Source organism: Massilia oculi, assembly GCF_003143515.1.
Lineage (GTDB): Bacteria > Pseudomonadota > Gammaproteobacteria > Burkholderiales > Burkholderiaceae_D > Telluria > Telluria oculi.
Genome location: NZ_CP029343.1, coordinates 5757716 through 5813946, shown reverse-complemented (window position 1 = coordinate 5813946; position 56231 = coordinate 5757716). Strand labels below are relative to the sequence as shown.

Sequence of the window (56231 nt, the reverse complement as noted above, 5' to 3'; positions counted from 1 at the left end):
TTGTTCTTGACGCGATGATAGAGCTCCTTGAGCAGGGTACTCTTGTCCTTGAACGCCTGGCGCAGCGCTTTCTCCTGTTCCCAGCCGGCGCTGACGTCGCGCACGGTCACGATCAGGAGCGCGCGCTCCGGCAGCGGGTTGGCCATGGCGTCGGCCGCGAAGGCCTGGCCGTCGGGCCGCAGGCCGCGCAGGTGGGTGGTGCCGGCCATGCCGCTCCTGGCCGGGGCGGCGCGCATGCGCTCGTACACCGAGGTCGGCGACTCCCCGCTTTCCACCAGCAGCGCATCCAGCGCCAGCCCTTCCAGCGCGCCGGCGGCGTAACCGAACATGCGCTCGGCCTGGACGTTGGCGCGCGTCACCCGGCCGTCGTGGCCAACCAGCAGGATGCCGTCCGGGGATTCCTCGAAAATGCCTCGCAGGAAGGCTTCATTGCGCTCCACCGCGCGCTTGGCCTCGCGCAGCATCCGTTCGGCGCGCTCGGCCTCGTCGCGCTGGACGGTGCGCTCGTGCAGCAGCGCGGCGGCCTGGACCAGGGCGTGACCAACGTCCAGCGCCTCGTCCAAAGGCAGCGGTGGCAGCACCACCTGTTCGCCATGGCCCAGGGCGATGGCGGGATGCACCAGGCCGCGCAGCGCCGCCTCGATGCGGGTGCCGATCAGTGCTACCAGGCCGGCGCCCAGCGCCAGCAGGGCGCACCCACCGATGACGATCCATTCAAGCGATTGCCAAAGATTGGCATTGAGCGCACTGCGCTGCCGGGCGATCGCCACCGTCCAGGCGGATAGCGACGAATGGCTGAACACGGTCACCCCGCCGGCCTCGTCGACCGTGCCTTCGGAACCCAGCGCGAATCCGGCCGCCAGCGCCTCACTGGCGCGTCGGCCTACCTCGGCGCGCCCGCCGCGGCTGCTCCACACGGTGCGGGCGTTGCCGTCGTAAATCGTGACGGTGGCGCCGGGAGGCGCCTGCTGGCGTTCGAGGATGGCTCCCAGGCGCTCGCCGTAGTACTGCATCGACAGCACGTAGCGGACCTCCCCGGCGCGCACCACCGGCACGTCGACGCTGCTGAGCAGGCGGTTCACGGTGGGGCCCACGTACAGGTCCGACACCGCAGGGCGCCCAGTCTCGAACACGCTGCGGATTTCGCCGGGATCGCCGTGGTGCGGCAGCGGCGCGCCGAACGGCCGGCCTGTATTGATCACCTGGCGCAGGTCTGGACTTGACGCCACCAGCACGTTGCCCGGGCGCGATTGCAGCACCTCGATCGCCTGGGCGTGGAAGGCGCGCAGGTCATGGTTGTCGAGGCTGGGCGAGGTCGCCAGCGCCTGCAGCGCGGCCTGGGCGCTGCCCAGCTCGTGATCGATGGCCAGCATCAGCGCCCGCGCGACGTCCTGCGAGGCGCGCTCGATCCCGGCCTGCTCCCGGCCATAGGAATGCAGGAACAGTGCGACCACGGCAATCGTGGTCGGGACCGTGAAGGCCGCCAGCAGCATGGCCAGCCATTGACGGATGGTCGGGGCGCGGCGACGGAAGTTGTGCGCGGCGATGGGGATGCCCTCCTGAGGACCTCACCCTACGCCGCCCCGCCTGCCGATACAAGCAGGGTCAGCGGTTCTGGTAGCCGCCGAACTGGCGCACCGGACTCCAGGCCGGGGACACCGCCGGCAGCGCCGGGGACAGTGTTTCGAACTGGCCAGCGCCATACACCACCTGCCCGTTCACCACCGTCAGCACGCTTTCCAGGTCCTTGATCTTCTCCACGTCCATGGTGAAATAATCCTGCGGCAGCACCGCGAAGTCGGCGTACTGGCCTTCGACCAGCCTGCCCTTGACGTCTTCTTCGCCGCTCATCCAGGCGCTGCCGCGGGTCATGAGCTTGAGGGCTTCGTGGCGCGTCAACACGTCCCTGGCCTGCCAGGTCGCCAGGCCGCCGGCGGTCTTTCCGGTCACAGCCCAGTAGATCGACGGCCAGGGACCATAGCTGCTCACCCGCGTGCCGTCGGTGCCCAGGCCCACCGGCAGGCCCAGCTCGAGCATCTTGCGGATCGGCGGCAGTTGCCGGGTCTGGGCGCCATAGCGCGCCCGGTAAGCTTCGCCCTGGAAGTACATGCGGTTCTGCACCGCCACGCCACCGCCCAGCGCCTTGATGCGTTTCAGCTGGTCGTCGGTCACCGTCTCGGCGTGGTCGACGATCCAGCGCAGGCCGGCCAGCGGCGTGCTGCGGTTGACCTTTTCGATCACGGCCAGGTCGCGCTCGATGCTTTCGCCATAGGTGGCGTGGATGCGGAACGGCCAGCGGTTCTTGACCAGCAGGGTCACCACGCGCTCGAGTTCGTCTTCCATATGGTGCGGCAGCTCGGGCCGCGGCTCCAGGAAGTTCTCGAAGTCGGCCGCGCTCGAGACCAGGTTCTCGCCTGCGCCCTCGGTGGTGAAGCCGTTGGCGTAGAACAGGTGGTCGTTGCGGTTCGGCTTGGTCATCCCGATCCAGCGCTCGTAGTCTTCCAGCTCCTTGCCGGCCTTCTGGGCGAACAGGTAATACGCGGTGCGCACACTGAGCTTGCCCTCTTTGGCAAGTTCGATCGTCACGCCGTAATCGTCCGGATAGGCCTGGCCGCCACCGCCGGCATCGACGGCGCTGGTCATCCCCAGGCGGTTCAGGTCGCGGTAGAAGTGCAAGGTCGAGTTGCGCTGGTCGGCACGATCGAGCTTGTTGGTCCTGGCCAGGGTCGAGTACAGGATCATGGCGTTCGGCTTGGCCAGCAGCAGCCCGGTCGGCTTGCCGGCGGCGTCGAGTTCCAGTTCGCCCTCGGGGTATGTCGTCTCTTTGGTATAGCCGAGCGTCTCGATGCCCTTCCGGTTCAGGAAGGCCTTGCCATACAAATAGAGGATGAAGACCGGCTTGTCGGGCACCGCGGCATTGATCTCGGCCAGCGTGGGCAGGCGTTTTTCGGCGAACTGGTGTTCGGTCCAGCCGCCCACGACCTTGACCCACTGGCCCTCGGGCGTGCGCGCCGCCTGCTCCTTGAGCATTTCCATCGCCCGCTTCAGGCTGCGCACGCCGTCCCAGCGCACTTCCATATTGTAGTTCAGGCCCGCGCGGATCACGTGGGTGTGGGAGTCGTTCAGGCCCGGGATCACGGTGCGCCCGCCGACGTCGACGACCCGGGTGTCTTTGCGTTTGAGGCGCAATACCTGCTCGTTGCTACCGGTGGCGGCGATCTTGCCGTCCTTGACCGCCAGCGCCTGCACGAATTCTTCCTTCCCTTCACCTTCCCCCGCCATGGTCGCGATCTTGCCGTTGGTGATGATCAGGTCGGCCTGGGCCTGGGCGGTCGACGCGGCCAGGATGCCGGCGGCGAACAGTGCGAGGGCGAGTTGATTCATGGTTTGACTCCGTGTTGGTTGGACAGCGTCCAGTATCGGTCGTCGCCACCAATGTTGAAAAGCGGATAATTTTGACGATGGCATTCGATTTCATCGACCGTCCCGGCCGGGACGCTGAGGGTGCGCACGGAAGGCCGACGGCGGTTTGCATGCGATCCTTGGCTGCGTGACAATGGACCCACACGAACTGATCACTCAAAGGAAGAGCATGAACATCACGGTCCAGAATACCGCCCCCGATACCGCGCGCATTACCCTGGTCGGCGAGCTGCACGATGGCAGTTTCAAGGCGAAGGTGATGACCGAGACCGCCGTGCCGTACACGCCGTACTGGGACAATCTGCTCGAGCAGCGCATCATCTATATCCAGCCCGACGATGAGCAGCTGGGTTCGATCGTGGCGGCGCTGAACGAACGCCGTCTGTCACTCGACGAGTTGCAGAATTACGGCAGCTCGGATGGCGGGACCTCGTCGATCCCGGTCTGACTCTACAGAATGCCCTTGCCGCCGGCGCCGAGGATTTCGTCGTGGCGTTCCTTGTCGGTCTTGTGCAGATAGCCGGCGGTGGTGGCGATATTGGCGTGGCCGGCCGTGTCCTGGAGGGTCTTGAGCTGCACCCCGCTATTGGCGTGGTTGGTCAGCATGCTGTGGCGTAGCCAATGCGGTGACGCCTGGCGCAGCATGGACGCGCTGTCGCCGTCGCCCCGCGCCGCCGCCTCGCTGGCGGCCAGCTGGAAGATCGCCTTCAGCGCCTCGGACGCCGCCTCGTCGGTGACGCGCACGTGGTCGCGCGTGCGGCTCGACAGCACCAGCGGCATATGGTCGCCGCGGCTGGTCTGCTCCAGCAGGCCGAAGGCGCGCCGGTAGTCGCGATAGGCGGCCAGCGTGGCCGGCGGCACCGGCAGCCGGCGCGGCTTGTTGCCTTTGCCCAGGACATCCAGCCACCAGCGGCCGTCGCCCTCGCTGTAGATCGAACCCATGCGGGCACTGACGATCTCGTTGAGGCGCGCGCCGGTCTGGGCGAAGGCGATCAGCAGGAAACGGTCGCGGGCGCGCTGGCGCGCCGCGGCTTCGGAATCGGCGTCGCGCGCCTCGGCCGCAGCCAGCGCATAGGCCAGCGCGGCCGGCGTCAGGTAGCGCGTGATGCGGCCGGCATGCGGCGCCCGGACATTGCGCACCAGCCGCGCCGGGTTGCGGCGCAGGTAGCCGGTGTGCTCGGCGAATGCCAGCAAGCCCTTGATGGCGATCATGGACTGGCGCCGGCTGGTGTCGGACAGCGGGCCGGAGAATGGGCGGTAGCGCGCATCGTTGCGCGGCCATTTGGTGGTGCATACCCATTCCGGTGGCGGGTTGCGGATGAACTCCTTGTAGGCGTTCAGGTCGGCCACGTTCAGCTGCTGGAAGGTCTTTTTCGCTTCTTCGCGGCACCAGGTCAGGAAGCGGTACAGCTCCTTTTGCAGGTTGGCGATCGACTTGGGGCTCAGTTCGCCGTGCGATATGTACTCGCGCGCCAGTTCGGCGTCGTTGCGGGCCGAGGTGACCGGTTCGTCGTGCACGCCGGAGAAGATGCCCGTATCCGGACGACTTGCCGCCGCCCGGTCGGGATGTTCCGTGGGCAGCGGGTCAAGGTCGATCGGCAGAAAGACGGGCATGGTGGCGCAATAAAGAACTGTATGGATATACAGTATAGCACCACGTCTCCGGCACAGGAAGGGATATCGGACAGATCCGTATTAAGCGGCCGCGGCCATGCGCCGGCATGCGTCGGCGCATTCGCGGCAGGCCGCGGCGCATGCCTGGCAGTGGTCCATCGGGTGCTTTGCGCACTCCTCGGCGCAGCGGTCGCAGGCCTCGGCGCAGACGCCGCACAGGGCTGCGGCGCTCTCGCCGCCGCGCGCCATGACGGCCGCCGCCAGGCGGCACAGCTGGGCGCAGTCGATGTCGAGGGCAATGCAGCGCGCCATCATCTTGACGTCTTCCTCGCGCAGGCAGGCCCCGGCGCAGCGGTCGCAGGCGTCGGCACAGGCATTGCAGGCCGCGATGCAGGCGGCGTAGTCGGGGCTTTCCATGGCAGTCTCCAGAAATGGTTGATGGGGCCACCCTAACATTCGACCGGCGCCGTTCGCGCACGATACCGGCGAGCATGTTCATGCGCCACGCTCCTACAGCAATTCCCTACCGCCGCCGATACCCGTGCCGCCCCCGAGCGGCCACCATCGGTGGATCACAAACCAACATGACAGGAGGCTTAGATGACCCAATCCACATCGACACCCCAGGGCAAACCGGACGACGGCGCCGTGACCGTCGGCGTCGGCGGCCAGACCAGCGGCCAACAAGGCGCCACGCCCAGCCATGAGAGCCAGACCGAGACCGGCGGCAACGGTGGACCGGGCCTGACCCGCAACCAGTCCGGCCCCTACGTCAACGCGCCGGACGGCGCCGAAGAACTCGCGCCCGGCACGGCCGACGTCAATGTCGAGACGCTCGATGCGGCGCCGCGCACGGAATCGGTGGATGCGGCGATGACCCATGCCAATCCGGGCGCCCAGGATACCCGCGCCAGCCAGGCTGGGCCAAGGGAGACCGGCCTGGGGACGCCCGAGACAGGCGGGAACCAAGACGAGCGGGATCTGCCGCCGGCCCAGCCGTGATCAAGCGCCCGCCTGGCGGCGGGCCAGCCTGGTCCACCACACCCAGGACACGATCGCATTGACCCAGAAGCACAGGTAAAGAAAGGCCGTCAGGTAGAGCCCGCGGCTGTAGTACAACGGCACGGCGATGGTATTGACCAGCAGCCACACCGGCCAGTTCTCGATGCGCCGCTGCATCATCAGGAGCTGGGCGATGACGCTGAACACCAGCACCGCCGAATCGATGAAGGGCGCGTAGGCATTCGTATAAAAATGCAGCAAGGCGCCGTAGGCGGCGGTGGCGGCGATCCCGGCCGGGATCATCCATGCCAGGCTGCGCCAGCCGGCGTGGGTGATCGGCAGCGGCGCGCCGTTGTTGCCGTGCAGCCAGCGCCACCAGCCCAGCGCCCCGGTGCCGACGAAGAACATCTGCAGCACGACGTCGGCATATAAATGGTTTTGGGCGAACAACACGCCGAACAGCGTGCAGCCGACGATGCCCGTCCACCAGGTGTGGACGTGGTTGCGGCCAGCCAGCAGGATGGCGGCGGCCGTGAAGGCGTTGGCCGCCAGTTCGAGCGGGCTCGGGATCATGTGCGCTCCAGGATTCGGGAGCGCTACTGTAAGGCAGACGTGTGCCCTGCTGCAAGAATTACAGCTTGATGGTCCCGTGCTCGCCGTCCACGTCCGGCTGGGTGCCGGTCACGGCCGCCTTGGCCATGGCGAACAGGCGCACCATCTTGCTGTCGTTCGAGTCCCAATATTCGGCGGCATGCGGATCGACCCGCACCAGCACGGCGTGCTGGTCTTCCGGGCCGGCCGGGAACCAGGCCTGCACCATCGGATTCCAACGGGCCTGGACTTGCGCCCGGTCGACCACCCGTTCGGCGCGGCCGCTGACCGAGACATAGGTGCTGTTCTCGTTGTCGGCGAAGCTGACGTTGACCTCGGGCTGGTGTCCAATGCTGTCCCACAGTTCGGTGGTCGAATTGACGAAGAACCACAGGCCGCCTTCGGCATCGATGTCCTGCTTGGTCATCGGCTGGCTGACCAGGTGGTCGTACTGGTCGCGGAAGGTGAACATGGCGAAGCGCATCGAGCCGATCCTGTCGGCGAGCGCGGCTGCGTGGTGACGGTCTGCGGTCATGGTATGTCCTTGATGGGTGGCTAAAACCTCATCCTAACGTGCCTGCGGGCCGCCTCTCGGTGCGCGGCCGTACACTGATCAGCAAGGTGGACACCTTCCCCGGGCCTGACGTAAAGACCACAAATGGCTTATAGTGATGCCTCTGTACAAATATGACATTGCCATGAAATTTGACGTCGCGATCGTCGGCAGCGGCCTGGCCGGCCTGTCCGTTGCCCTGCACCTGGCCGAGACCCGCAAGGTCGCCATCATCTCGAAGCGCGCACTGCGCGATGGCGCCAGCAGCTGGGCCCAGGGCGGGATCGCCGCCGTCCTCGATTCGGGCGACAGTCATGACCAGCACATCGACGACACCCTGGTCGCCGGCGCCGGCCTGTGCGACGAAGGCGCGACCCGCACCATCGTCGAGGGCGGCCGCGCCGCGATCGAATGGCTGATCGAGCAAGGCGTGCCGTTCACCCGCGACGCCACGGCCGAACTGGGCTTCCACCTGACCCGCGAAGGCGGCCATAGCCAGCGCCGCATCATCCATGCCGCCGACGCCACCGGCCACGCGGTGCAGGTGACCCTGGAACAGAAGGTGCGCGCGCATCCGAATATCGCCCTGTTCGAGCACCACGTGGCGATCGACGTCATTACCTCCGACAAGCTGGGCGCGCCGGCGCTGGTGGGCCAGCCGCAATGCTATGGCCTGTATGTGCAGGATATCGAGAGCGGCCAGGTGCTGACCTTCGAGGCCGAACACACGGTGCTGGCCACCGGCGGCGCCGGCAAGGTCTACCTGTACACCACCAATCCCGACACCGCCACCGGCGACGGCATCGCCATGGCATGGCGCGCCCGCTGCCGGGTGTCGAACATGGAGTTCATCCAGTTCCATCCGACCTGCCTGTACCATCCCTACGCCAAATCCTTCCTGATCACCGAGGCGATCCGCGGCGAAGGCGGATTGCTCAAGCTGCCGCGCGAAGCCGGCGCCGTGGCCGGCACCCGCTTCATGCCGGCCCACGACGAGCGCGGCGAACTGGCCCCGCGCGACGTCGTCGCCCGCGCGATCGACTTCGAGATGAAGAAGCGCGGCCTGGATCACGTGGACCTGGACATCAGCCACCAGGATCCGGCCTTCCTCAAGGAGCACTTCCCGACGATTTACGCGCGCTGCCTGGAGCTCGGCATCGACATCACGCGCGAGCCGATCCCCGTCGTGCCGGCCGTGCACTTTACCTGCGGCGGCGTGGTCACCGACCTGGCCGGACGCACCGACATCCCCGGCCTGTACGCGGTGGGCGAAACCGCCTGCACCGGCCTGCACGGCGCCAACCGCCTGGCCAGCAATTCGCTGCTGGAATGCGTGGTGGTGGGGCGCGCCTGCGCCGAGCATATTGCTGGCAGCAGCCCGGTCGAGCATCCGGCCTTGCCGGCCTGGGACGAAAGCCGGGTCACCAATGCCGACGAAGAAGTGGTCATTGCGCACAACTGGGACGAGCTGCGCCGTTTCATGTGGAATTACGTCGGCATCGTGCGCACCACTAAGCGCCTCGAGCGGGCCGAGCACCGCATCAAGCTGCTCAAGGAAGAGATCGACGAGTATTACCGCAACTTCCGCATCACGCCCGACCTGCTGGAGCTGCGCAACCTGGTCGAGGTGGCGCACCTGATCGTCAAGAGCGCGCTGTCGCGCCACGAAAGCCGCGGCCTGCACTATTCGCGCGATTTCCCGGACACCCTGCCGAAGGCGCTGCCGAGCGTCCTGACGCCGCGCCGCCGCTGAGATGTCGACGCCTGGCTACCGGCTGAACCCCGCCACCGCCCTGCTCCTGACCATCCCGCCCGTGCTATGGGCCGGCAACGCCATCGTCGGGCGGCTGGTGCGCGACGCGGTGCCGCCGATGACGCTCAACCTGATTCGCTGGTCGATCGCGCTGGCGGTGCTGCTGCCGCTGGGGCGGGCCGCCCTGCGCGCCGGCAGCGGTGTATTGACCAACTGGAAGCGCTACAGCATGCTCGGCCTGCTGGGCGTCGGCCTGTACAACTCATTGCAATATCTGGCGCTGCAGAGTTCGTCCCCGATCAACGTGACCCTGGTCGCCTCCGGCGTTCCGGTGTGGATGCTGCTGGTCGGGCGGCTGTTTTTCGGCATCCCGGTCAAGCGCAGGCAGGTCGCGGGAGCGGTGCTGTCGATCGCCGGTGTGCTCGTCGTGATGTGCCGCGGCTCGCTGGCCGAGCTGGCGGCGCTGCGGCTGGTGTCGGGCGACGTGTACATGATCCTGGCCACCATTGCCTGGTCCTTCTATAGCTGGCTGCTGATGCAGCAAAAGGACGTGCCCGCGCTGCGTGCGGACTGGGCCGCCTTCCTGCTGGCCCAGGTCGGGTTCGGCGTGCTGTGGTCGGCCGCGCTGGCCGGCGGCGAATGGGCGATCCAGGACGTGCACATCGCCTGGAGCTGGCCGGTCGTCGCCGCCCTGCTGTACGTGGCGATCGGCCCGGCCATCATCGCCATGCGCTGCTGGGGCGCCGGCGTGCAGCGCGCCGGGCCGAGCCTGGGCGCCTTCTTCATCAACCTGACGCCGCTGTTCACCGCGCTGCTGTCGTCGGCGTTTCTCGGCGAGGCGCCGCACCTGTATCATGTGGTGGCATTCGGCATGATCGTGGGCGGGATCGCGGTATCCGCCAGATAAGCGGCGCTGACCCGGGGAATCGTGTGTAGTGTTCCGATTGCCGATGTTACGATCCCATGCATGGGAGGAAAAAGCGGCATGGCAGAAGGTCTCAGCACTCAAGACGGCGTCGACGCGCTGGCCTCTTTCTTGGCAAGGCACCCTCGTACCCTGGTCCTGACCGGCGCCGGCCTGTCGACCGCCTCCGGCATCCCCGATTACCGCGACCGTGACGGCGTGCGCCGCGGCCGCCTGCCGATCCAGGGTCCGGAGTTCCGGCGCGACGTGGCGATCCAGCGCCGCTATTGGGCGCGCAGCATGGTCGGCTGGCCGCTGCTGGCGCGCGCCAGGCCCAACGACGGGCACCGGGCGCTCGCCGCCCTCGAAGCGGCCGGCAAGCTCGGTTTCATCCTGACCCAGAACGTCGACGGCCTGCACCAGCAGGCCGGCAGCCACGCCCTGCTCGAATTGCACGGCAATATCCATCATGTGAGTTGCCTGGCCTGCCATGCGCGCTTTCCCCGTGCTTTCGTGCAGACCCAGCTCGAATTCGCCAATCCGGCCCTGCTGCAGGCGATGGCCACCCCGCTGCCCGACGGCGACGCGGCGCTCGATCCCGATGCCGTGAGCGGCGTCGCCATTCCCGCCTGCGTCCACTGTGGCGGGGTCTTGATGCCCGACGTCGTGTTTTTCGGCGATAACGTGCCGCCCAGCCGCACGGCCTGCGCACTGGCCCAGATGGAGGCGGCCGACGCGTTGCTGGTGGTCGGTTCGTCGCTGATGGTGTATTCGGGTTTCCGCTTCTGCCGGCTGGCGCAGGCGGCGGGCAAGCCGATCGCCGCCATCAACCTCGGCCGCACCCGCGCGGACGACATGCTGGCGCTCAAGGTCGAGGCCTCGGCCGAGCAGATCCTGCCGCACGTGGCGCGGCTGCTGGATGCGAACCGGCCAGCGCCGCCACTTGACCTTATCGACCATCGGGGACCATGTGATCAGCACTTATCGAAGCACTGGCGACAACGCGCGCACCACGCGCCGCCTGTCGGCCGGCGTCGCCATCGCCGGCCTGGGCCTGCTGGCGTCCTGGCTGGTGGTACGCGCCAAGTCCCGGCGCGCCGAACGCGACCACCCGCCGGCGGGCAGCTTCATCACGGTCGACGGCGTCAAGCTGCATTACCTGGAACGCGGCAAGGGGCCGGTGCTGGTGCTCCTGCACGGCAATGGCGTCGACGCCACCGACTGGGAACACAGCGGCCTGCTGGACGCCGCCGCCGAACACTACCGGGTGATCGCCTTCGACCGCCCCGGCTTCGGCTACAGCGAGCGCCCGCGCGGCACGGTCTGGACCCCGGACCGGCAGGCGCGCCTGCTGCATCACGCGCTGCAGGAACTGAACGTGGACAGCGCCATCGTCACCGGCCATTCCTGGGGCACGCTGGTGGCGCTGAACATGGGACTGCAGGTGCCGGAGTTCGTTCGCGGGCTGGTGCTGGTCTCGGGCTACTACTATCCCAGCGTGCGCATGGACGTGATGGTCGGCGCGCCGCCAGCCATCCCGCTGGTAGGCGACGCGTTGCGCTACACCGTGGCGCCGCTCGCCGGACGCCTGATCTGGCCAGCCGCGGTCGGGCGCGCGTTCGCGCCCTTGCCGGTGTCCGAGCGCTTTCGCGCAGTGTCTCCATGGATGTCCCTGCGTCCCGGCCAATTGCGCGCAAATACCGCCGATGGCAGCCTGATGGTGCCGGCAGCGATATCCCTGGCGCGGCGGTTTGGAAGGCTGAAGGTCCCCGTGCAGATCCTGTCCGGCACCCAGGATGCGGTCTGCGACTGCGCGCACAATGCCGAGCGCTTGCACGCGGCGCTACGCCATAGCGAGCTGTCGGTCACGCCTGGCGTGGGTCATATGCTGCATTACGCGGAACCGGGGAAGGTGCTGGGAGCGATCGATGCGATCGCGTCCCTGGTTGGCGTGCCGGCCCACTTGCCGAGTGCGCGTGAAAATGCGGAGGCGGCGGCCGGCGAAAGCGGGGTTTAGCTGTTACCGAGCTTGATCGCGAGGCCAGCGAACAAGCTCGCCGCCATCGCCAGCGACAGCGCGCCATGCACGGCCGTCGAGCCGATCGACGACGCCTCGGCCGAGTCGTCGCGCTTGAGCGCCATCGCGCGGCCCAGCACCACCGGGCGCAGGAAGCCGCGGATGCCGACCAGCAGCATGCCGATACCGAAGAACAGCTCGCCCTTCATGCCGTACATGATGCCGTCGAGGAGCTGGGGCACGCCCAGCAGCAGGCCGAAGCCGAGCCAGAACAGGCGAAAGCCGAGCGAACGTTTCAACTTGTCGGAAGTGGTCATGAAATACTGAAAGAATGATGGTTCAGATGATGCGCAGCGAGTAATCGGTCGCGCGCACGTCCTTGGTCAGGCTGCCGATCGAGATGCGGTCGACGCCCGTTTCGGCGATCGCGCGCACGGTCTCCATATTGATGCCGCCCGACGCTTCCAGCAGCGCACGGCCGGCGTTCACCTTCACCGCTTCAACCATGCGCGCCAGGTCGAAATTGTCGAGCAGGACCGACTTGACGCCGGCGGCCAGCGCTTCTTCGAGCTGGGCGATGGTCTCGACCTCGATCTGCACCGGCGCACCGGAGTTAAGGCGCGCTGCCGCCCCAGCGCGGCCGTCACGCCGCCCGCCGCTGCGATATGGTTTTCCTTGATCAGGATGCCGTCATACAGCGCCATGCGCTGGTTCTTGCCGCCGCCGACACGCACCGCATATTTTTGCGCCAGGCGCAGGCCCGGCAAGGTCTTGCGGGTATCGAGGATCGCCGCATTGGTGCCGGCAACGACGTCGACGTAGCGACGGGTGGCCGTCGCCACGCCCGACAGCAGCTGCATGAAGTTCAGCGCGCCACGCTCGGCCGTGAGCAGCGAGCGCGGATTGGCGCGGATCGTGCACACCGTCGAGTCGGCCGCCATGAGGTCGCCCTCGGCGTAGTGCCAGTCGATCTCGGTGTCCTGGTCGACCGCCAGCATCAGCCCTTCGAACCACGGGGCGCCGCACAGCACGGCGGCTTCGCGCACGATCACGCGGGCGGTCACCAGGGTATCGCTTGGGACCAGCTTGCCGGTCAGGTCGCCCGTGCCGACGTCTTCCAGCAGCGCGGCCAGGATGTTCTGTTCGAAGGCGGCCTGCAGCTTGTCGTCGAACTGGGCGTGGGGATTCGTAAGTAGCGTCATGCCGGTCCTACCCCCGAGAACATAGGGGCATTGTTTTCCAGTTTGCCGGTCGGCAGCGCCTTGGCGCGCTTGGCGGCGGCGAAATCGAGCATGCGGTCGATGGCGCGTTTCGCCTGCAGGCCCACGCTCGGCTCGACGTGGACCTGGTTGGCGCCCGATTCCAGCACCTCGGCAAGATTGCGCAGTCCGTTCATGGCCATCCATGGGCAGTGCGCGCAGCTCTTGCAGGTCGCGCTGTTGCCGGCGGTTGGCGCCTCGATGAAGGTTTTACCCGGCGCCGCCATCCGCATCTTGTGCAGGATGCCGTTGTCGGTGGCGACGATGAACTGTAGCGCGTCCATGGTCTGGGCCGCGTTGATCAGCTGGGTGGTCGAGCCGACCGCGTCGGCCTGGGCCACGACGTTGGCGGGCGATTCCGGATGCACCAGCACCTTCGCATTCGGGTATTCGGCCCTCAGCAGGTCGAGCTCGATGCCCTTGAACTCGTCGTGCACCAGGCAGGAACCCTGCCACAGCAGCATGTCGGCGCCGGTCTTGGCCTGGATATACGAACCCAGGTGGCGGTCGGGCGCCCACAGGATCTTCTTGCCCTGGGCGTGCAGCTCGGCCACGATGTCCAGGCCGATCGACGAGGTCACCATCCAGTCGGCGCGCGCCTTCACGGCGGCGCTGGTGTTGGCGTACACGACGACGGTGCGATCCGGATGCTGGTCGCAGAAGGCCGCGAACTCGTCGGCCGGGCAACCCAGGTCGAGCGAGCAGGTCGCGTCGAGGTCGGGCATCAGGATGGTTTTCTCGGGGCTGAGGATCTTGGCGGTCTCGCCCATGAAGCGCACGCCGGCCACCACCAGGGTCTGGGCCGGGTGGTCGCGGCCGAAGCGCGCCATCTCCAGCGAATCGGAGACGCAGCCGCCGGTTTCCTCGGCCAGGTCTTGCAGGTCGGCGTCCACGTAATAGTGGGCCACCAGCACGGCGCCCTTCTCTTTCAGGAGCCGCCGGATGCGTTCCTTCAGTTCGGCGCGCTCGGCCATTTCCGGTGCGCTCGGGACTTTTGCCCACGCCTCGGCGGTGCAGGCCATGCCGGCCTGGGGCCGGTCGTATTCATAGGTCTTGATTGGTACTGTTACGGCATTCATGCTCGCGCGTCTCCTCGCCTTAGCGGGGCCGAGGCCCCGCCCTCCTTCGAACCGATGTCTGGCTGTCGATCAGTCGATGCCCTGGCTGCGCAGGTATTCCTCGTAGTTGCCCTGGAAGTCGACCACGTCGTTCTCGCGGATCTCGATGACGCGGGTGGCCAGCGAGGACACGAACTCGCGGTCGTGCGACACGAAGATCAGGGTGCCGGCGTATTTGTCGAGCGCGATGTTCAGCGATTCGATCGATTCCATGTCCATGTGGTTGGTCGGCTCGTCCAGCAGCAGCACGTTGTGACGGCCCAGCATCAGCTTGCCGTACATCATGCGGCCCTTCTCGCCGCCCGACAGCACCTTGACCGACTTCTTGACTTCGTCGCCGCCGAACAGCAGGCGGCCCAGGATCGAGCGCACGGCCTGGTCGTCGTCGCCTTCTTGCGTCCACTTGCCCATCCAGTCGGTGAGCGTCTCGCCGCTGGCGAATTCCTCGGTCGGATCCTGCGGCATATAGCCCGGATTGGCGTTCTCGGCCCACTTCACGCGACCGGTGTCCGGCTGCAGGCCGCACAGGTCGCCGCCGATCGAGCGCAGCAGCGTGGTCTTGCCCGCGCCGTTGGCGCCGATGATCGCGATGCGTTCGCCCGCCTCGACCATGATCGAGAAGTTCTTGAACAGCTGGCGGTCATAGGCTTTCGAGATGTTCTCGGCTTCCACCGCCAGGCGGTGCAGCTTCTTCTCGCCTTCGAAGCGCACGAACGGATAGGCGCGCGACGATGGCTTGAACTCCTCGATCTTGATCTTGTCGATCTGCTTGGCGCGCGAGGTCGCCTGGCGCGCCTTGGATTTGTTGGCCGAGAAGCGGCGTACGAAGTCCTGCAGCTCGGCCACTTTTTCCTTGGCCTTGGCGTTGTTCGCCAGCTGCTGGTTGCGCGCCTGGGTCGAGGCCAGCATGTAGTCGTCGTAGTTGCCCGGATAGACCTTCAGGGTGCCGTAGTCCATGTCGGCCACGTGGGTGCAGACCTGGTTCAGGAAGTGACGATCGTGGGAAATGATGATCATGGTGGAGTTACGCTCGTTGAGCATGTTTTCCAGCCAGCGGATCGTGTTGATGTCCAGGTTGTTGGTCGGTTCGTCGAGCAGCAGGATATCCGGATTCGAGAACAGGGCCTGGGCCAGCAGCACGCGCAGCTTCCAGCCCGGCGCCACGGCGCTCATCGGACCCTGGTGCAGGTCGGTGCCGATTTCCAGGCCCAGCAGCAGTTCGCCGGCGCGCGCCTCGGCCGAATAGCCGTCGTATTCGGCCACTTTGCCTTCGAGCTCGGCGGCCTTCATGTAGTCGTCGTCGGTCGCTTCCGGATTGGCGTAGATCGCATCGCGTTCGGCGATCGCGTTCCACAGCTCGGTGTGGCCCATCATGACCACGTCCAGCACGCGCACGTCTTCGTAGGCGAACTGGTCCTGGCGCAGCTTACCGAGGCGCTCGCCCGGATCGAGGCTGACGTTGCCGGCGGACGGCTCGAGGTCGCCGCCCAGGATCTTCATGAAGGTCGACTTGCCGCAGCCGTTGGCGCCGATCAGGCCATAGCGGTTGCCTTCGCCAAACTTGACGGAAATGTTCTCGAACAGCGGCTTGGCGCCGAATTGCATCGTGATATTGGCTGTGGATAGCACTGTATTACCCCAAAAAGCATATTTGATTAACCGGCTATTTTACCATTCTGCGCCTTGCCGGGCGAATAAGGGTGGATTCCGGACAGCGGCGCACGCCCCAGGCGCGCAGATCAGGCGCAGACCAGCGTCGGATAGTCGGACAAGGTCAGGCGGAAGCCGTCGGCATCGGACACCAGGTGGCCCTGGGCGCCGAACGGGATCGTGACGCGGCGCTCGATGTGGCCGAAGGAAAGGCCCGTCAATACCGGTAGCGGCAGGGTCTGGCGCAGATAGGCCAGCATGGCGTCGAAATCGTAGCCATTGTCCAGCGGCCCGAGCCGATAACCCGAGAAGTCGCCCAGCACCACGGCTTGCTGGCGCTCGAGCACGCCCGCCTGCATCAGTTGCAGCAGCAGGCGCTCGACCCGGTACGGATGTTCCGCGATATCTTCGAACCAGAGGATGCCGGCGTCGATGCGCGGAAAGTATGGCGTGCCGAGCATGGCGCCGATCATCGCCAGATTGCCGCCCCAGACGGTGCCGCGCACGTCGAGCGCCGGATTGCCGGTGACGCGCTCGGTGATCGTATGGGTGGGGCCGGCCAGGCAGGACCAGAAATCGTCGAGCGTGAACGGGACCGGTTCGAGCGCGCCGAAGTCGCCCGCGATCATCGGACCGGCATAACTGAGCCCGCCCGCCTTCGCCATCAGACCCATGTGCAGGGCCGTCAGGTCGGAAAACCCGACCACGATCTTGCCGCTGGCGGCGATCGCCTCGAAGTCGATGCGCGGCAGCAGGCGGCTGACGCCATAACCGCCGCGCAAGGCAATGATGAGGTGCACGTCCGGGTCGGCCACGGCGGCGTGCAGTTGTTCCAGGCGGGCGTCGTCGGTGCCGCCGAAGCGCAGGTAGGAGCAGCTGTGGTCGTAGTAATTACGCACCAGGAAGCCCTGCTGCTCGAGGCGCGCGATGGCGCGTTCGAGCGCCGATGGTTCGGGAATGCAGCCGGCTGGCGCCACGATGGCGATGCCGGGACGGGAGGTGATCACTGTTTGACGAAGAGCCGGGGTGTTGAATCTGGCAACATCTTACCCCGCGCATGGGAGTCGATCAAGGCAAGGATGCGCTCGACCAGCTGGGGCGGCAGATCGTGGCCCATCCCTTCGATGATTTCGAGGCGCGCACCGTCGATGTGGCTTGCCACGTCCTGGCCGCAGGCGGCCGGCAGCAGCGGATCGGCGGCGCCGTGGATGACAAGGGTGGGCGCCGCGATCGCCGGCAGCAGCGCGCTGCGGTCGCCGGCGGCCAGCAGCGCCAGCATCTGGCGCGCACTGCCGCTGGGGCAGTAGCAGCGCCGCACGGAGCGCGTGACGCGCTTGCGCAATTGCCGGTCCGGCGTTGGATAGGACGGGCTGCCCAGCGCCCGCAGCTGCCCCACCGCGTGGTCGATGACGCTGTCGAGATCGGCCTGGTTGGCGGGACGGCTGGCTAGCGCCTTGGCAACCTTCGCGCCCGGCCTGGGCAGGCCGCGCCGACCGCTGGTGGACATGATGGAAGTCAGGCTCAGCACCCGCTGCGGGTGGCGCGCCGCCAGTTGCTGGGCAATCATGCCGCCCAGCGCCGAGACGCCGACCAGGTGGGCCCGGGCCACGCCCAGCGCCGACAGCACGCCGACGGCGTCGGCCGCCATATCGTCGATGCCATATGGCGAGCGCAGTGGCCAGCCGAGTGCCGCCTTGATGCGCGCAACAGTGAGATTCGGGGTGCCGGCCTGCTCGAACTTGGTCGACAGGCCACTGTCGCGGTGGTCGAAACGGATCACGTAGAAGCCGAGCTCGACCAGACCTTCGACGAATTCGTCGGGCCAGTTGGTCAGTTGCATGCCGAGGCCGTGGATCAGGAGTAGTGGCGCGGCTTTCGGGTCGCCAGCGGTGTCGAAGGCGATGCGCAGTCCGTTGGCGTGGAGGGTGGGCATGGCGGAGCTCAGGAGCGCGTAATGTTTGGCGCCAGCCTGGCGCCGCTGCTGTTCGTGGTTCACATCCCTATGTCGTGAAAACAGCATAACAGCTTATTGGCGCGCATGGCGCTCCGGCTGATGGAATGCTCCCGGGGCGCTCTCCCGGCTTATTCGCCGCTTACTCGCCGCTTACTCCCCGCTTACTCCCCGCTTACTCCCGGCCTGCGGCCGGCTTGCGCGCCGCGTTGCGGCGTTCCACAAAAAAGGCCTTGAGCAAGGCGCTGGCTTCCTCTGCCATGACGCCGCCGACCACCTCGGTGTGGTGGTTCAACCTGTCTTCGCCGAACAGGCTGACGACCGAGCCGCAGGCGCCGGTCTTGGGATCAAGCGCCGCGTAGACGACCCGGGCCAGGCGCGCATGCATCATTGCCCCCGAGCACATGATGCAGGGTTCCAGGGTCACGTACAGCTCGCAACCCGGGAGCCGGTAATTGCCCAGCTTTTCGGCGGCCGCGCGCAGGGCGACGATCTCGGCGTGGGCGGTCGGGTCGTGGCTGCCGATCGGCTGGTTGAAGCCGGTCGCGATGACCTCACCGTCCTTGACCACGACGGCGCCGACCGGCACCTCGCCCCGGTCCCAGGCCAGCTGCGCCTGGGCCAGGGCCAGGCCCATATAGCGCCCTTCCGCACTCCCGGACGGCGCTTCCTGGACGGCCTGGACGGTCGGATCCGGCATCATTCGGTGATCTCGGCCCAGCAGTTCGGGGTTTCGTGCAGCACCAGCTTGTGCAGGCGCAGGCCGGTGCCGTAGCGGTCGATGAACACGGCCTTCAGGATGTCGAACGCCACCTGGGCCAGGTTCTCGACGGTTGGGATGCGGTCGATCACGATCGTCTTGTGGTCCGGCAGCGATGCCAGGAACTCACGCACCTTGTCATCCTTTTCGTACACGATGAAGGCATGGTCCCACACGTCGACCAAGTGCTGTTTTGCCAGGGCCTTCACGTCGGAAAAATCCATGATCATTCCATTGTCGGAATTGCCATCGGAATCGATCACCTGGCCTGTCAGAGTAATCTCAAGGGTATAGCGGTGGCCGTGCAGGTTGCGGCACTGGCTCTTGTGGTCGGGAATCCGGTGTCCGGCATCGAATTCGAGCTTGCGGGTAATGGTCAACATGCTGCGTGTGGATCGTTAAGGAATCTGAAGAAGTTTATGGGTCTGGAGGCTGAGCTTCCATTTCGGGTTGGCGCGGCAGGTCTCGATCGCCAGCTGGAGGTTGCGCGCGGCCAGCGGGCCGTCCATCGCCTGCAGGTAGAAGTGCGCGAAGTCGAGTCCCTCATAGGCGGCCAGGTCTTGCCCGAGCTGCGGGATGACGACCTTGATTTCGCTACCCTTGTGCACCACCAGCGTCGAGCCCATTTTGGGGCTGACGCAGATCCAGTCCACGCCTTCGGGCACCGGCAGGGTGCCGTTGGTCTCGATAGCGATGGTGAAGCCGCGCGCATGCATGGCGTCGATCAGGGGACGGTCGAGCTGCAGCAGTGGTTCGCCGCCGGTGAACACCACGTATTTGCTGGCCGGATAACTGGTCGGCCACAGGCTGTCGATCTCGGCTGCCAGCAAGTCCGCTTCCTTGAACTTGCCGCCGCGCTCGCCATCGGTGCCGACGAAATCGGTGTCGCAGAACTGGCACACGGCGCTCGACCGGTCGGCTTCTCGCCCGGTCCAGAGGTTGCAGCCGGAAAACCGGCAGAACACGGCCGGCCGCCCTGCATGGGCGCCCTCGCCCTGCAAGGTATAGAAGATCTCTTTGATGCTGTAAGTCACGGTAAGCCTCTCGTCAACCTTCCATTATAGCGCGGCGCGTCGCGCGGCGGGTAGCGCGGCGCTGCGCTCCCGGCCGTTTCACGAAACGTGTCGCATCAAGGGGGCTTGAGAAGAAACAATATTCCTACAGCCACCCGGCGGTATCGTCCTACGGAATGTTCCGAATCCGGTAAGAGGGCGACCATGATAAAGTCTTCGGTTTTCCTAGTTTTCCTATCCATTCTTTCGCCCGCCGTCGAGGCCAGCGAAGCGCATGCGCTGGTGCCCCTGCCGTGGCGCAGCACTGCGCCGGAAGTGCTGGCCTGCGTCATGGTCACCCTCGCCGCCCTGGTGCTGGCCTATATCGGCCTGCGCCGCAGCGTCGCCGCCGACGAGCGGGCGCGCGCGCTGCAGCACCAGCTCGCCGCCGAGCGCGAGGCGCGCAGCCACTCCGACCAGGCGCTGGCCGATAACCACGACGTGCTGTGCCGCCTGGTGCGCCAGCACGAAGGCGTGCGCGAAGGCGAGCGGACCCGGATCGGCTGCGAGTTGCAGGCCGAGCTGGGCCGCCGCCTGGCGAGCTTGCGCAACGAGATGGCGAGCCTGCGGGAAAGCGCCCACGCGTCCCCTGTCCTCGCCGCCCGTCTGGAACGCGCGCTGGCCGGCATCGACGGCGCCATCCACGCGGTGCGCGCCGTCGCCGGCGGCCTGCGCGGCGCGAATCCCGGCGACGGCCTGCGCCAGGCGCTGGAGCGCTGTCTGGCCGAGCATGCCCATCGTCACGGCCTGCGCTATCGCTTCGAGGCCGGCGTCGATCCGAGTTCGCGCGCCAGCCAGGACCGGGCGGCGCGGCTGGCCGTATTCCGCGTGCTGGAGGACGTGCTGGCCGGGGCCGCCAACAGGAGCGGCGCTGCGCTGGACCACGAGGTGCACGTGCGGCTGCTCGAAGGCGCCAGCACGCTGGGCCTCGAGATCGACGGCTGCGCCGGCTCGGTCGACGACGTGACCGCCCTGCCCATCGAGCTGGTCGAGCATATCCGCGCCATGGGCGGCTTGCTGCGGATGGTCGCCAACGCCGAGCGGCGCCCCCGCTGGTCGCTCTCGGTGCCGGTCTGCGCGGCCGTGCGCGATCCGGTACAGGATGCGCCCACAGGGCTGCCCGTCATCATCGAAAAGGTCGCCTGAACCGCCCGGCGTTGCAAAGTGCCACCTCGCCATTGTCCTTGCTGAAAATCAATGGCCTGGACCTGCGCATGTTGCAGTATCGGTCCCTAGCGGCAACTCACCGGTTGCCGCCCTCCGATACCGCAACCATTCGCAGAGGAAGGCTCATGAGCGCACCCAGCACCGGCACAGGCCCGACAGACCTGGTCCAGGACGTGGCTTTCGTGGGGCAGTTGATGGAAAGCCTCTCGGTGCCGGTCTTCGTACTGGGCACCGATGCCCGCGTCATGGTCTGGAACCGCGCCTGCGAGCAGCTCACGGGCGTGGCGGCTCCCGAAGTGCTTGGCACCGGCGACCACTGGCGCAGCTTCCACGAAATCCAGCGCCCTACGCTGGCCGACATGGTGCTCAAGGGCCGGCGCGGCGAGGCCGGTTCGCCGTCCGGAGCGGAGCCCCGCTCTCCGATTGCGCTGTCGCTCGAAAGCTGGTGCGACATGCCGCGCGCCGGCCGGCGCCGCTACCTGGCGGCCGACGCCAGTCCGATCTTCGATGCGAGCGGCCAGCTGTCGGCGGTGGTCGAGACGCTGCGCGACCTCACCGACGCCAAGATGGCCCAGATCGCACTCGAGCAGCTGGCCACGCGCGACGGCTTGACGGGCCTGGCCAACCGCCGCTGCTTCGACGACACCCTGCATGCGGAATGGACGCGCGCGCTGCGCCAGATGCAGCCGTTGTCGCTGCTGATGGTGGACGTCGACAACTTCAAGGCCTATAACGATGCCCATGGCCACCTGGGCGGCGACGAATGCCTGAAGCGGGTGGCGCGCGCCGTGGCAAGCGAGATGCGGGCCAACGACCTGGTGGCGCGCTATGGCGGCGAGGAATTCGCCGTGATCCTGCCCAACCAGTCGCTGAAAGGGGCCGCCATCGTCGCCGAGCGCATCCGGTGCCGGGTCGAACAACTGCAGCTGCCGTGCCGCTTCGCCGGCGGCCACGTGACGGTGTCGATCGGGGCCGCGACCGCCATCGCCGGTCCCGACAACCACGCCAGCCAGCTGGTCGCGATCGCCGACGCCGCCCTGTACCGCGCCAAGCACCTGGGGCGCAACCGCATCAGCCTGCCGATGTCGGAAGCCGCGTAAACACCGGCCATCACCGGTAGTCCGGCGGCTGTTCATCTCTTGGCGGATAGACTATCCTTCGCGATTGTCTATTTCTCAAGGAGACATCGTGTTCCATCCGACCCTGTCGCGCACCACGCTCGCGACATTGATTTCCGGCGTGTTGCTGGCAGGCGCCGCCAGCGCCGCTGTGGCCACCCCTGTGGCCACCCCCGCGACCACCCGCGCGGCCACCAAGCCGGCCGCCGGCGGCGACGTGCTGCCGTTCAAGGCCACCGAAAAACTGCTTCCCAACGGCCTGAAGGTCATCGTGGTGCCGACCGGCTTCCCGAACCTGGTCTCGGTGCACATCCCGGTGCAGACCGGTTCGCGCAACGAAGTCGAGCCGGGCAAGTCGGGCTTCGCCCACTTCTTCGAGCACATGATGTTCCGCGGTACGCCGACCTATCCGCCGGAAAAATACCAGGAAGTGATCACAAAGGCCGGCGCGCGCCAGAACGCGTATACCAGCGACGACCTGACCAATTACTACACCACCTTCGCCAAGCAGGACCTGGAGACGGTGCTCAAGGTCGAGGCCGACCGCTTCCAGCACCTGTCGTATCCGATCGAGGCCTTCAAGACCGAATCGCGCGCCGTGCTGGGCGAGTACAACAAGAACAGCGCCAACCCGATGTCGAAGCTGTTCGAGGTGCAGCGCGACGCCGCCTACACCACCCACACCTACAAGCACACCACGATGGGCTTCCTCAAGGACATCGAGGACATGCCGAACCAGTACGATTACTCGAAGGTCTTCTTCGACCGCTGGTATCGCCCTGAAAAAACCACCATCATCATCGCCGGCGACGTCGAGCCGTCGAAGGCGATCGCCATGGTCGAGAAGTACTGGGCCGGTTGGAAGCGCGGCAACTTCAAGTCGAACGTGCCGGTCGAACCCGCGCCGCGCGGCGCCCAGTATCGCCACGTGGCCTGGCAGACGCCGACCCTGCCGCTGGTGACGGTCGCCTGGCGCGCCCCGAGCTTCGTCGCCCGGCAGAAGGAGCAGGCGGCGCTGTCGATGGCGCTGTCGCTGTCGTTCGGGCGCACCTCGCCGCTGTACAAGCGCCTGGTGCAGGACGAGCAGAAGGTCGACCAGCTGTTCGACTTCACCCCGAACCGGGTCGATCCGACCCTGGCCACCATCGGCGCGCGCGTGAAGAATCCGGCGGACGCCGTGATGGTGCGCGACGCCATCCTGCAGACGGTGGCGAAGCTGCGCGACGAACCGGTTAGCGCCAAGGAACTCGAAGCCGCCAAGTCGGCCCAGAAGTATGGCCTGATCCGCTCGCTCGACAACACCGAGGCGATCGCCTCGACCCTGGCTTCCTACGTGCACTTCGAGCGCTCGTACGATACGCTCAACGGCTACTACCGCGCGATCGACGGCTTGAGCCCGGCCGACCTGCAGGCCGCTGCGCGCAAATACCTGGTCGACGACAGCATGGTGGTCACCACCCTGTCGCATGACGCGCTGCCGAAGGGCATCGAGCAGTTGCCGAAGCTGGCGTCGTTCGCCCCCCAGGCGCCTGAAGCGACATTCGACGTGCTGGTGCAGAAATCGGCCCTGCCCCAGATCCGCTTCAAGCTGCTGTTCGCCGCCGGCTCGGCCCACGACCCGAAAGGCAAGGAAGGCCTGGCCGCCCTCACCGCCGCGATGGTGGCGTCGAGCGGTTCGCGCGAGCGCAAGATCGACGAGGTGACCAAGGCGCTGTTCCCGATGGCCGGCAGCCTCACCGAGCAGACCGACAAGGAAATGACGACCTTCACCGGCACCATCCACAAGGATAACTGGCAAGAGTATCTCGACATCGCGATGCCCTTGCTGACGGACCCGGGCTTCCGCGAGGAGGATTTCCGCCGCCTGAAGGACGCCCAGCGCAATGCCCTGGTGCTGGACCTGAAGGACAACAACGAAGAGGAGTTCGGCAAGGAAAGGCTGCAAGCGAATGTGTTCGCCGGCACCGCCTACGGTCATCCGGTGCTGGGCACCGTCGCCGGCATCGACGCCATCACCCTGGATGACGTGAAAGCCTTCTACGCCAAGGCCTATACCCGCCGCGCCGTGAAGGTCGGCATCTCGGGCGACGTGTCGGATGCAATGACGGCCTCGCTCAAGGCGCGGTTGGCGCGCCTGCCGGAAGGCGCCGGCTTGAGCGCGACGGGCGTGCCGAAAGGCCGCATGCCGAACGGCCTGGAAGTGGAAATCGTCGAGAAGAACACCCGCGCCACTGCGATTTCGTTCGGCCTGCCGCTCGACGTCACGCGCAAGCACCCGGACTTCGCTGCCCTGTGGCTGGCCAAGACCTGGCTCGGCGAGCACCGGTCGTCGAGCGCCCACCTGTACCAGCGCATCCGCGAAGAACGCGGCATGAACTACGGCGACTACGCCTATATCGAGGCCTTCCCGCGCGGGATGTTCCAGTTCTTCCCGAACCCCAACCTGGGCCGCAAGGCGCAGCTGTTCGAGGTCTGGATCCGCCCGGTGGCGCCGCAGAACGGCCACTTCGCGCTGCGCGTGGCGCTGCATGAACTGGGCAAGATGGTCGACGAGGGCATCAGCCAGGCCGATTTCGAGACCACCCGCGATTACCTGATGAAGAACGTGTTCGTGATGACCGCGACCCAGGACCAGCGGCTGGGCTATGCGCTCGATTCGCAGTGGTATGGCACGCCGGAGTTCACGACCATGATGCGCGACGCCCTCTCGAAGCTGAGCGCGGCCGACGTCAATGCCGCCATCAGGAAGCACCTGTCGGCCAAGAACCTGTCGGTGGTGATCATCACCAGGGATGCGACCGGCCTGAAGCAGGCGCTGGTGAGCGACGCCTTCTCGCCGATCAAGTACGACGCCAACAAGCCGCAGTCCTTGCTGGACGAGGACAAGCAGATTGGTGAGATGAAGTTGAACATCAAGCCGGAGGCGGTGACGATCACGCCCGCGGCCGAGGTGTTTGCCAGGTAAAGCAGCAGAGCAACGAAAAAGCGGCGCCCGAGGGCGCCGCTTTCATTGACGCGAGGTGCGGGTTCAACGCATCATGCGATCCCAGCCGTGACGAATGGCCGCTTTCATCTTTTCCCACGTCGACGGACCGCCATCACCCGGATAACGGGTATCCCAATCGCTGCGCAGGTCGGTCTCGACGTCGTTCCACGGACGGCCGCGGTATTTCTCGTTCAGGGCCATCTCCGAACCGTAGCTGTAGGCCGGACGGTATGTGTCATATGCCTCGCCGCTGGCGCCATAGACCGAATTCCAGTGGTTGCGGTAGTAGGCATCGTCGTCGCCGTCGGTCATGCGATCCCAGCCGCGACGCACGGCGGACTTCATCTTGTCCCAGGTCGACTGCTCACCCGGATAGCGGCGATCCCAATCGCTGCGCAGGTCGGACTCGACCGCGTCCCAGCTGCGGCCGCGGTACTGGTCGTTGCGCGCCATTTCCGAGCCGTAGCTGTAGGCCGGACGGTACTCGTCGTACGAACCGCCGGCGGCGCCGTAGGTCGTGTTCCAGTGGTTGCGGTAGTAGATGTCGTCGTCGTTGTCGTCGGTCATGCTGTCCCAGCCGTGACGGACGGCGTTCTTGACGCGGTCCCAGGTCGACGGTTCGCTGGTGTCGCTGCCGGTGGTGCTGAAGTCGCGGGTGCCGTCGATGCGGTTGTCCCAGCCGGTGCGCAGGGTGCCCTCGGCGTCGTCCCATGGCTGGTTGCGGTACAGCTCGCTACGGCGCATCTCGCTGCCATAGGTGTAGGCCGGTTTCAGTTCCTCGAACCTGGTGCCGCTCGACGCGTAGGTGCTGTCGTAGTGGCCGCGGTACAGGTCGTCGTCATCGTCGCGGGTCATGCGTTCCCAGCCGTGGCGCACCGCGGCCTTCATTTTTTCCCAGGTCGACGGTTCGCCGCCGGTGGCGTAGCGGCTGTCCCAGTCGCTGCGCAGGTCGGATTCGATGTCGTCCCAGGCGCGGTTGGTGTAGCGGCCGCTGCGCGCGGCTTCGCTGCCATAGCTGTAGGCCGGCAGGTAGTCGTCGTAGGACGCGCCGGCGGCGCCGTAGGTGGTGTTGAAGTGGTTGCGGTAATAGCTGTCGTCGTCGTACGAGCCCATGGTGCTCGAGCCCGAACCCGTGTTGCCGCCCAGGCCCAGCGCGGCGTCGGATTGGCCGCGCGAGAAGATGCGCACGCCGCTGCGCTGCTTGTCCAGGTTCGCGCTGTCGCCGCTCAGCGAGCCGCTCAGGGAGCCGCTCGGCGAGTTGGTGTGGCTACCCTGGAGATCACGCTGCAGCGAGTCGCTGCGGATCGAGCCTTCCAGAGCCGAGCCCTGGATCGACGAACCGGCTGCCGCGCCGAGCGAGCTGCCGGCCAGCGGGCTGGCGCCGGCCGCCGACGCGGTCGCGCCTTTATGCGCACCGTTGGTGGCGAGGCGGTCGTTGTCCAGCTGCGCGCTGCCGGCCGACAGTCCGCCCTGCTGGCTGCCGGCAAGCGGTGCGTTCTGCACCGGGTCGTCGCGCAGGGTCGAGCTTTGCAGCGAAGTGCCGCCGGTGGCGGTCAGGCCGCTATTGCCCAGCGATTCCTGGTGAATGCCGCCCACGGTCTGGCCCGGGCTCACGGCGCCTTGCTGGAACAGCTCACGGTCGCCCGGATTGTCGAGCTTTGGCGTCGATGACGCCTGGACGTTGCCGAGCGTACCCGATTGGGCGGACATCGACGACGATTGCTGCATGCCGGCGCTGCTGCCCATGCGCATGGCGCCGGCGCTGATGCCGCTCGATGCGATGTCCGGGGTACCGGTGGCGTTCTCGTCGATGTCGGTCGGGCCGTAGCGCTCGACGATGTCGGCCGCGCGCTCGACTTCCGGCAGCGAGTCCGCGACCAGCGTCAGCACGTGGTGGCCGCGGGTGACGGCGCCCTCGTAACGGCTCACGTGTTCGGCGTTATCCGAACCAAACAGGTCATTGAAGAAATTCTTGATGCTGGCGGTGATGCCGGTATCGCCGTCTTGGCTGCGTTCGATGTTCAGGTCGGAACGGCCGGTCAGGCTGTCGGTCTGGCCGGTGGGGTCGGCGTTGGACAGGCGGACGTCGGTACGGGTGAAGCCCGACGACAGCAGTTCGTTCATCGCGTTCTGCGCGTCGGTGCGGTTATCGAACACCGCGACAAGAGTGTGTTGCATGGTCGTTCCTCCGAAAAATGGTGGTACTGGCGCCGACGGCGAAGGTGCCGCTGCTTGTGCGCTTTGTTGTCAAGATTACTCCAAACCTGATGGAGCTCGCGCACCATTGACCGTTGGAAAATTTATGTCAGAACAAGGCGAAACTCGGCGTCGGACCACCTACTGATGGGCACGTAGGCGCAGGACGACATGGGAAAGAATGCCAGGCAGGCACCCGGCATGGGCGGCGCACCGGAGCCGGTGTGCCGGGGTCAGGCGAACGGGTTGTCGATGGTCTTGATCTCGGGCGGCGGCAGCGTGTCGGGCAGGTCTCGCGCCTCCAGCGCGGCCACGATCTCGCCCAGCAGCGCGTGCAGGCGGCGCGCCTTGTCCAGTCCGGGAACGTCGGCGGTCAGGTCGACGTCGCCCGAGATCGTGATGCGGTCGATCCGGTTTTCCAGCATCAGGTCGCCGATGCCGGCGACGTCGGCTTCGTTGGCGAACGGGGTGAAGGCGGCGGGTTTCTTCTTGCTCATGGTGTTCCTTTACGATCGGTTCTTGCGCTGCTTGATCTTCGGCAGGCGCAGCATGCGTTCCTTTTCCTTCGTGGACAACGAGGGCAGCAGTTCGATGCCGACAATGCGCTCCAGTTCTGCCACCGGCACCACATTGATCGGCGCGTCGGCGCGGTTCTCGGTGAACCAGGCCGCCGCCAGCTTCTGGCGCGGACTGTACACCACCTTGTACAGGTGGCTCGGCACGATCACGTTGCCGACCTTCTTGAGGCTGGACCCGAGGAAGGCCGGGCCGGTGATCACGTACAGCTCCCCTTCCTTCTTCGCCATGGTGCGCACCGCGCCCTCGATCGGGGCCCAGATATGGCGGTTGTGGTCGCGGTCTTGCGGGACCATATTGGCCAGCGAAAAGCTCTCGCGCTGGGTGCGCCGATCGGGCATGTTCGCATTCGGCGCCAGGTGGCCCCGGTCGAAGCCGCTGCGCGCGTAGTCCGACAGCTCGGCGCGCTGGCCGCGCGGCAGGCGCTGCTCGGCGTGGAACTTGTCGTCGCGGTCCAGGCCCTGGGCGCGCTTGAGGTTAGCGGCGCTCACGTGCTCGGCCGACCACAGCGGCGTGCGGGTCACGCCAGAGTGCACGACGCCGAATACGCCGTAGCACAGTTCGCGGGTGGCGGTGGCCAGTTTCTGGTTGCGGATCTCGGGCGCACGGCCGTCGAGGTAGTGGACCGGGCAACTGGCGGCCTGGGCCGCGCCGGCGGCGACCAGGGCGCCGGCGACGGCGAGGCGGGCGAGGAATCTGCCCAGGGTGGAGCGAAACATGATAGGAAGGCAATGGTGGAGAAAGCGCGCATTTTAGCTGAGCATGTGCTCCTGAGTATCGTTTTGCGTGTACAGGCGCGCACGATTGCCAGAGCAATTCCACGTGGAATGTTCTAAAATTAACGCTTTCTCAATAAGATTTTCCACTTGGGAAACATATTCGCCACGAATGAGCCACCCGCCGATCCCGGAGGATCTACGCCGTTTCGTCCTGACGAGCATTCCCTCCGTGCCCTTCCTGGAAGCCTTGCTGCTGCTGCGCGCCGACCCCACCCAGCAGTGGGAAAGCGCGATGCTGGCCAGCCGGCTCTACATCCGCGAACGTGTGGCGAGCCAACTGCTGTCCGACCTGTGCACGGCGGGCATTGCCCAATCCTGCGGTCCGCCCGTTGCCCACTGCTACCGCTACGAGCCGGTCGACGAGGCCCTGCGCCAACGCATCGACCGCCTGGCCGACTTGTACGCGCGGCGCCTGGTGGAAGTCACCCACCTGATTCATTCGAGCCTGGAGCGCCAGGCCTGGCAGTTCGCGGATGCCTTCCGCCTGCGCAAGGACGAATGACATCGGGGATGTGGCAAGCTGGTTGTATGCAATAAATTGAACGCAATGAGCTGGCGCCGAGCGCCGACAACAATAATGGGCATTACCTTCGGGACGATGTGATATGGGCGAAGTGATCTATACCCTCTGCATGCTGACCTCGCTGAGCTGCGCCGTGCTGCTGTTCACCGGCTACCGGCGCACGCGCCTCCGCCTCCTGTTCTGGAGCGGCGCCTGTTTCGCGGGCATGACCTTGAATAATCTGTTGCTGTTATTGGACAAGGTGGTGTTTCCGACCGAGGTCGACTTGCTGCCGTGGCGCCAGGCCAGCGCGCTGGTGGCTTGCCTGCTCCTGCTCTACGGCCTGATCTACGAGAAGGAATGAAGCGATGACCCACATGCTGGCCGGCGCCATCGCCATGGCTTCCCTGATCATCGCCCTGTTCTTCCTGCGCTTCTGGCGCGCCAGCGGCGACCGTTTCTTCCTGTATTTCGCCCTGTCGTTCGCGATCGAAGGGCTGCACCGCGTGTACTCGGTATTGCGCGATGGCGGCGGCGAGGATTCGCCGCTGCACTACCTGATCAGGCTGCTGGCCTATGGCTTGATCTTGTGGGCCATCCTGGAAAAGAATTTGCCGCGCAAAAAACGTGGTCCGTGAGGTGGTCCGTGAGCGCCCGACCGCGACGCTGGCGTGCGCCCGGCGCAGGGGCGCTGCGCGATAATCGTGCCATGTTCAACACTCCATGGAGGTCCGCATGAGCACTCATGATCACTCTGACCGCAAGCCAGGCGCCCCGGTTCGCTCCGGCGGCCAGGACAACCGTTCCGACAACCTGTTGCCGGGCGACGAAGGCGCCGAGGACGGCCGCTTCGACGTGGCCGAAGAAGTGAACCTCGACCAGCAGTCCGACGAGGCGCGCAGGATTGGCAAGGCGCCATCGCAAGGCATCGCCGACGCCATTCCCGAGGCGCTGCGAACGCCGGTGCCTTCGCAGCAGGTGCCGGACAAATCCTGACCGGGTACGCCGCGCGCAGCAGGTACGCAAAGTCGTTGACATGGCCCGGCGCGACACTTAGATTGCCGAAATAACCATAACCATATATTCGGGCCACGATGTCCTTGACCGACACCCTACCGCACGCCAGCCACAGGAGCGTTCTCTTCATCTGCAAGCGCGCGATCGACGACCCGATCGTCAACCAGGTCTCGCGCGAGCTGGACCAGGACATCGTCCGGGCCGCCACGCCGGCCGATGGCCTGGCCCAGGCACGCGCGGGCGACTTCGCCCTGATCTTGGTCGGCTACTCGGGTGATGCCGAGGGGACGCTCGAGACCATCCGGGCGGTGCGCGGCAACCCGCGTTCCAGCCGCACGCCGATCGTGGCGCTCGGGCTGCCGCAACCCCTGCCCTTCCCGCAAGAATTGCTGTACGACGCCGGCGCCATCGCGGTGCTCACCGAACCGCTCTCCCCCACGATCCTGCGCGCCAAGGCGCGCTTCTACATCGAGGCCTTCAGCAGCCGGGTCGAACGGCACCGGGCGGAAGCCGAGCTGGAGCAGACGCGCTCGCGCCTGGAGCGCATCGTGGAGGCCGCCGAGCTGGGGATCTGGTCGTGGGACATCGAGCCCGACCGGGTGCGGGCCGACGCCCGCATGGCGGCGCTGTTCGGCGTGCCGCAGGAGCGGCGCCTTGACGCGCCGCTCGCCACCTATCTGGCGGCCTTCCATCCGGACGACGTCGAGCCGACCATCGCCTTGATCAATTCCGCGATCGACGGCGAAGGCGCCTATGCCGCCACCTACCGCGTCCGCGCGGCTGCCGGCGGCTGGCGCTGGATGATCGCGCGCGGCCACGTCGAGTACGATGGCCATGGCGCGCCGCGCGAGGTGCATGGGGTGGTGATGGACGCCACACGCCAGCGCGAGGCCGAGCAGCAGCTGCGCGCCACCGAGGAGCGCTACCGCACCGTGTTCGACTCGATCGACGAGGGCCTGTGCGTGATCGACATGATCTACGATGCCGACGGCAAGCCCTGCGACTACCTGTTCGTCGAGACCAATCCGGCCTTCGCCAAGCACACCGGCCTGCTTGATGCGGTGGGCAAGACGATCCGCCAGATGGTGCCAGCGCACGAGCAGCACTGGTTCGAGATCTATGGCCAGGTGGCGCAGACCGGCGAGGCGGTGCGCTTCCAGAACGAGGCGAAGGGCCTGCACCGCTGGTTCGACGTGCACGCGACGCGGCTGGGGCCGCCCGAACGGCGCCGGGTCGCGGTGCTGTTCACCGATATTACCGAACGGCGCCAGTCCGAGGCCGCGCTGCGGCGCATGGCGGCCGACCTGTCCGAAGCCAACCGCCTCAAGACCGAGTTCCTCGCCACCCTGGCGCACGAACTGAGGAATCCTCTGGCGCCGATCCGCAGCGGGCTGCAGTTCATCCGCCGCTCGCCCGCCGACCTCGACGCGGTCAGCCGCGTGCACGACATCATGGAGCGCCAGCTCGACCACCTGGTGAACCTGGTCGACGACCTGCTGGACGTGGCGCGCATCACGCGCGGCCGGGTCGAGCTGCGGCGCGAGCGCGTCCACCTGGCGACGATCCTCGCGGCCGCGGTCGAAACCAGCATGCCGCTGATCGAGGCGGCGCGCCATGCTTTCGACCTGCGGCTGCCGCAGGAAGACCTCGTGCTGGACGCCGATCCCACCCGTCTGACCCAGGTGGTGAGCAATCTGCTGAACAATGCGGCGCGCTATACGCCCAAGGGCGGACGCATCGCGCTGGAGGCCAGGCGCGACGGCGAGCAGGCGGTGGTGACGGTGTCCGACAACGGGATCGGCATCGCGCCCGAGGCGCTGGAAGAGGTATTCCGCATGTTCACCCAGGTCGGCCAGGCGCAGCAGCCCGGATCTGGCGGGCTCGGCATCGGCCTGTCGCTGGTGCGCAGCCTGGTCGAGCTGCACGGCGGCAGCGTGAGCGCCGCCAGCGCCGGCACCAATGCCGGCAGCACCTTCACGGTGCGCCTGCCGCTGGTGACCGATGCGCAAGCAGCGCTGCCCGCGGACGAGGCCGGGGCGCCCGGGACGGCATCCGGGGCTGCGCATGAAGGCCGCAGCGTGCTGGTGGTCGACGACAACCGCGATGCAGCCGAGACCCTGGCCGCCCTGCTCAATATGATGGGCCACCGCGCGCCGGTGGCCAACGACGGCCGCCAGGCGCTGCGCATGCTGCCCAGCCTGATGCCGGACGTAGTGTTCCTGGACCTGGGCATGCCGGGCATGTCGGGCTATGAGGTGGCGGCGGCGATCAGGCAAGACGCGCGCCTGGCGGGCATCCGGCTGGTGGCGCTGACCGGTTGGGGTGGAGAGGCCGATCGCGCCAGGACGAAGGCGGCGGGGTTCGACGAGCACCTGACCAAGCCGGCGACGGTGGAGGCGATCGAGGAAGTGCTCAGGAGGGTGTGAATCAACGCCCGTGCGGCCAAACGTGAAGCTTCTTCGTTGGCCTGAAAACGCCGTCCCCGCGAAGGCGGGGACGATGTGCCAGATGTGCGGGCCGGGATTGACCGACCCAGCACACTCTATTCAACTGTATTCAGCCTACCTGCGCCACCGGCAACTGCTCCGCCGGCACGCGCACCGCCTCCTGGCTGTTGGCAAAGAAGCGCTCGACCTTGTTGCCTGGGACGGCGATGCCGATCAGTTCGTGCATGCGGCTGGCGGTCAGGTCCCACGAGGTCCCTGCCACCACCTGGCGCATGCGGCCGGCCTGTGCCTGGCGTTTTTCGTCGCCCAGCGCCAGCTGGCGCTCGCAGGCGGCGATGAAGTCGCCGTGCGATTCGGCGATCTCCACCACGTCGCCGTACGGCACCTTGACGTCGGTGATCGGGGTCGACACGCATGGCAGCTCGGCCGCCATGTATTCGAGCACCTTGGTCGGGCTGATGAACTTGGTCGAATCGTTCATCGCGAACGGCAGCAGGCAGACGTCCCATCCGGCCAGGAACTGCGGCAGCTGGTCATAGGTGCGCTGGCCCATGTAGTGGACGTTCGGCTGCTTCGGAAGGGTCGCCGGATCGATTTTGACGACCGGGCCGACCAGCACGATCTGCCAGTCCGGGTGGGCATCGGCCATGCTCGAGACGAGGTCGACGTCGAAGCGTTCGTCGATCACGCCATAGAAGCCCAGGCGAGGATGCGCGATGTGGGCCTGGTCCGGGTGCGAGATGGCGCGATCCTGGGCCTGGCGGAAGTGTTTGGCGTCGACGCTGCTCGAGAAGCAGTGGGCGTTGGTGTGACGGTCGCGTTTCGACTGGTACAGGCTCGGGCCGCCGGTGAAGACGACGTCGGCGATGTTCAGCAGTGCGCTTTCGCGCTGCAGCAGCTGCTTCGGCGCATTCTTGAACATGGCCAGTTCGTCCATGCAGTCATAGATCACCTTGGACGGCTTGAAGACCTGCAGCAGCGGCAGCGCCATCGGGGTGTAGAACCAGACGATCGGCGCTTCGTCCTCAGGCACCAGGTTGGCGAGCAGCGCCTGCAGGGTCGGCAGCTGGTCGTCGTGGAAGCCGAATTGCTGGATCGGGGTGTGCGGACGGCACACGGTGATGTTCGGCGCGACCACGTTCTTCTCCAGTCGTGCCTCGCCGGCGGTATGCATCGGTTCCTCCACGAAAAGGACGTTGTAGTGTTCGGCCAGGCGGGTCATCAGGTGCTGTGGGCGCTGGAACACGAAATCCCAGCGGAGGTGGCAAAACACGATCAGGGTCGGCATGTCGATTTCCTTTCGCCTTGGCGGCGCTCTAGTTGTTGGTAGGGTCAAACTGGACCGCTTCTTCTCTCTCTCACAAGGCCGTGGCGCTGCACGGGAAGCCGGTCGAACCCAGGAATCGTATCATGCAATTTTCCCAATATTTTCAGTTGTGCAAAGCAATATTTCGCGGGATGTAACGAAATATTGCGGTCTACTGCTGGGCCTCATAGAGAGAGTCCGTCTACCGGGCAAGTTTCTGTAAGGCGCCTCCTACACCAACACAAGAAAATCCACTACGAAAATACGGCAAAAACTTGACGTGTTGCACTGAAATCCGGGGCCGAAAGCGCCGGTTCACCGTCCTTGCGGCCACAATCCGGCAAAGTCCGTCCGGCGGCGGTTCGGGACGGGGAGGTCAGGCGGGGTGGTAGGGCTCGGCGCCTTCCGCATGGCCGTCAACGCTGAAACCGGCCGCGATCGAGACGCCCTCCAGGCCCAGCGACAATAGTGCATCGCACAATTCATCGACCTCGGCGGCCAGGTCGGCCGCCAGGTCGACCGGCTTCTCGACGCTGCCCCACGGCTGGCCGCCGTCGAGCGCATACAGGTTGGCGCGCAGGATCACGTGCTCGCCCATGTCGAGCGGCGCGACGGCGGCGTGCACCGCGTCCGGCGCCAGGTCCTTGGCCGCCAGCAGGCGCTTGGCCTCGGACAGCACGCCAAGCGTCGCCAGTTCGGCCACGCCCTGCTCCTTGGCGCCGTAGAACAGGTCCTGGTAGAGGAAGTTCAGCTCCAGGCGGTCCGGGTTGGACGATAGCACCCGCGCCACCAGCGGGGCGACGGCCTCGGTCCAGGCGCGGTAGCGCTCCATGCGCGCCGCGAAATAGGCGTCGCTGCCCGCTTCGTCGCGCGGCACCCGGTAGAACGGATCGTCGGCGCGCTTGAGCGAAAAGCCGAGCAGGAAGCGCAGTTCGAGCGCGGTCTCGTCGGGGCCACCGGCTCGCCGGTCCAGCCGCGCATGCTGGCCTCGATGGTCGGCGCCGGCTGCAGCTTCTTTTCCAGCAGCGACGCCGCGGCTTCGCGCAGCATCTGGTGCAGCGTGCCGTAGGCGATGTGGTCGATCTCGGCCAGGTCATAGGCATGCTGCAGCAGCACCACCCGTGCGTCCTTGCTGTCCAGGCCATGGGACTGGAAGCTGGCCGAAAGGCTTTCGAAGGCGACGGGGTCCTGGAAGTTTTCACGGGCATCGAGTCCGCCGCGGCTGCGCACGAACAGCGGCACGAGGAAGGCGTCGATCTCGTATTCGGGACCTTCTTCGCGCCGGATGCGCAGGGTGGCGGCTTCTTCTTCCACGCGGGCTCGCAGCAGGCGGCAGGCCAGCGGGTCGGTGTAGCGCGCCAGTTCGATCGCCTCGTACAGCACCTCGTCGTGCTTCTTGCGGATCGCCTTGCGCACCAGGCTGGCAAGGGCCTCCGCCTGGTCGCCGCCCTGCGCAGCTTCGTCCTCGCGCTCGGCGATCTCGAGGGCCATGTCGGCCATCAGCCGGGCTTGCGCATCGGTGTCGGGTTCGCGCGTGTTGTTCGAGGTGCGGGGTGCGGGACGCTTGTTCTTCGGCATGGTGTTAACAATGTATGGAGGTTCGAGCCGGCATGGTAACACCGCCGCGCGCCCCGGCGTAGCGCCGCGGGCTGCAGGCGCCGTGCCCGGGTGCTATGCTTCGGGCAAAAAACACATCCCGAAAGTGCCCCATGCTCGAACGACTCTTCAAACTCAGCGAAAACAAGACCAGCATCCGCACCGAGATGATGGCCGGACTGACTACCTTCCTGACGATGGTCTACATCATCTTCGTCAACCCCTCGATCCTGGGCGACGCCGGCATGCCGAAGGAATCGGTGTTCGTCGCCACCTGCCTGGTGGCCGCCGGCGGCACCGCCATCATGGGCCTGTACGCCAACTACCCGATCGCGATGGCGCCCGGCATGGGCCTGAACGCCTATTTCGCGTATGCCGTGGTGCTCGGCATGGGCATCCCCTGGCAGGCGGCGCTGGGCGCCGTGTTCATCTCGGGTTGCCTGTTCATCCTGGTCACCATGGTGGGCTTGCGCGCCATGATCGTGGACGGCATCCCGCGCTCGATGCGGGTCGCGATCACGGTGGGCCTGGGCATGTTCCTGGCCCTGATCGCCCTCAAGAACGCCGGCATCGTGGTCACCAACGAAGCCACCCTGGTCAAGGCCGGCGACCTGCACCAGCCCGCCGCGATCATGGCGACCATCGGTTTCTTCGCCATCGTGGCGCTGGACCGGCTGCGGGTGCGCGGCGCGATCCTGATCGGCATCGTACTGGTGACGGTGCTCAGCTTCTTCTTCGGCGGGAACACCTATCAGGGCTTGTTCTCGCTGCCGCCGTCGATCGAACCGACCCTGTTCCAGCTCGACGTCCCGGGCGCCCTCGCGGCAGGCATCCTGAATGTGGTGCTGGTGTTCTTCCTGGTCGAGCTGTTCGACGCCACCGGCACCCTGATGGGCGTGGCGCGCCGCGCCGGCCTGCTGAGCGAGGACAAGATGGCTCGCGGCGATCAAATGGGCAAGGCACTGCTGGCCGACAGCGGCGCCATCGTCGCCGGCAGCGTGCTGGGCACGTCCAGCACCACCGCCTACCTGGAAAGCGCGTCCGGCGTGCAGGCCGGCGGGCGCACCGGCCTCACCGCCCTGACCGTGGCCGCGCTGTTCCTGGCCTGCCTGTTCATCGCGCCGCTGGCAGCCGTGGTGCCGGCCTACGCCACCGCCCCGGCGCTGCTGTTCGTGGCCTGCCTGATGCTGTCCGACCTGGGAGACGTCGAGTGGAACGACAGCACCGAGAGCATCCCGGCCGCCGTCACCGCCCTGGGCATGCCGTTCACCTATTCGATCGCCGAGGGCATCGCCTTCGGCTTCATCAGCTATGCGGTGCTCAAGCTGCTGACCGGCCGCGCGCGCGAGGTCAAGCCGGTGGTATGGGTGATCGCGGGGCTGTTCGCCTTCAAGATCGTCTACGTCGGAGCGTAGAGCGACAACAAAATCGACCGGTCGTTCGCGCCGGGCTTTACTAAACAACGCCCGGTTCGTGCCGGATCGCATCGGTTCGCGCTGTCTTTGCGTTACAATGTCGGTCTACTCGCGGCTACCACCACGGTCGCGCACGATCCACGAACGATGGGCCGGTCGCCCTGGGCACGCCACGCGGTACGGCGCGGCCCATGCGGCCGCTAGATGCTGATGAAACCACTTTCGATCCTGGCGCTGGCCTTGGCTGGCATCCCGGGTGCGGCGCTTGCCGCTCCCGATCTTCCCCAAATCGGCGACGTCCACGCGCCGCTCGCCGTCGCAATGCCGGCGATTCCGGATGGCGGCTGGTTTACCTCCGCCGAACTCGGCGCGATTACGACCTCCGGCAATACCAACGGCACCTCCGTCACAGGCAAGATCGATGCCCGTCACGAGACGGCGCGCTGGAGCCATGAGTTCATCGCCAGCGGCTATTTCAAGGAAGACGAATACGAGGACGAGTTCGGCGAGCCCGTGAAGAGCCGCTCGGCCCAGCGCTGGGCCACCTCGGCCAAGGCCTCGCTCAAGCTCCTGGGCGATGGCCGCCGCGCCTTCGTGCTGGCCACCCACACCGACGACCGGTTCGGCGCCTACCGCAAGTACTCCACGGTCGGCATCGGTTACGGTTCGCGCTGGTACACGGCGCCCGACAAGACGCTTGACGTCGAGATCGGTCCCGGCTATTCGGTCGGCAAGCGCGACAACGAGGAAGAAGAGCGCGGCATGACGGTGCGCAGCGCGGCCCAGTTCCGCTGGCAGGTCAGTCCCTCGGCCTTCTTCGCCCAGACCGTCAGCGTCGAGAAAGGCACCGGCAATACCCATTCGGTGGCCGAGACCTCGCTGAGCACCAAGATCAACGGCAGCATGCAGATGAAGGCCGGCTTCAGCGTGCGCAACGACAGCGATGTCCCGGACGACAAGAAGAACACCGATACCCAGACCTCGCTGACGATGGTCTATTCTTTCTGACGCCGCTGGCGGCCGAGCAGCACCAGCGCCGCCAGGCTGACGAGCGATGCCGCGCTGAGGTAGTAGCCGACCTGCGCCAGACCATGCCTGGTGCCCAGCCACAGCGCGATATAGGGCGCCACCGACGCTCCCAGGATGCTCGCGAGATTGAAGGTCAATGACGCGCCGGTATAGCGCACCTCGGCCGGGAACAGTTCGGCCAGCAAGGTGCCGAGCGGGCCATAGACGAAGCCCACCAGCGACATCCCGAGCACCATGAAGATCCCCACCGGCAGCCAGGCGCCGGCGCCGAACAGGGGGGCGTACAGCAGGCCGAAGCTGCCGATCGCCACGCTCACCAGCATCAGCGCCGCGCGCCGCCCGACACGGTCGGCCAGCAGCGCCGACAAGGGAATGGTCAGGGCAAAGAACACGATCGCGAACAGCTGCAGCAGCAGGAACTGCTGGCGCGTGAAGCCCATCCGGGTCGTGCCCCAGGTGAGCGCGAACACCGTCATCAGGTAGAAGAAGGCGAAGCCGCCCATCGCCGCCAGCGCACCCAGCAGCATGGTGCGGCCATGCTCGCTCACCACCGTCACCATCGGCAGTTTCACCTGGGCGCCGCGCGCCTGCACCCGCTGGAAGTCGGGCGTCTCGGTGATTTTCAGGCGGATGTACAGGCCGACCGCGACCAGCAAGGCGCTGGCCAGGAAGGGCACGCGCCAGCCCCAGCTGAAAAAGGCTTCGTCGCTCATCGCCTCTCCCAGCAGCAGGAAGGTAACGCCGGACAGGAAGAAGCCGATCGGCGCCCCCAGTTGCGGAAACATGCCGAACCAGGCGCGCTTGCCCGGCGGCGCGTTCTCGGTGGCGAGCAGCACCGCCCCGCCCCACTCCCCGCCCAGGCCGAGCCCCTGGCCGAAGCGACACAGCGCCAGCAGCAGCGGGGCCGCGACGCCGATCTGGGCGTAGGTGGGCAGCAGGCCGATGACGATGGTCGAGAGGCCCATCGTGAGCAGGGCCGCGACCAGGGTCGACTTGCGGCCGATGCGGTCGCCGAAGTGGCCGAACAGGGCCGAGCCGACCGGACGGGCCAGGAAGGCGATGGAGAAGGTCGCCAGCGATTGCAGGGTCGCGGCGGCGGGTCGAGGGCCGGGAAGAACAGCTGCGGGAACACCAGCACCGCGGCGGTGGCGTAGATGTAGAAGTCGTAGAACTCGATCGTGGTGCCGATCAGGCTGGCGAAGAGGACGGTGCCGGCTCTGGTGGCGGGGGCGGTTGCGGCCATGGGAGATCTCCTGGTAGATCCCGCACATACGCCGCGCACATCATCCCGGATGCTTTTCCTTTTGGCCCCATTCGAGTTCAAGGGTGGCGTCGTCGACTCGCACGGGCGTAAAACCCAGCCTGTCGTAAAGCCGGCGTGCGGCCAGGTTCCCGGTGCGGACACGCAATGTCATGCGCACGCATTCATCCTGCAGCGCGCCCAGGATGCCGCCGGCGATGCCCTTGCGGCGCGCGGCCGGCGCCACCGACAGGTCCACCACCCGCAGCACGCCATCCGACCGCGCCAGCACGATGCGCGCTACCGGGACCTCCCCATCGGTCACCAGCCAGGTCTCGAGTGCGGCGTAGCGACGCGCATAATCCTCGACCTGCATCGCGCGCTGATGGCGCGCGATGCCTTCGATGACGCTGCGCGGCACCGGCAGCGCGCCGAGGTCCGGACGGGAGTCGAGGTAGAGCGCGTCGAGGAAGGCCTCGTCGGCGGACGTCGGAGCCCTTGCCCCGAGGCGTCCGAAGCGGCGCTCTTTCACCTAGCGGCCGACGGCACCAGGCCCTTGGCCAGCGCCAGGGCGGCCAGGCTGACGAGGGCCGCGCCGCTCAGGTAATAGCCGACGAATTCCAGCCCGTGGTTGGTCGCGAGCCAGAGTGCGATATACGGCGCAACCGACGCGCCGAGGATGCCGGCGAGGTTGAAGGTGAGCGAGGCGCCGGTATAGCGCACCTCGGGCGGGAACATTTCGGCCAGCAAGGTGCCAAGCGGTCCGTAGGTGAAGCCGACCAGGCACATGCCGAGCACCATGAACAGGGTGACCGCGACCCAGCCGCCGGCGCCGAACAGCGGTCCGTACAGCAGGCCGAACACGGCGATCGCGGCGCTCACCAGCATCATGGCGGTGCGTCGCCCGCGGCTGTCGGCCAGCAAAGCCGACGGTGGAATCGTGAGCGCGAAGAACACCACCGCGAACAGCTGCAGCACCAGGAATTCCTGGCGCGTATAGCCCAGCTGCGCCGTGCCCCAGCTCAGGGCGAACACCGTCATCAGGTAGAAGATGACGAAGGTCGACAAGGCGGTCAGGGTGCCCAGCACCAGCGCGCGGCGGTGGTCGCGCAGCACCGCCACCATCGGCACCTTGACCCGCGCTTTCTGGTCCAGCACCTTCTGGAAGTCGGGCGTCTCGGTGATTTTCAGGCGGATGTACAGGCCTACCGCCACCAGCAAGGCGCTGGCCAGGAAGGGAATTCGCCAGCCCCAGGCGAAGAAGGCGTCGTCGCTCATCAGCGCGCCAAGCAGCAGGAACACGCCGCCCGACAGGAAGAAACCGATCGGCGCGCCCAGCTGCGGGAACATGCCGTACCAGGCACGCTTGCCGGGCGGCGCGTTTTCCGTGGCGAGCAGCACCGCACCGCCCCATTCGCCGCCCAGGCCGAGGCCCTGGCCGAAGCGGCACAGCGCGAGCAGCAGCGGCGCCGCCACGCCGATCTGGGCATAGGTGGGCAGCATGCCGATCAGGATGGTCGAGATGCCCATCGTGAGCAGGGCCGCCACCAGCGTCGCCTTGCGGCCGATACGGTCGCCGAAGTGGCCGAACACGGCCGAGCCGACCGGGCGCGCGAAAAAGGCGATGGCGAAGGTCGCCAGCGATTGCAGCATCGCCGCGCCCGGGTCGGCGGCCGGAAAGAACAGGCGCGGAAATACCAGCACCGCGGCGGTGGCATAGATGTAGAAGTCGTAGAACTCGATCGTGGTGCCGATCAGGCTTGCAAACAGGACGGTGCGGGGTTTGTTGGCCGCGGGTCGATCTGCCAGCGCCGCCTCGCTCATGCGCCCGCCTGGGCCAGGGCCTGGCGCACCGCGTCGGCGTCGACCGGACGCACCACGCGCGCCACTTCCTGGCCATCCTTCAGCACCACGACCGTCGGCCACAGCTTGATGCGGAACGAGCGGCCCAGCGGGCGGCCCGGGCCGTCTTCGACCTTGATGTGGCGGGCGGCCGGATTCTCGGCCAGCGCCTGGTCGATCAGCGGCTCGGCGGCGCGGCAATAGCCGCACCAGTTGGCGCCGAAATCGAGGGCGATCAGGCCCTGGGTGGCGTCGATGGCGCTGCGTTCGGGTTGGGAGGTTACGTAGGGGGCGGCCATGGGGTCTCCTTATTATTGCTATTCGAATACCGCAAGCCTACCTCAAAACGGGCCGTCTGGCATGCGGGCATGCTTGCCGGCCCGGATCTCGCACTAGCGTGTGGCAGCTAACTGAAGCTGGCGCCCGAGGCTGTCACCCTGTGCGCTACCGCCCAACGAGGAGCACGCAGCGATGGATATTCCCAAGCAACAACAGCAATGGCCCGGCCGTGAAGCCGCGCTGAACCCGCAAGCCGACCATGGCGAAACCAGCTATCGCGGATCCGGCCGCCTGCAGGACAAGGCCACCGTGATCACCGGCGGGGACAGCGGCATCGGCCGCGCGGTGGCGCTGGCTTTCGCGCGCGAAGGCGCCGACGTCCTGATCGCTTACCTCGATGAGCACGACGATGCGAAAGAGACCGCGCGCCTGGTCGAGGAAGCCGGGCGCCGCGCCATCCTGGTGCCGGGCGATATCGCCGACCGCGCCCATTGCCGCGCCATCGTCGACAAGGCGGTGGCGGAATTCGGCCGCATCGACGTGCTGGTGAATAATGCCGCGTTCCAGATGTCGCACGACTCGCTCGACGAGATCCCGGACGACGAATGGGACTACACTTTCAAGGTGAACATCACCGCCATGTTCCACTTGTGTAAGGCCGCGGTGAAGCACATGGCACCCGGCTCCTCGATCATCAACACCACCTCGATCAACTCCGACAATCCCAAGCCCACCCTGCTGGCATACGCCACCACCAAGGGCGCGATCGCCAACTTCAGCGCCGGCCTGGCCCAGCTGCTGGCCGAAAAAAGCATCCGGGTGAACTCGGTGGCGCCAGGTCCGATCTGGACGCCGCTGATCCCGTCGACCATGCCGCCGGAAGAAGTCGAGAACTTCGGCAGCCAGGTGCCGATGAAGCGTGCCGGCCAGCCGAAAGAGGTGGCGCCGGTGTTCGTGATGCTGGCGTCCGATGAGGCGAGCTATATCTCGGGCGCGCGCATCGCCGTTACGGGCGGCGCGCCGATCCTGTAAGCGCTCGCTCAATGGCCGCTCTCCTGCGCACCCTTGTCGTCGCCATCTTCCTGGTTCTGGCGTATAGCCTGCTCGAGCCCTATATCGAGCGCGCCCTCTATACCATGCGCCTGGCCGCCATGCCCAAGCCGCAGGCGCTGCCGGTGCCGGTCGAGGGCGTGCGCCAGCGCGCGCTGCGCGACACCTGGGGCGGCGCGCGCAGCGAGGGCCGCAAGCACGAGGGGATCGATATCTTCGCCAAACGCGGCACGCCGGTGGTGTCCAGCACCGAAGGCATCGTGAGCCAGGTGGGCACCAACCGCCTTGGCGGCCTGGTGGTCTGGGTGCTGGGGCCCGGCGGGCAGCGCCACTACTACGCTCACCTGGACGGCTATGCGGACGTCGAACCCGGCATGCGCATCGAGGCCGGCCGGGTGCTGGGCTTTGTCGGCGACACGGGCAATGCCAAGGGCACGCCGCCGCACCTGCACTACGGGATCTACGATACCGGCGGCGCCATCAACCCTTATCCGCTGCTGAAGGCCGATCCGGCCCTGATCGAGGCCCCAGCGGCGGCGTCAGCTACAACACCGACGGCGTCGGGACGGCAGTCGGCGGCGCGCTAGGCGTCGGCGCCGCCTCAAGCGGTTCGATCGGAGGCTCGATTGCCTCTAGCGGCGGCGCCACCGGCATCTCCTCCGGGCCGCCTTCCGGCACGATGTCCTGTGCTTCGTCCATGAAGATTTCTTCTGGCTCCTCTTCCACCACGTAGCGCCGCGGCTCCGGCGGGCGCCATCCGGGCAGCGTGGCCTTCGCGTCGAGGCTGCCGTTATCGAAAGCGCCGCGGAAGAAGTCGCCCACCACCAGCGCCGCATTGTGCCCGCCCTGCCCCCAGTAGCTGCTGCGGATGGTGACCCGGTTGTCGTTGAAGCCGACCCAGGCCCCGGCCACCAGGTTCGGGTGCATCATGATGAACCAGCCGTCCTGGTTGTTCTGGCTGGTGCCGGTCTTGGCCGCCAGGTCGCTGCGGATGCCGAAGCGGCTGCGTACGCCGTTGCCGGTGCCGCGCGTGACGACGCCGCGCAGCATGTCGATCAGGGCTTCGGCCGACTCGCGCGACATCGCGCGTTCGGGCTGGCCGCCGCCGAAATCGGCGATCACGTTGCCTTCGCGGTCCTCGATGGTGCGGACAAAGATCGGCTTGCGGTACTCGCCCAGGGCCGCGATGGTGGCATAGCTGCTCACCATCTCGAACAGGGTGACCGGGCTGGTGCCCAGGGCCAGCGAGGGCACCGCCTCCAGCCTGCTCTGGCGGATGCCCAGGCCCTGGGCCAGGCGCACGATCGGCCCGATGCCCACTTCCTGGCTCACCTGGGCGGTGATCGTGTTCTTCGAAAACACCAGGCCGTCGCGCATCGGCATCGAGCGGCCGCTGTTGCCGTCCATATCGGTCGGCTTCCACACCTCGCCGTGGTCGCCCTTGAATTCGAGCACCACGTCGCGGTAGGCCTGGGTTGGCGGGATGCCGCGCTCGAGCGCCGCGCCATAGACGAAGGGCTTGAAGGTCGATCCCGGCTGGCGCGCGGCCTGGGCCACGTGGTCGTACTGGTCGCGCTCGAAGTCGCGGCTGCCGACCCAGGCCCTGACCGCGCCGCTGGCCGGGTCCACCGCCACGAAGCCCGCCTCCAGGCGCGACTTGGCGCTTTTCAGTTCATGCATGAAGCTGCGGTCGGCCTTCAGGCGCTTGAGCGCGGCCGCCGGCTCTTCGCCCTCCTCGACCGCGCTGCGGTAGGCGCCGCTCTCGCGCACGAAGGCATCCAGCGCGCGCGCATTGGTGATCCAGTAGTAAGAGAAGGGATCGATGTTCGGGCGTATCGCCGTATAGGTGGCCGTGGCGGTCGAGCGGGGCAGGTTGGGGTTGGCCCACTCGACGTCGGCGATCGCCTGCAGGATGTCGGCCTGGCGCCGCACCGCGCGCTCGGCCGCCGCCTGCAGTTCCGGGTCGAGCGTGGTGCGCACCACCAGCCCGTCGAGCTGCAGGTTGTAGTCGTTCTCGTCGGCCCAGTCGAGCAGCCACTTGCGCACGTGGTGGGTGAAATGGTCGTCCTTGCCGCTGCGGTCGGGCAGGCGCGCGAAGCGCAGGCGCATCGGCCGCTTGACCAGTTGCGCATGACGCTTGTCGTCGAAGGCGCCGTGCTTGCGCATCTGGCCCAGCACCACGTTGCGGCGCGCCAGCGAGCGTTCCGGGTTGGCCACCGGATTGTAGTAATGAGTGCCCTTGAGCATGCCGACCAGCGTCGCCGACTCCAGCACGTCGAGCCTGGATGCCGGCTTGTCGAAGTAGGTGCGCGCCGCCATTTCGATGCCATAGGCGTTGTACAGGAAAGGCACCGTGTTCAGGTAGGCTTCCAGGATTTGGGTCTTGCTGTAGGTGTTCTCGATCTTGATCGCCGTGATCAGTTCCTTCATCTTGCGGTTCACGCTGCGGGCGCGGCCGATCTCTTGCGGGAACATATTGCGCGCCAGCTGCTGGGTGATGGTCGAGCCGCCCTGCGGCGCGCCCTTGACGCTGGCCCAGAGCGCGCCGGCGACGCGCTTGAAGTCGACGCCGTGGTGCCGGTAGAAGCGGTGGTCCTCGGTCGAGATCAGCGCCTCGACCACGTGCGGCGACACCTGCGACAGCTTGACGCGTTCCTGCAGGCCTTTCTCGAAGGTGCCGAGCGGCCGGCCGCCGGCGTCCAGGATCACGGACGGGCGCGAGCGGCTGACCTGTTCCAGGTCGTCGATGCCGGGCGTGAACGGGATCAGGATCAGGAGCCAGGCCAGGACCGCCATCAGGCCCGCGGCCATGCTCCAGAGCGCGACCAGGGCCAGCTTGACCGGCAGCGGCCGGCCGTGCAGGCGCGCCCTGGCGCCGGTCCTGAGGGCGCCGGCCCGGGTGGAGGCCCCGGCGAGCAGGCGGCGGGCGAGGCGCCGGAAGACCTGCTTCATGCGTTGCTGCACGGTTGGCGCGGTGTCCGCGGTGTCCGTGTTCTCGTTGTTCTGGTCGTGGTCCACTCGCTATACCTGCCTGATCAAAGTAACAATGTGGGGCAAGTATATCCGACCGCGGCGCGCGCCACGGCACGGGATGGGAGGTGCGGCGCCTCAGGCGGCGCTGGCCGCCGGCTCCACCCGGCCGGCGCGCAGCAGCGCCTCGACCCGCGTGGCCGGCTGCGGACGGCTGTAGACGTGGCCCTGGACCTCGTCGCAGCCGCAGCCGCGCAGGTAGTCGAGCTGTTCGATCGTCTCGACCCCTTCGGCGATCACCTGCATGCGCAGGCCGTGGGCCAGCGAGATGATGGCGTCGACCAGGGCCGCGCCGTCCGGGTTCCCGACGATGTCCTGCACGAAGGAGCGGTCGATCTTGAGCACGTCCACCGGCAGGCGCTTCAGGTACTGCAGGCTCGAATAGCCGGTGCCGAAATCGTCGATGCACAACTTGACACCCATGCGCTTGAGGCATTCCATGGTATGGATGGCGGCGTCGGCGTCGGCCATCATCATGCTCTCGGTGAGTTCGATCTCGAGCGAAGCCGGCGGCAGTCCGGTTTCGACCAGCACCTTGGCCACGGTCTCGACCAGGTCGGGCTCGGCAAACTGGCGTGCCGACAGGTTGACGGCGATGCGCAGCGGTCCCAGGCCGGCGCGCTGCCAGCGCCGGTTCTGGCGGCAGGCGGTGCGCAGCACCCAGGCGCCGATCGGCACGATCAGGCCGGTCTCCTCGGCCAGGGCGATGAAGCGGTCGGGCCGAATCGTGCCCAGCAGCGGGTGGCGCCAGCGGATCAGCGCCTCGTTGCCCACCACGCAGCCGGTGGCCAGGTCGACCTGCGGTTGGAAATGCAGCTCGAACTGGTCGTCCTGCAGCGCATGGCGCAGCGCGCTCTCCAGGGCCAGGCGGTCGAAGGCCTGGGCGTTCATGTGCGGCGCATAGAACTGCACGCCGTTGCGGCCGATGCTCTTGGCGCGGTACATCGCGATCTCGGCGTTCTTGACCAGGGTGTCGGCGTCCAGGCCGTCGGCCGGGAACGCGGCCACGCCGGCGCTGCAGCTGAGCGCCAGGCGCTGGCCGGCCAGGTGGATCGGTTCGCCCACCGCTTCGCGCACCTGCTGGATGCGCGCCGCGGCCTGGCGTTCGTCGGCCACGCCCACCAGCACCAGCACGAAGTCGTCGCCGCCGACCCGGGCCGCGGTGTCCACCGGCCGCAGCGCGCCCTTGATGCGTGTCGCCAGCATGCGCAGCGCTTCGTCGCCGGCGCGCCGGCCAAGGGTGTCTTTGATCAGCTTGAAATGGTCGAAGTCGAGCAGCACGGTCCACACCGGCATGCCGCCGGCGTTGGCGATGGCGCGCTCGATGCGGTCGGACAGCAAGGACCGGTTGGCGAGGCCAGTGAGCGTGTCGTAGTGGGCATGGCGCTCGAGCTCGGCCTCGTAGCGCTTGGCGGTGGTGACGTCGTAGACGGTGACCACGAAATGCCCGGCATGGCCGTCGGGACGGCGCACCGGGGCCACGTAGACGTCGCTGATCAGCTCCACCCCGTCGCGGGTATGGGCCGTGACCAGGGCATGCTCCTCGCGCTGCTGGCGCAAGGCCTGGCGCAGCTCTTCCACAGAAGGCTGGTCGGCATCCAGGCCGGCGAGCAGCTTGAGCGGCTGGCCGGCCAGCTCGCGCGCCGAATAGCCGAAGGTGCGTTCGCAGGCGGGGTTGACGTATTCGATCGGATAGCCCGGTTGCTCCGCGTCGACCAGCAGGATCGGATTGGCGCTGGCTTCCATCGCGCGTTCGTACAGCCGCAGCGAGCCGGTGGCGCGCTCGAGCGCCGCGGTGCGCTGTTCGACCAGGGCCTCGATGCGGCGCGTGCGCGCCACCCGTTGCTGCACCAGGCCGGCGGCGGCGAAGCTCAGGATCAGCCCCAGCACCATCGCGACCAGCTCGGCCATGTGGGCGCCCAGGGCCGGGGGCTGTTCCTCGACCACCACCTGCCAGGGGCTGCCGGCGATTTCGAACGCTTCCACGCGGCGCAGCGCCATGCCGTCCAGCACACGGTCCCACCAGCCGTCGGGCGCGGCAAGGCTGCCGTGCTGGTAGGCGGTGACCACGTTGCCGAGGGCGTCGGGGCCGCGCAGCGACAGCGCGAAATTGTCGTCGTCGAGCAGCCTCACGGATTCCAGGGTGCCGCCCACCAACTGGGCGACGTCGATCACCACCTCGGTGGCGCCCACCACGGTGGCGCGCCGCGCCGCCGTCTCGAGAGGACGCGCGCCGGGCCGGTAGACCGGCAGCGTGATGAGGACGCCATGGCGGGCGCCGCCGCCCTGCAGCAGGTCGATGATGGGACTGGCGGCCGGTTCGCCGGTGTCGATCGCCCGCTGGGTGTACACCCGCTGGGGCGCGTACGACCAGGCATCGTAGCCGAAGGTGACCTCGTTGCCGACGATCGGTGTCACATAGTCGTTGACCAGGTAGCGCCAGCGCACGCCTGCCCGGACCAGGGCCGGCGCGCCGGTCCTGACGCGTTCGCGGATCTCGAAGCCCGGCCAGAACGCGCGCCGCTGGGCCTCGAAGGCGTCGCGCTCCACGTCGCTCACGAAGCGCTGGAACACCAGCGCCTGCAGGTAGCCGTGGCGCGCCACCAGCGGCTGGGCGAAGGCGTCGAACTCCTCGCGCGTGATCTCGCGCGAGGCGCTGAAGAACAGGTTGACGGCGCGCGCGGCGTCGGTGGCTTCGGCGAAGGCGCGGGTGACGGCCGCGACCCGCACCACGGCGCGCTGGTCGAATTCCGCGTTGGCGCGGTCAAATTCCATCGTGCGCACCGCGCCGCCCAGCAGCGAGGTGAGCACCAGGCCGAGCAGACAGGTGCCCATCGCGGCCCGTGACAGGCCGCGCTCCGGGACACCAGGGCTGGCGGATGCGCTTCGCATGAATCGATGCTAGCGCAGAACGGGGCGTTCGGGGGAATTTCGCATGCCAAGAAAAAGCGCGCTGCCCGGCCCCGCTTTGCGGGCTGTTGGATTATCATCTCGCCCATGCCGCCCGAACCTCAACCAGAAGCCCTGCCCGCGTCCCTCGATGCGCCGCCCCAGCGCGTGCTGCGCCAGTTCCGTATCGTCTTCAATGCCGTCAAGACACATTTTCGCCAGCTCGAGCGCGACTCGGGCCTGGGCGGAGCCCAGGTCTGGGCGCTGTCGGTGATCGAGAAGCAGCCGGGCATCGGCGCCACCAGCCTGGGGCGCGCGATGGACATTCACCAGTCGACCGCCAGCAACCTGGTGCGGGGACTGGTCGAGCGTGGCTATGTGGTGGCGGCGCGCGAAGGCGCGGACCGGCGCAACGTCGCACTGCGTATCTTGCCGGCGGGCCAGGAAGTGTTGCGCCGGGTGCCCGGCCCGGCGGCCGGTGTGCTGCCGAGCGCGCTGGCGACGCTGGACGAAGCGACCCTGCTGCGCCTGGAACAGGACTTGGCCCTGCTGATCGGCCGCCTGGATGCGGACGAAGCCGCGGGCAAGATACCTCTCAGCCAGTCGTAAGGTCTACACCTCGCCGCGGAATTTCCCCAGCGCCAGATTAACCATCGCCTCCACGCTGCCCTCGTGCTCATGCACGATGCGCAGCTGTGCGGCGTCGCCGACCGCTTTCGTCACCTGGGACAGGTGGGCCAGCGCGGCGCCCGATCCGAGCCGTTCGGCGTGCGGCGCGATGCGGGCCAGCGTAGCGAGGATGTCGTCGCGCAAGGTGACCGGCTGGTGTTCCTGCGGTAGCACGATATTGCCTTCGAGCCCGAAACGGCAGGCCTGGAAGCGGTTGTAGTTGTAGACCAGGTAGTCGTCCTCGCGCGGCGGCGGCTCGTTCCCTTCCAGCAGGTGGCTGCACAGGGCTTGCAGGTAGGCGGCAAGGGCCGCCGCATGCTCGACCGTGAGCGGGGTGTCGCACACGCGCAGCTCGATGGTGCCGTATTCGGGCTTCGGCCTCAGGTCCCAGTAGAAGTCCTTCATGCTGCGCACGATGCCGGTGTCTTCCATGCGCTTGAAATAGTCGCGCTCGAAGTCTTCCCATTTCAGCAGGAACGGCGCGCGCCCCGACAGCGGGAAGGCGAACACCGAATTCAGGCGCGAGGAGTGGAACTGGGTGTCGCTGCCCTGCAGGAAGGGCGACGAGGCCGACAGCGCGATGAAATGCGGAATGTAGCGATTCAGCGCGTGCAGCAGGAACAGGGCATTGTCGCCGCTGCCGCAGCCGATGTGCACGTGCTGGCCGAACACGGTGAACTGCTTGGCCAGGTAGCCGTACAGCGCCGACACCTCGCGAAACCGCGGCTTTTCGTAGATCCGGCGCTCGGTCCACTGCTGGAACGGATGGGTGCCGCCGCCGCACACGCCCACGTTCAGGCGGTCGCCGGCGCGCAGCAGGGTGTCGCGGATCAGGCGCAGCTCGTCCACCAGCGGCGCGTAGCCGGTATGGATGCTGCTGTTGATCTCGATCATGCTTTCGGTGATCTCGGGCGTGACCGCGCCGGGAAACGGCGCGCGCGCCAGCAGGTCGAGCATGTCCGGCGAGGCCGGGGTCAGGTCGAAATCCGACAGGCCGACGAGCTGCAACTCCAGCTCGACACCCATGGTCAGCGGTTCCGAGCGCGAAAACTCAGGCAGCGGCATCCTTGTCCTCCTTCACGACATTCTTGTACTTTGCAAAACCCGATTCGCGCGCGCCGGTCAGCGCGATCTGGGTCAGGATCGGCGCCAGCACCTCGAGGATCATGGCCATCGCGGCCAATGGCGCCAGTGGCGCGAGGGTGTCGAACAGGTCGACGCCCGAACGCCGGGTCTGCTCGATCAGGATGATGGCGAACACCGTCAGCGGCATGATCGCGACCCCGGTCAGGGCGCCCTTGCGCGCCGAGATGCCCGACACCCGCGCGGTGGCGGTGCACACCGCTACCTTGACCAGGGCGCGCACCAGCAGCAGCAGCAGGCCCAGCATCAGCCCTTCGGCGGTCGGCTGCCAGGCGATGGTGGTGGCGACGAAGAAGAACAGCAGCACGGTGAGCAGGTCGCCCAGGGCGCCGAAGTTGCGCTGGGCCGGGCTCAGGGTGACGCGGCGGTGGCGCGCCACCAGGCCGAAGGTCAGCGCCGCCAGCACCGGCGACAGTTTCAGTACATGGGTGATCGCGACCAGCAGGAACACGAAGACCGCGAACGTCAGCGTCGAATTGCTGCGCACGTGGCCGGCCACGCGCTGCCACAGCGGCAGCAGCCAGCCCAGCGCCGCGCCCAGGCCGCTCGACGCCGCCAGCACCACCAGGCCGGTCCAGCTGGCGTGGACCACGTCGCCCGAGGTCTGGAACACGCCGAAGCCCACCGTCACGTTGAACACGAACACGGCCAGCACGCAGTTCAGGGCCGTCAGGTGCATCGCGCGCTCGGTCACCTGGCCGCCGCCGCCCTGCTCGTTGACGATGCGCAGCAGGCCGGCGGGCGAGCTGGCCATGGCCAGGGCCGCCAGCAGGCAGGCCGGCAGCACGGCCAGGCCGCAGATGCGCGAGACGTAATACACGGCGGCCCAGGTCAGACCGGCTTCCAGCACCGAGGTGAGCAGCAGCCAGGGGTTGGTGCGCAGCCAGCGCAGGTTGATGCGGTAGCCGAGCTCGAACAGCATCAGGCCGAATCCGAGATTGGCCAGCATCATGAAGTTGTCGGCTTGGGCCGGCGGCAGATAGCCGCTCGACAGGTTGCCGAACACGAAGCCGCACAGGCCATAGATGGAGATGCGCGGCACATTGGCCCAGCGGTACAGCAGTTCGCCGGTCATCCAGGCCAGCGTCAGCGCCAGCGGCCAGGCCAGCGCATGCGTGAGTGAAAGCAGCTCGCTCATCCAGTTCTCCGGTGGGACGCGCCGATCGGCGGCAGAGAGCCGCGCAGGCACGATGGTCCGATTCGGCGCGGGGAGCGCCAGACGCGGCAACTGTGGGAACGCTACGCCGCGTGTCGAAAAATGCCCCCCGACGGATGCGGGGGGCGAAAAGAAACGGTGTGAGCCGCCTCATCGCTGATCGGGGCAACCGGACGCTGCCGGTTGCCACCCAGCTATACTGCACGAAAAATATAATCGTGGCAACCCTATTTGTGCGAATGTACAGACAGGCAATAGGCTCCCTACCCGTCCGTCAGGATGGGAATCCGGGTCGCCGGCCATCGATGGGCCAGCAGTGCGCGCCACATGTGCCTGAAAATATTAGCATGCATGAAACAAAAGGAGGGATATTGGATACCTTACCAGGATGGCTGCAGGCAGGTGGCTGGGGATTGCTGGCGGGCGCCGCCCTGCTGCTGGGCGCCTACATTGGCGTGCGTTTCAAGGTTCCGCAGCGGCTGGTGGCGGCCATCATGGCCTTCGGCAGCGGCGTCCTGATCTCGGCGCTGTCGTTCGAACTGATGGACGAGGCGATCGAGACCGGCGGCTTTGCTTCCACCGCCACCGGCTTCCTGCTCGGCGCCCTGTTCTACACGGCCGCCAACTGGTGGCTGGCGCGCAAGGGGGCGCGCCACCGCAAGCGCTCCGGGCCGCGCCCGGCGTCAGCGCATCAGGACGGCAGCGGCGCCGCGCTTGCCTTCGGCGCCCTGCTCGACGGTATTCCGGAATCGATCGTGATCGGCCTGTCGCTGCTGGGCGGCAAAGGCGTCAGCGTGGCGGTGGTGGCTGCGGTCTTCCTGTCCAACCTGCCCGAAGGCCTGTCCAGCGCGGCCGGGATGCGGCAGGCGGGCCGGTCCCCGGCGCACATCTACGGCGTGTGGGCCGGGATCGCCCTGTCTTCCGGCGTGGCCGCCCTGCTCGGCTACACGGTATTCCACCGCTTTCCGCCCGAGATGCTGGCGGCGACCACGGCGGTGGCTGCCGGCGGCGTGCTGGCGATGGTGGTCGACACCATGATCCCGGAAGCGTTCGACGAAACCCATGACTTCGCGGGCCTGATCGTGGCGGCCGGATTCCTGGCCGCCTTCGCACTCAGCAAGCTGGGCAGCTAGGCAGGCTGCTGTCGGGAAATTTTACATTCCTGCGTGTATTTACTTGAAATTTTGCATACAAGTGTCTGATTATAAATAAGATAATTTTCAGGCACACTTCCTGCTTTGTGTTGCATCGGCGACATCATTGTGATGTCTACGATAATCGAACATAGAGATGGAGTAACACGTGAAATTGGTAAAAAACCTGATGAAAGCGGCCCTGGCGACCGCCCTGCTGTCGGCCGGCGTTGCCAACGCCGCCCTGTACGAATTCAAGCTCACCGGTGACTACACCGCAAGCTGGCAGCTGGACACCGAGCGCGATCCGGACAGCTCCGACAACAACGGCGGCCTGACGTTCAACGAGGTGGCGGGCAGCTTCCCGGGCTATGATGCCCTGGACATCACGTTCTTCAATTCGGCGATCAGCGGCGGCCTGCAACTGTACGATTTCTACACCGACCGCTACGTGCTGACCACCAACGGCCCGCAGCTGTACACCGGCAAGGAATCGCGCCACGCATTCACCCTCGGCACCTTCTCGCTCACCGAATTCGCGGGCTTCGGCAACTACGTGCTGACCATCAGCGACCTCGACGCCCTGCCGGATCCGGTCGAGGTGCCCGAGCCGGCCAGCGCCGCACTGCTGGCCGCCGGCCTGGGCCTGCTGGCCGCCCGTCGCCGCAAGAGCGCCAAATAAGCGTCAGATAAGTCGCATCAGGGACGCGGCTGGTCTTGCCCAGCCTGGGTCCCGCCCTGCGTGGCCAGGTAGGCCACGATATCCCCGGCCTGGCGGTCGCTCAGGAAGCTCATGAAGCGCATCTTGTTGCCGGGGATGACCTGTTCCGAATCGCGGATGAAGGCCGCCAGGTTCGCTTCGTCCCACACCAGCGTCGACGCCTTCAGCGCCGGAGAATAGGCATAGCCCGTCACGCTGCCCGCCTTGCGTCCGAGCACCCCGTTCAGATGCGGCCCGTAGATATGCCCGGCCTTCGGCCCCACTTCGTGGCAACCCGCGCAGCGCGCGAACAGCTTGCGCCCCGCCTCGATCCGGGCCGGCGACGCTTCGCCGGGGGCTTGCGCCACGTCCGCCGTGTCGCTGCGGCCGCAGCCAGCCAGGACGAGCAACAGCAGGACTCCCTGCAGCATGTGTGCCAGTCGCATCTATTTCACCCGCTGCTTCTCGAGCTTGCGCGCCAGCGTGCGCCGGTGCATGCCCAGCCGCCGCGCGGCCTCGGAAATATTGAAATCGGTCTCGGCCAGCACGGCGTGGATACGCTCCCATTCCAGGGTCTTGATCGAGGTCGAGCGGTTGGTGACCTCGACGTCGGTGCTGCCGGCGACGTGGCCGAAGGCGGCCTCGATGTCGTCGGCGTCCGAGGGCTTGGCCAGGTATTGCACGGCGCCCAGCTTGATCGCCTCCACCGCGGTGGCGATGCTGGCGAAGCCCGTCAGCACCACGATCAGCATGTCCGGGTCGTGCTCGTGCAGCAGCTGGACGCAGGCCAGGCCCGAGGTATTCCCTTTCAGCTTCAGGTCGACCACGGCGTAGCCGGGGTTGTGCCGGGCCAGCAGCGCCTGGGCCTCGTCGTGGCCGGTGGCGCCCAGCACGCGGTAGCCGCGCCGCTCGAACGAGCGGGAAAGGGTGCGGGCGAAGGCTTCGTCGTCTTCGATGATGAGCAGCAGCGGCTCAGGATTCTGCATCGTCTATTTCCTCTTCGAGTTCGATCGCCGCCAGCGGCAGGCGTACGGACACCTCGGCCCCGCCGCCCTCGTCGTGGCGCCGGTTGCGCGCCGTGACGGTGCCGCCGAGCTTGCGCACGACGTTCACCGCCAGGAACAGTCCCAGCCCCCCGCCAGGCTTGCCCTTGGTCGAGTGATAGGGCTTGCCGAAATGGGCCAGCATGCTGGGCGCGAAGCCGGGGCCGCGGTCGAATACGGTCAGCACCAGGGTCCGCTCGTCGATGTGGGCGTCCATATAGACCCACTCGGGCGAGGCCTCGAGCGCGTTGTCGAGCAGGTTGTCGACCGTCTGGCGCAGCGCCGAATCGCTCGCGACCGGCAGGTCTTCGGCGATCCGGTTATTGTAGATGAAGGTGCGCACCGGCCGGCTGGCCTCCCAGCCTATGGCGAGCTCGTCGAGGAAGCGGCTGATCGTGGTGCGCTCGGCCGACTCGCCGCGCGCCTCCCCGGCCGACAGCAGGATGCCGCTGACGATGGCCTTGCAGCGCTTGAGCTGGGTCTGCATTTCGGTGAGTTCGCCCAGCAGCTCGGGATCGTCGCGGAAGGCCGGCATGCGCTTCCAGTCGCCCAGGATCACCGAGACCGTCGACAGCGGCGTGCCCAGCTCGTGGGCGGCGCCGCTGGCGAGCAGGCCCATGCGCACGATGTGCTCTTCCTCGGCCGCGCGCTGGCGCAAGGCGGCCAGCTGGGTCGCCTTGTCGCGGACGTTGTCCGAGATGCGCGAGATAAACATCACCAGCAACGCGGCGTTGAGCGCGAAGCAGACCAGCAGGCCCTGCACGTACAGGCTGCCGATGCCGCGCGCGTGGTCGAATGGCAGCGCGAGCGGCTGGGCGTAGATGGCGAGACCGGCCATGCAGGCGATCGTGACCAGCACGATGCTCCAGGTCCACAGCACGTCGAGCAGCACGGCCGAGACGATCACCTGCAGCAGGTACAGGAAGGCGAAGGGATTGGTGGTGCCGCCGGACAGGTAGAGCAGCACGGTGAGGCTGGAGACGTCGACCAGGATCGCCAGGAACATCTCGCCGTTGGAGACCGGGCGCCGTTCGTGCCAGCGCAGGTGGCTGGCGACGTTGAAGGCGATCAGGCAGGCCAGCACCTGCAGCATGTGCACCAGCGGCAGCTCGATCCGGAAGATCGTGATGGCCGAGGCGATGGTCGTGATCTGGCCGATGACGGCGATCCAGCGCAGCTCGATCAGCTGCAGCATGTTCTTGTGGCCGGCCGCGAACTCGACGTTGGCGGCGGCGGCCGACGGCGACGAGCGCGCCGCCCTGGCGAAGAAATCCAGCGGAGATTGCATCAAAACCCGTTATATCTGTACTGCGGTCTGTGCTGCGGTCCGGCGGGACCGGCGCCTCAATCGTCGGTATTGCCGCGCTTCGCCTCGTAGCGGGCGACCCACCACGCGGCCGCGGCCACCATCAGGGCCAGAGCATACCAAGTGAGCGCATAGACGAGGTGATTATTTGGGAAAGAAATGACGGTCAGGCCGCCGACCGCCGTTTCCGGCGCGTCCTTCGGATCCTGGCCCTTGCCGGCGTCGACGAAGAACGGCGCGACTTGCGCAAGATCGAGGCCGCGCGCGGCGGCGATGGCGCCCACTTCGCGCGCGTACCAGCGGTTGTTGACGGGGTCGTTATCGCGCAGGAAGCCGCTTTTCGGCTCGGCGATGCGCAGCAGGCCGACGACGTCGACGGGTGCGCCCTGGATGGCGGCGCAGGGATTGGCGCCGGCCTTGCGGGCAGGATAACGGGTCGCGATGTCGCCGCTCGAGGGAATGAAGCCGCGGTTGACGAGAACGATGTGGCCGTCGCCGAGGCATAAGGGCGTGAGCAGCCAGAAACCGGCGCCGAGATCGGACAGCGCCTGCACCGGTGTGGTGAGTTCGTAAAGATAGCGGCCCGACAGGCGTAGGCGCCGGTATTCGTCGGACTCGCGTGAGACTTGCGGCCATTGCGACGCCAGGGGCGGCGCAACGGGATCCGCATGAACGCGTGCGTCGACGCGTTCGATCAGGTCCAGTTTCCAATGCAGGCGGAACACCTGCCAGGTCCCCAGACCGGCAAACAGCACGAACAGCAGCAGGGCCGCCACCGCCATGGCGCGCCGCACGAAGGCGGAGCGCTGAGGATGTGCCGGCGCCACCGGCTGTTCGTGCAGTACCGACATCAGGTCATGTCGTGGGTGCTGTTCGGACCCATGCCAGGCATCATATTGGTGTTCATATGATGCATGACCCAGATCGAACCGGCCATCACGATGACCAGGATGACGATGGTCAGGATCAG

General features: G+C 67.0%; 52 protein-coding genes and 3 pseudogenes (2 of these 55 running past the window's edge). 21 read left to right on the top strand and 34 right to left on the bottom strand.

The window, feature by feature from the left end:
* Positions 1-1493, bottom strand: the 5' portion of a protein-coding gene (locus tag DIR46_RS26000) for a sensor histidine kinase (RefSeq protein WP_109347821.1). Its footprint begins 661 nt before the window's first position; the window shows 1493 of its 2154 coding nt (coding positions 1-1493); its start codon is at positions 1491-1493; the stop codon falls past the left edge of the window.
* Between the two features lie 112 nt (positions 1494-1605).
* Positions 1606-3384, bottom strand: coding sequence for an amidohydrolase (locus DIR46_RS25995; protein WP_109347820.1), 1779 nt, complete (start codon positions 3382-3384; stop codon positions 1606-1608).
* A gap of 208 nt (positions 3385-3592) precedes the next feature.
* Here DIR46_RS25995 and DIR46_RS25990 point away from each other — a divergent pair, with 208 nt between their 5' ends.
* Positions 3593-3871, top strand: a complete 279-nt coding sequence (locus DIR46_RS25990) for a hypothetical protein (protein ID WP_109347819.1) — start codon at positions 3593-3595, stop codon at positions 3869-3871.
* Between the two features lie 2 nt (positions 3872-3873).
* On the opposite strand, the gene DIR46_RS25985 is transcribed toward DIR46_RS25990, so the two are convergent.
* The gene (locus DIR46_RS25985; RefSeq protein ID WP_109347818.1) at positions 3874-5037 is read right to left on the bottom strand and encodes a tyrosine-type recombinase/integrase; all 1164 of its coding nucleotides are present in this window, start codon (positions 5035-5037) and stop codon (positions 3874-3876) included.
* 81 nt (positions 5038-5118) lie between these two features.
* A complete protein-coding gene (locus DIR46_RS25980; RefSeq protein ID WP_109347817.1) occupies positions 5119-5454 on the bottom strand; it encodes a four-helix bundle copper-binding protein in 336 nt (111 codons plus the stop codon).
* Between the two features lie 183 nt (positions 5455-5637).
* Here DIR46_RS25980 and DIR46_RS25975 point away from each other — a divergent pair, with 183 nt between their 5' ends.
* Entirely contained in the window at positions 5638-6039 is a 402-nt protein-coding gene (locus DIR46_RS25975; RefSeq protein WP_109347816.1) for a hypothetical protein, read from the top strand.
* Here the strand turns inward: DIR46_RS25975 and pnuC are convergent, their stop codons facing one another.
* Positions 6040-6609: a nicotinamide riboside transporter PnuC gene (gene pnuC / locus DIR46_RS25970; RefSeq protein WP_205289205.1), complete on the bottom strand. Its 570-nt coding sequence runs from the start codon at positions 6607-6609 to the stop codon at positions 6040-6042.
* Positions 6610-6670: 61 nt separating this feature from the next.
* Positions 6671-7165: a pyridoxamine 5'-phosphate oxidase family protein gene (locus DIR46_RS25965; protein ID WP_109347814.1), complete on the bottom strand. Its 495-nt coding sequence runs from the start codon at positions 7163-7165 to the stop codon at positions 6671-6673.
* Between the two features lie 163 nt (positions 7166-7328).
* Between DIR46_RS25965 and nadB the strand changes: the two genes are divergently transcribed.
* The 4 genes and pseudogenes from nadB to DIR46_RS25945 all read left to right on the top strand — a co-directional run bounded on the left by nadB (position 7329) and on the right by DIR46_RS25945 (position 11857).
* Positions 7329-8936 (top strand): L-aspartate oxidase, encoded by a 1608-nt coding sequence (gene nadB, locus DIR46_RS25960; protein ID WP_109348162.1) that lies wholly within the window; start codon positions 7329-7331, stop codon positions 8934-8936.
* Between the two features lies 1 nt (position 8937).
* Positions 8938-9843 carry a DMT family transporter gene (locus DIR46_RS25955; protein WP_109347813.1) on the top strand — a complete coding sequence of 302 codons (906 nt, stop codon included), beginning with the start codon at positions 8938-8940 and terminating at the stop codon, positions 9841-9843.
* Positions 9844-9921: 78 nt separating this feature from the next.
* Positions 9922-10806 (top strand): annotated as a pseudogene (locus tag DIR46_RS25950) (NAD-dependent protein deacetylase); the annotation flags it as partial.
* Positions 10807-10810: 4 nt separating this feature from the next.
* Entirely contained in the window at positions 10811-11857 is a 1047-nt protein-coding gene (locus DIR46_RS25945) for an alpha/beta fold hydrolase (RefSeq protein WP_229446432.1), read from the top strand.
* On the opposite strand, the gene DIR46_RS25940 is transcribed toward DIR46_RS25945, so the two are convergent.
* From DIR46_RS25940 to queE, 9 genes and pseudogenes are all read right to left on the bottom strand, one after another.
* Complete coding sequence (locus tag DIR46_RS25940; RefSeq protein WP_109347812.1) at positions 11854-12174, bottom strand: hypothetical protein; 321 nt, start codon at positions 12172-12174, stop codon at positions 11854-11856. The two genes, DIR46_RS25945 and DIR46_RS25940, sit on opposite strands and share 4 nt — an antisense overlap.
* 22 nt (positions 12175-12196) lie before the next feature.
* Positions 12197-13059: pseudogene (nadC, locus tag DIR46_RS25935) on the bottom strand (carboxylating nicotinate-nucleotide diphosphorylase).
* Positions 13056-14195: a quinolinate synthase NadA gene (nadA, locus tag DIR46_RS25930; protein WP_109347811.1), complete on the bottom strand. Its 1140-nt coding sequence runs from the start codon at positions 14193-14195 to the stop codon at positions 13056-13058. Before nadA ends, nadC begins: the two are co-directional and overlap by 4 nt.
* Positions 14196-14264: 69 nt before the next feature.
* On the bottom strand, positions 14265-15863 hold the full coding sequence (locus tag DIR46_RS25925; protein WP_109347810.1) for an ABC-F family ATPase: 1599 nt from the start codon (positions 15861-15863) through the stop codon (positions 14265-14267).
* A gap of 110 nt (positions 15864-15973) precedes the next feature.
* Positions 15974-16891, bottom strand: a complete 918-nt coding sequence (gene ldcA, locus DIR46_RS25920; protein WP_109347809.1) for a muramoyltetrapeptide carboxypeptidase — start codon at positions 16889-16891, stop codon at positions 15974-15976.
* On the bottom strand, positions 16888-17817 hold the full coding sequence (locus tag DIR46_RS25915) for an alpha/beta fold hydrolase (RefSeq protein ID WP_109348160.1): 930 nt from the start codon (positions 17815-17817) through the stop codon (positions 16888-16890). Before DIR46_RS25915 ends, ldcA begins: the two co-directional genes overlap by 4 nt.
* A gap of 193 nt (positions 17818-18010) precedes the next feature.
* On the bottom strand, positions 18011-18535 hold the full coding sequence (tadA, locus tag DIR46_RS25910; RefSeq protein ID WP_109348159.1) for a tRNA adenosine(34) deaminase TadA: 525 nt from the start codon (positions 18533-18535) through the stop codon (positions 18011-18013).
* Complete coding sequence (queD, locus tag DIR46_RS25905) at positions 18535-18978, bottom strand: 6-carboxytetrahydropterin synthase QueD (protein WP_005670817.1); 444 nt, start codon at positions 18976-18978, stop codon at positions 18535-18537. The genes tadA and queD overlap by 1 nt, the downstream gene beginning before the upstream one ends.
* A gap of 15 nt (positions 18979-18993) precedes the next feature.
* Positions 18994-19629, bottom strand: coding sequence for a 7-carboxy-7-deazaguanine synthase (gene queE, locus DIR46_RS25900; RefSeq protein WP_109347808.1), 636 nt, complete (start codon positions 19627-19629; stop codon positions 18994-18996).
* Positions 19630-19812: 183 nt separating this feature from the next.
* Between queE and DIR46_RS25895 the strand changes: the two genes are divergently transcribed.
* The 3 genes from DIR46_RS25895 to DIR46_RS25885 all read left to right on the top strand — a co-directional run bounded on the left by DIR46_RS25895 (position 19813) and on the right by DIR46_RS25885 (position 24897).
* Positions 19813-20793 (top strand): sensor histidine kinase, encoded by a 981-nt coding sequence (locus DIR46_RS25895; protein ID WP_109347807.1) that lies wholly within the window; start codon positions 19813-19815, stop codon positions 20791-20793.
* Between the two features lie 146 nt (positions 20794-20939).
* Entirely contained in the window at positions 20940-21914 is a 975-nt protein-coding gene (locus DIR46_RS25890; protein ID WP_109347806.1) for a sensor domain-containing diguanylate cyclase, read from the top strand.
* Between the two features lie 88 nt (positions 21915-22002).
* Positions 22003-24897, top strand: coding sequence for a M16 family metallopeptidase (locus DIR46_RS25885; RefSeq protein WP_109347805.1), 2895 nt, complete (start codon positions 22003-22005; stop codon positions 24895-24897).
* A gap of 63 nt (positions 24898-24960) precedes the next feature.
* Here DIR46_RS25885 and DIR46_RS25880 read toward each other — a convergent pair whose 3' ends face one another.
* The 3 genes from DIR46_RS25880 to DIR46_RS25870 form a co-directional block, all read right to left on the bottom strand.
* Positions 24961-27096: a general stress protein gene (locus tag DIR46_RS25880; RefSeq protein ID WP_162819648.1), complete on the bottom strand. Its 2136-nt coding sequence runs from the start codon at positions 27094-27096 to the stop codon at positions 24961-24963.
* A 251-nt stretch (positions 27097-27347) separates the two neighbouring features.
* Positions 27348-27611, bottom strand: a complete 264-nt coding sequence (locus DIR46_RS25875; protein WP_109347803.1) for a hypothetical protein — start codon at positions 27609-27611, stop codon at positions 27348-27350.
* A 9-nt stretch (positions 27612-27620) separates the two neighbouring features.
* The gene (locus tag DIR46_RS25870) at positions 27621-28409 is read right to left on the bottom strand and encodes a DNA/RNA non-specific endonuclease (protein WP_109347802.1); all 789 of its coding nucleotides are present in this window, start codon (positions 28407-28409) and stop codon (positions 27621-27623) included.
* 169 nt (positions 28410-28578) lie between these two features.
* Between DIR46_RS25870 and DIR46_RS25865 the strand changes: the two genes are divergently transcribed.
* The 5 genes from DIR46_RS25865 to DIR46_RS25845 all read left to right on the top strand — a co-directional run bounded on the left by DIR46_RS25865 (position 28579) and on the right by DIR46_RS25845 (position 32414).
* Positions 28579-28971, top strand: a complete 393-nt coding sequence (locus tag DIR46_RS25865; RefSeq protein ID WP_109347801.1) for a hypothetical protein — start codon at positions 28579-28581, stop codon at positions 28969-28971.
* 103 nt (positions 28972-29074) lie between these two features.
* Positions 29075-29335 carry a DUF5985 family protein gene (locus tag DIR46_RS25860; RefSeq protein WP_109347800.1) on the top strand — a complete coding sequence of 87 codons (261 nt, stop codon included), beginning with the start codon at positions 29075-29077 and terminating at the stop codon, positions 29333-29335.
* A 4-nt stretch (positions 29336-29339) separates the two neighbouring features.
* Positions 29340-29609 carry a DUF5985 family protein gene (locus tag DIR46_RS25855; protein WP_109347799.1) on the top strand — a complete coding sequence of 90 codons (270 nt, stop codon included), beginning with the start codon at positions 29340-29342 and terminating at the stop codon, positions 29607-29609.
* A 97-nt stretch (positions 29610-29706) separates the two neighbouring features.
* Positions 29707-29967 carry a hypothetical protein gene (locus tag DIR46_RS25850; protein WP_109347798.1) on the top strand — a complete coding sequence of 87 codons (261 nt, stop codon included), beginning with the start codon at positions 29707-29709 and terminating at the stop codon, positions 29965-29967.
* A 98-nt stretch (positions 29968-30065) separates the two neighbouring features.
* A complete protein-coding gene (locus tag DIR46_RS25845; protein ID WP_109347797.1) occupies positions 30066-32414 on the top strand; it encodes a hybrid sensor histidine kinase/response regulator in 2349 nt (782 codons plus the stop codon).
* Between the two features lie 130 nt (positions 32415-32544).
* Here DIR46_RS25845 and DIR46_RS25840 read toward each other — a convergent pair whose 3' ends face one another.
* The 3 genes from DIR46_RS25840 to DIR46_RS25835 form a co-directional block, all read right to left on the bottom strand.
* Positions 32545-33723 (bottom strand): glycosyltransferase, encoded by a 1179-nt coding sequence (locus DIR46_RS25840; protein WP_109347796.1) that lies wholly within the window; start codon positions 33721-33723, stop codon positions 32545-32547.
* Positions 33724-34117: 394 nt separating this feature from the next.
* Positions 34118-34573 carry a hypothetical protein gene (locus DIR46_RS27535; protein ID WP_229446430.1) on the bottom strand — a complete coding sequence of 152 codons (456 nt, stop codon included), beginning with the start codon at positions 34571-34573 and terminating at the stop codon, positions 34118-34120.
* Positions 34489-35319 (bottom strand): hypothetical protein, encoded by an 831-nt coding sequence (locus DIR46_RS25835; RefSeq protein ID WP_229446429.1) that lies wholly within the window; start codon positions 35317-35319, stop codon positions 34489-34491. The genes DIR46_RS27535 and DIR46_RS25835 overlap by 85 nt, the downstream gene beginning before the upstream one ends.
* Positions 35320-35450: 131 nt before the next feature.
* Here DIR46_RS25835 and DIR46_RS25830 point away from each other — a divergent pair, with 131 nt between their 5' ends.
* Both DIR46_RS25830 and DIR46_RS25825 read left to right on the top strand, forming a co-directional pair.
* Entirely contained in the window at positions 35451-36752 is a 1302-nt protein-coding gene (locus tag DIR46_RS25830; RefSeq protein WP_109347795.1) for an NCS2 family permease, read from the top strand.
* 204 nt (positions 36753-36956) lie between these two features.
* Complete coding sequence (locus DIR46_RS25825; RefSeq protein WP_109347794.1) at positions 36957-37760, top strand: DUF481 domain-containing protein; 804 nt, start codon at positions 36957-36959, stop codon at positions 37758-37760.
* Here the strand turns inward: DIR46_RS25825 and DIR46_RS25820 are convergent.
* The 4 genes and pseudogenes from DIR46_RS25820 to DIR46_RS25805 all read right to left on the bottom strand — a co-directional run bounded on the left by DIR46_RS25820 (position 37748) and on the right by DIR46_RS25805 (position 41162).
* Positions 37748-39024: pseudogene (locus DIR46_RS25820) on the bottom strand (MFS transporter). The gene DIR46_RS25825 and the pseudogene DIR46_RS25820 sit on opposite strands and share 13 nt — an antisense overlap.
* Before the next feature lie 40 nt (positions 39025-39064).
* The gene (locus DIR46_RS25815) at positions 39065-39553 is read right to left on the bottom strand and encodes a GNAT family N-acetyltransferase (RefSeq protein ID WP_109347793.1); all 489 of its coding nucleotides are present in this window, start codon (positions 39551-39553) and stop codon (positions 39065-39067) included.
* On the bottom strand, positions 39550-40845 hold the full coding sequence (locus DIR46_RS25810) for an MFS transporter (protein WP_109347792.1): 1296 nt from the start codon (positions 40843-40845) through the stop codon (positions 39550-39552). The genes DIR46_RS25815 and DIR46_RS25810 overlap by 4 nt, the downstream gene beginning before the upstream one ends.
* Entirely contained in the window at positions 40842-41162 is a 321-nt protein-coding gene (locus DIR46_RS25805; protein ID WP_109347791.1) for a thioredoxin family protein, read from the bottom strand. Before DIR46_RS25805 ends, DIR46_RS25810 begins: the two co-directional genes overlap by 4 nt.
* Before the next feature lie 172 nt (positions 41163-41334).
* Between DIR46_RS25805 and DIR46_RS25800 the strand changes: the two genes are divergently transcribed.
* Positions 41335-42174, top strand: a complete 840-nt coding sequence (locus tag DIR46_RS25800) for a glucose 1-dehydrogenase (RefSeq protein WP_109347790.1) — start codon at positions 41335-41337, stop codon at positions 42172-42174.
* 11 nt (positions 42175-42185) lie between these two features.
* Complete coding sequence (locus DIR46_RS25795) at positions 42186-42779, top strand: M23 family metallopeptidase (protein WP_109347789.1); 594 nt, start codon at positions 42186-42188, stop codon at positions 42777-42779.
* Here DIR46_RS25795 and DIR46_RS25790 read toward each other — a convergent pair.
* Together DIR46_RS25790 and DIR46_RS25785 are read right to left on the bottom strand one after the other, a co-directional pair.
* The gene (locus DIR46_RS25790) at positions 42736-45210 is read right to left on the bottom strand and encodes a penicillin-binding protein 1A (RefSeq protein ID WP_109347788.1); all 2475 of its coding nucleotides are present in this window, start codon (positions 45208-45210) and stop codon (positions 42736-42738) included. The two genes, DIR46_RS25795 and DIR46_RS25790, sit on opposite strands and share 44 nt — an antisense overlap.
* A 90-nt stretch (positions 45211-45300) precedes the next feature.
* Positions 45301-48114: a bifunctional diguanylate cyclase/phosphodiesterase gene (locus DIR46_RS25785; protein ID WP_109347787.1), complete on the bottom strand. Its 2814-nt coding sequence runs from the start codon at positions 48112-48114 to the stop codon at positions 45301-45303.
* A gap of 105 nt (positions 48115-48219) precedes the next feature.
* On the opposite strand from DIR46_RS25785, the gene DIR46_RS25780 reads away from it, so the two are divergent.
* Complete coding sequence (locus DIR46_RS25780; protein ID WP_109347786.1) at positions 48220-48720, top strand: MarR family winged helix-turn-helix transcriptional regulator; 501 nt, start codon at positions 48220-48222, stop codon at positions 48718-48720.
* Between the two features lie 3 nt (positions 48721-48723).
* Here DIR46_RS25780 and DIR46_RS25775 read toward each other — a convergent pair whose 3' ends face one another.
* Both DIR46_RS25775 and DIR46_RS25770 read right to left on the bottom strand, forming a co-directional pair.
* The gene (locus DIR46_RS25775) at positions 48724-49845 is read right to left on the bottom strand and encodes a YbdK family carboxylate-amine ligase (protein ID WP_109347785.1); all 1122 of its coding nucleotides are present in this window, start codon (positions 49843-49845) and stop codon (positions 48724-48726) included.
* Complete coding sequence (locus DIR46_RS25770; RefSeq protein ID WP_109347784.1) at positions 49832-51061, bottom strand: cation:proton antiporter; 1230 nt, start codon at positions 51059-51061, stop codon at positions 49832-49834. The genes DIR46_RS25775 and DIR46_RS25770 overlap by 14 nt, the downstream gene beginning before the upstream one ends.
* A 389-nt stretch (positions 51062-51450) precedes the next feature.
* Between DIR46_RS25770 and DIR46_RS25765 the strand changes: the two genes are divergently transcribed.
* Both DIR46_RS25765 and DIR46_RS25760 read left to right on the top strand, forming a co-directional pair.
* A complete protein-coding gene (locus tag DIR46_RS25765; RefSeq protein WP_109347783.1) occupies positions 51451-52212 on the top strand; it encodes a ZIP family metal transporter in 762 nt (253 codons plus the stop codon).
* A gap of 169 nt (positions 52213-52381) precedes the next feature.
* Positions 52382-52894: a PEP-CTERM sorting domain-containing protein gene (locus DIR46_RS25760; RefSeq protein WP_205289045.1), complete on the top strand. Its 513-nt coding sequence runs from the start codon at positions 52382-52384 to the stop codon at positions 52892-52894.
* A gap of 17 nt (positions 52895-52911) precedes the next feature.
* Here DIR46_RS25760 and DIR46_RS25755 read toward each other — a convergent pair whose 3' ends face one another.
* The 5 genes in view from DIR46_RS25755 to cyoD are tightly spaced (at most 56 nt apart) and all read right to left on the bottom strand, a layout consistent with a single transcriptional unit that may run on beyond the window.
* Positions 52912-53358 carry a c-type cytochrome gene (locus DIR46_RS25755; RefSeq protein ID WP_229446428.1) on the bottom strand — a complete coding sequence of 149 codons (447 nt, stop codon included), beginning with the start codon at positions 53356-53358 and terminating at the stop codon, positions 52912-52914.
* Positions 53359-53898, bottom strand: a complete 540-nt coding sequence (locus DIR46_RS25750) for a response regulator transcription factor (RefSeq protein ID WP_109347780.1) — start codon at positions 53896-53898, stop codon at positions 53359-53361.
* Positions 53885-55243 (bottom strand): ATP-binding protein, encoded by a 1359-nt coding sequence (locus DIR46_RS25745; RefSeq protein WP_109347779.1) that lies wholly within the window; start codon positions 55241-55243, stop codon positions 53885-53887. Before DIR46_RS25745 ends, DIR46_RS25750 begins: the two co-directional genes overlap by 14 nt.
* A gap of 56 nt (positions 55244-55299) precedes the next feature.
* Entirely contained in the window at positions 55300-56112 is an 813-nt protein-coding gene (locus tag DIR46_RS25740) for an SURF1 family protein (protein ID WP_109347778.1), read from the bottom strand.
* Positions 56112-56231 carry the 3' portion of a cytochrome o ubiquinol oxidase subunit IV gene (cyoD, locus tag DIR46_RS25735; RefSeq protein WP_109347777.1) on the bottom strand. It continues 258 nt past the right edge of the window, so the window shows 120 of its 378 coding nt (coding positions 259-378); its start codon lies beyond the right edge, outside the window — the gene reads right to left on this strand; the stop codon is at positions 56112-56114. Before cyoD ends, DIR46_RS25740 begins: the two co-directional genes overlap by 1 nt.

Bases quoted from the DNA above. Each gene is read 5' to 3' on its own strand.
- DIR46_RS25840 (WP_109347796.1), bottom strand. From the start codon at position 33,723: ATGCCGACCCTGATCGTGTTTTGCCACCTCCGCTGGGATTTCGTGTTC.
- DIR46_RS25855 (WP_109347799.1), top strand. From the start codon at position 29,340: ATGACCCACATGCTGGCCGGCGCCATCGCCATGGCTTCCCTGATCATC.
- DIR46_RS25860 (WP_109347800.1), top strand. From the start codon at position 29,075: ATGGGCGAAGTGATCTATACCCTCTGCATGCTGACCTCGCTGAGCTGC.
- DIR46_RS25780 (WP_109347786.1), top strand. From the start codon at position 48,220: ATGCCGCCCGAACCTCAACCAGAAGCCCTGCCCGCGTCCCTCGATGCG.
- DIR46_RS25940 (WP_109347812.1), bottom strand. From the start codon at position 12,174: ATGACCACTTCCGACAAGTTGAAACGTTCGCTCGGCTTTCGCCTGTTC.
- DIR46_RS25795 (WP_109347789.1), top strand. From the start codon at position 42,186: ATGGCCGCTCTCCTGCGCACCCTTGTCGTCGCCATCTTCCTGGTTCTG.
- DIR46_RS25850 (WP_109347798.1), top strand. From the start codon at position 29,707: ATGAGCACTCATGATCACTCTGACCGCAAGCCAGGCGCCCCGGTTCGC.
- queD (WP_005670817.1), bottom strand. From the start codon at position 18,978: ATGTTGACCATTACCCGCAAGCTCGAATTCGATGCCGGACACCGGATT.
- DIR46_RS25995 (WP_109347820.1), bottom strand. From the start codon at position 3,384: ATGAATCAACTCGCCCTCGCACTGTTCGCCGCCGGCATCCTGGCCGCG.
- DIR46_RS25825 (WP_109347794.1), top strand. From the start codon at position 36,957: ATGCTGATGAAACCACTTTCGATCCTGGCGCTGGCCTTGGCTGGCATC.
- DIR46_RS25985 (WP_109347818.1), bottom strand. From the start codon at position 5,037: ATGCCCGTCTTTCTGCCGATCGACCTTGACCCGCTGCCCACGGAACAT.
- DIR46_RS25750 (WP_109347780.1), bottom strand. From the start codon at position 53,898: ATGCAGAATCCTGAGCCGCTGCTGCTCATCATCGAAGACGACGAAGCC.
- DIR46_RS25755 (WP_229446428.1), bottom strand. From the start codon at position 53,358: ATGCGACTGGCACACATGCTGCAGGGAGTCCTGCTGTTGCTCGTCCTG.
- nadA (WP_109347811.1), bottom strand. From the start codon at position 14,195: ATGAATGCCGTAACAGTACCAATCAAGACCTATGAATACGACCGGCCC.
- DIR46_RS25835 (WP_229446429.1), bottom strand. From the start codon at position 35,319: ATGCCGAAGAACAAGCGTCCCGCACCCCGCACCTCGAACAACACGCGC.
- DIR46_RS25830 (WP_109347795.1), top strand. From the start codon at position 35,451: ATGCTCGAACGACTCTTCAAACTCAGCGAAAACAAGACCAGCATCCGC.
- DIR46_RS25880 (WP_162819648.1), bottom strand. From the start codon at position 27,096: ATGCAACACACTCTTGTCGCGGTGTTCGATAACCGCACCGACGCGCAG.
- DIR46_RS25740 (WP_109347778.1), bottom strand. From the start codon at position 56,112: ATGTCGGTACTGCACGAACAGCCGGTGGCGCCGGCACATCCTCAGCGC.
- DIR46_RS25980 (WP_109347817.1), bottom strand. From the start codon at position 5,454: ATGGAAAGCCCCGACTACGCCGCCTGCATCGCGGCCTGCAATGCCTGT.
- DIR46_RS25800 (WP_109347790.1), top strand. From the start codon at position 41,335: ATGGATATTCCCAAGCAACAACAGCAATGGCCCGGCCGTGAAGCCGCG.
- DIR46_RS25990 (WP_109347819.1), top strand. From the start codon at position 3,593: ATGAACATCACGGTCCAGAATACCGCCCCCGATACCGCGCGCATTACC.
- DIR46_RS25955 (WP_109347813.1), top strand. From the start codon at position 8,938: ATGTCGACGCCTGGCTACCGGCTGAACCCCGCCACCGCCCTGCTCCTG.
- DIR46_RS25770 (WP_109347784.1), bottom strand. From the start codon at position 51,061: ATGAGCGAGCTGCTTTCACTCACGCATGCGCTGGCCTGGCCGCTGGCG.
- nadB (WP_109348162.1), top strand. From the start codon at position 7,329: ATGAAATTTGACGTCGCGATCGTCGGCAGCGGCCTGGCCGGCCTGTCC.
- tadA (WP_109348159.1), bottom strand. From the start codon at position 18,535: ATGCCGGATCCGACCGTCCAGGCCGTCCAGGAAGCGCCGTCCGGGAGT.
- DIR46_RS25965 (WP_109347814.1), bottom strand. From the start codon at position 7,165: ATGACCGCAGACCGTCACCACGCAGCCGCGCTCGCCGACAGGATCGGC.
- DIR46_RS25865 (WP_109347801.1), top strand. From the start codon at position 28,579: ATGAGCCACCCGCCGATCCCGGAGGATCTACGCCGTTTCGTCCTGACG.
- DIR46_RS25975 (WP_109347816.1), top strand. From the start codon at position 5,638: ATGACCCAATCCACATCGACACCCCAGGGCAAACCGGACGACGGCGCC.
- DIR46_RS25785 (WP_109347787.1), bottom strand. From the start codon at position 48,114: ATGCGAAGCGCATCCGCCAGCCCTGGTGTCCCGGAGCGCGGCCTGTCA.
- DIR46_RS27535 (WP_229446430.1), bottom strand. From the start codon at position 34,573: ATGGAGCGCTACCGCGCCTGGACCGAGGCCGTCGCCCCGCTGGTGGCG.
- DIR46_RS25870 (WP_109347802.1), bottom strand. From the start codon at position 28,409: ATGTTTCGCTCCACCCTGGGCAGATTCCTCGCCCGCCTCGCCGTCGCC.
- DIR46_RS25745 (WP_109347779.1), bottom strand. From the start codon at position 55,243: ATGCAATCTCCGCTGGATTTCTTCGCCAGGGCGGCGCGCTCGTCGCCG.
- DIR46_RS25875 (WP_109347803.1), bottom strand. From the start codon at position 27,611: ATGAGCAAGAAGAAACCCGCCGCCTTCACCCCGTTCGCCAACGAAGCC.
- DIR46_RS25775 (WP_109347785.1), bottom strand. From the start codon at position 49,845: ATGCCGCTGCCTGAGTTTTCGCGCTCGGAACCGCTGACCATGGGTGTC.
- DIR46_RS25845 (WP_109347797.1), top strand. From the start codon at position 30,066: ATGTCCTTGACCGACACCCTACCGCACGCCAGCCACAGGAGCGTTCTC.
- DIR46_RS25915 (WP_109348160.1), bottom strand. From the start codon at position 17,817: ATGCCCACCCTCCACGCCAACGGACTGCGCATCGCCTTCGACACCGCT.
- DIR46_RS25810 (WP_109347792.1), bottom strand. From the start codon at position 40,845: ATGAGCGAGGCGGCGCTGGCAGATCGACCCGCGGCCAACAAACCCCGC.
- DIR46_RS25890 (WP_109347806.1), top strand. From the start codon at position 20,940: ATGAGCGCACCCAGCACCGGCACAGGCCCGACAGACCTGGTCCAGGAC.
- DIR46_RS25805 (WP_109347791.1), bottom strand. From the start codon at position 41,162: ATGGCCGCCCCCTACGTAACCTCCCAACCCGAACGCAGCGCCATCGAC.
- DIR46_RS25895 (WP_109347807.1), top strand. From the start codon at position 19,813: ATGATAAAGTCTTCGGTTTTCCTAGTTTTCCTATCCATTCTTTCGCCC.